Source organism: Modestobacter lapidis, assembly GCF_054780755.1.
Window position 1 is genome coordinate 1 of sequence record NZ_BAAGVS010000003.1, and the last position, 57,671, is coordinate 57,671.

Genomic DNA, 57,671 nt, shown 5'->3' on the forward strand with positions numbered 1-57,671 from the left:
CCGGACCCCGTTCGAAGCGCTCACCGACCACCGGGCTGCGGCAACCGCCACAGCGTGATCAACCCGAGGACCTGTCCACGATCCTTGACACAGCCCAGTTGTTGTAGGTGGAGTGCCGGGCGGTGCAGGCGACGCCGTTGGTGGTGTCGCGGACCTGGGTGAGTCGCTTGAGCCGGTCGTAGCCGTAGGTCTTGCTCGAGGCCGGGGTGGTGAGGCTGATCCACTGCCCGGCGCTGTTCTGTACCCCGTCGGAGGCCGCGACGGTGACTCCGTCGCTGGTGCGGGTGTAGGTGCGGTTGATTGGTGTTCGGTTGGCGTCGTAGTCGATGGCCAGGGCGACCCCGCCGGGCAGGGTCTGGTTGGTGACCTGGCCGTCGGGGCCGTAGACGGCGGAGATGGTGCCGGCGACGGAGTCGGTGACCGAGGTGACGTAGCCCCGCGGCTCGGCGGTGCGGTCGTAGGTGAACGTCGTGGAAGAGCCGAGACTGTCGGTGACGGTGGTGGGCTTGCCGTGGGCGTCGAAGACGCTGGAGGTCCAGCCGCCGGCGGCGTCGGTGTACTTGGTCATCCGGCCCAGGGCGTCGAACTCGGGACTCCAAGCGCATAGGCGCAGGCGTCCGCCGAAAAGATGGCAGAATCGCTCAGTAATCACAACGACACACGCAGTAGGACACAGCAGCGTGTCCCCTGCACAACACCGGCCTCAATCCCCCGACATGCATGGCCGCTTCCGCGGTCACCTCCTGGGCCGACGACCGCGCCAAGCTGGATTTCACGGGGATGACGATGCATCGGCAATCCCCGGGGTGGGGGGGCGCGCAGGCGTCGGTGCGGCTGTCCGCGACGCCCCCCGACATGAAGCGCCCCAGGACCCGGGCCTGCTCCGCGCGCTGTGATCCGTGTGGCATCGCGGACGGTGGGACGCTCCCCGCCGACCCTCTATGCCGGCACTAGGCTGGACCGAGTCGACGGACCCCGGCCCGGGGTCCGGGGAGCGGGAGGCTCAGCCCTGATCTTCAAGGCGGTCCGGAGCGGGCGACCGTATCCCGACCACAACTTCTCCACCCGCGACTGGGCACTGATCCCGCCGCGGCAGATCCGGCTCGACACGCTGGTCACCACCAAGCGCGAGCTGGCCCTCGACGCGTTGCTCGCCGACGACTCGACCTTCTACGGCGACCTGTTCCCGCACGCCGTCCAGTGGCAGGGCGAGCTCTACCTCGAGGACGGGCTGCACCGGGCGCTGCGCGCCGCCCTGCAGCAGCGCAACGTGATCCACGTGCGCGTGCTCGAGCTCGACGCGCTCATCCGGTCCGGCGGCGCCGACGCCGCCGAGCCGGCGCCCCAGCCGGCCGGTGAGCTCCCCGACACCCACGCCCCCTGGGGCACCGGCCCCTGGGGCGCGGCCAACCGCGGCTGACCCGCTCAGAGCCAGCCCTTCTCCTCGGCCACCCGGGCGGCCTCGACCCGGGTGCGGGCGCCGGTCTTGCCGATCGCCGAGGACAGGTAGTTGCGCACCGTCCCCTCGGACAGGAACAGCTGCGCGGCGATGTCCGCGACGGTCGCCCCGGTGGCCGCGGACCGGAGCACGTCGGCCTCCCGTCCGGACAGCGGCGTCGCGCCCAGGGCCAGCGCCGCCGCCGCCAGGTCCCGGTCGATCACCCGCTCCCCGCCCATCACCGCGCGGATCGACCGGGCCAGCTCGGCGACCGGGGAGTCCTTCACCAGGAAGCCGGCCGCTCCCACCTCCATCGCGCGGCGCAGGAAACCCGGGCGGCCGAACGTGGTGAGCACCACCGCCCGCACCCCGGGCAGCTCCGCCGCCAGCTCCCGGGCGGCCTCGATGCCGTCCTGGCCGGGCATCTCGATGTCCAGCAGCGCCACGTCCGGCGCCGCCGCCCGGGCCGCCGCCAGCACCTCGTCGCCGCGGCCGACCTCGGCGACGACCTCGATGTCCTCCTCCAGGTCCAGCAGCGCCCGCAGCGCGCCGCGGACCAGCGTCTGGTCCTCGGCGAGCAGCACCCGGATCACAGGCTCGGTCACGTGCCCCCCTCGCTGGCGCTCGTCGGCCACGTGCCCCTGGATGCTCTGCCCCTGCGTGACCTCGCAAGTTCGGTCACGTGCTCACCGACGCCGGGACCACGGGGACCGAGGCGCGCACCCGGTAGCCCCCGCCGTCGACCGGCCCCGCGTCCAGCTCGCCACCGAGGGCGGCGACCCGTTCGCGGAGCCCAGCCAGGCCCGCCCCCGGCGCGCGCCCCAGCACGGTCATCCGGTCGCCGGCGCCGGCCCCGTCGTCGGTCACGGTCAGCTCGGCCCGGACGCCGTCCTCGGCGAGCCCCACGGTCACCGAGCGGGCGCCGCTGTGCCGCAGCACGTTCGTGGTGGCCTCCCGCACCACCCAGCCGAGGGCGGCGTCGACGGCCCCGGGAAGCGCCGCCACCCGGTCGGGCTGGCGCAGGGTGATGCCCGCCCCGGCCAGCGCGGCCCGCGCCTCCGCCAGCGCCTGCGCGCAGCTCACCTGCCGGTAGCCACTCACCGCCTCCCGCACCTCCGCCAGCGCCCGGCGGGCGGCCTCCTCGACGTCGGTCATCTCCGCACTCGCGCGGCGGGGGTCGACCTCGGCGAGCCGGCGGGCCAGCTCGCTCTTCAGCGCGATCAGCGACAGCGAGTGGCCGAGCAGGTCGTGCAGGTCGCGGGCGAAGCGGAGCCGCTCCTCGGCGACCGCGTTGCGGGCCAGCTCCTCGCGGGCCTCCTGCAGCTCCCGGTTCACGGTCATCAGGTAGCCGGTGCCCTGGATGGCGAAGGCGGTGAGCAGGCAGATGGGCGGCAGGAACAACAGCCCGGAGGCCCCGTCGACGAGGATCACGGCACCGCAGAGCACCGCCGCGGCGACCACGGCGGGCCATACCCAGCGCCCGGGCAGCGTGGCGGCGGCCGCCGCCGAGACGTAGATCATCAGGCCGGACCAGCTGGCCCCGTAGCCGACCGCCAGCGCGACGGCGAGCAGCACCATCACCACGAACTCCGGCCGCAGCGCCCGCGGCCGGCCGAGCTGACCGATCACCCGCAGGTAGACCGCCGTGAAGGCCAGCAGCCCGGCCCCGGCGACCCAGCGCGCCAACACCGGGCGGTCGGTGGTGACGATGTCGGTGATCGGGAAGACCTGGAACAGCAGCCAGGGCGCGGCCCACATCGCCTGACCCCACCAGCTGCTCGATCGGTTCACCGGACGGACGCTAGCGCTCGGTGCCCGGCCACGGCTCAACCCGCGACCGCGTGCAGCGGGCGCCGCCGCGCGACGGCCACGGCGGCCACCGAGAACAGCGCGGTGAACCCGGCCACGGCCAGCACCGCCCCTCCCGACGGCGTGCCGCCGGCCGCGACGTCCCGGCCCAGCTCGGCGTACCAGTACGAGGGCATCACGCGGGCCAGCGCCGCCATCCCGGACGGGAACCACTCGACGGAGACCCACAGCCCGCCGAGCGCGGCGAGCACCGTGCCGAGGATGCCGATGGCCGCGCCGGCGGCCTGGCTGTCCAGCGCCAGCCCGATCGCCAGGCCCAGCGCGACGAAGGCGACCGAGCCGGCCCAGAGCACCGCGATCAGGGCCGCCCAGGTGGCCGGCCGCAGCTCGATGCCGTTGACGAATCGGCCGACGAGCGCCACGACGACCAGGCTGGGCAGCACCAGCAGGGCACCCACCAGCACGTCAACGGTGAAGGCGGTGCCGGTGGGCACCGGGGTGACGCGGAGCTGGCGCAGCCAGCCGGACGCGCGGTCGAAGGCCAGCCGGATGGTCGCACCCAGCGCGGCACCGAGGGCGCCGTAGGCCATCATCGACACCATGTAGGGGCGCGCGTTCGCCTGGTACTCGGCCGGGTCGGCCGCCAGGTTGCCGAAGATCTTGGTGAAGAAGACCGTGAACAGCGCGGGGAGCAGCACCGTGAAGAAGAGGTACTGGCGGTTGCGGCCCACCCGACGGAGCTGGAACAGCAGCAGACCGCTCATCGCGTTCCTCCGGCGGTGAGCCGCAGGAACGCCTGTTCAAGGGTGGCGCCGCGGACCTCGAGGTCGGGCAGCCGGTCGTGGCGGGCGAGCAGCGCCCGCAGCGTGGCCTCGGCGTCGGAGGTGGCCAGCTCGACCAGCTCCCCGGCCGCACTGACCGAGGTGACGCCGGGCAGGCCGGCCAGCTCGCCGCGCTCCCCCGGCGCGGTGAACCGGATGGTGCGCCCGGCGACCGCGGCCTTCACCGCGGTGGCGGAGCCGTCGGCCACGATCCGGCCGCCGGCGACCACGACCACCCGGTCGGCGACCGCGTCGGCCTCGTCGAGGTGGTGGGTGGCGAACACGACGGTGTGCCCGCGGCCGGCCAGCGCGCGCATCGTCGTCCAGAAGGCCTGGCGCGCCGCGACGTCCATGGCCGAGGTCGGCTCGTCGAGCACCAGCAGCGGTGGGGCGCCGGCCAGCGCCAGGGCCAGCAGGACCCGCTGACGCTGGCCGCCGGACAGCGCGTCCACCTTCCGGGTGAGCAGCCCGTCGATGCCCGCGGTGACGGAGAGGTCCCCGACCGGCCACGGGGTGTCGTACTGCCGCCGGACCAGCTCGAGGACCTCGCCCACCCGGGTCTCGCTGGGCAGGCCGCCGTGCTGCAGCATCGCGCCGACCCCACCGGCCCGGATAGCCTCGAGCGGCCCGCGGCCCAGCAGCCGGACGCGGCCTGCGGTGGGGCGGAACAGGCCGAGGGCGGCGTTGAGGACCGAGGACTTGCCGGCGCCGTTGGCGCCCAGCAGCGCGACCGTCTCCCCGGCGGCGATGCGCAGATCGAGCCGGTCGACGGCGAGCGTCTCGCCGTAGCGGACGGTCAGTTCCTCGATGTCGAGGACGGATGTCGGAGGCATGCTCCCAGCCTGGCCGGGGACCCGGTGGACGCGGCAGTGCAGAACGTCGTCGAGTCACTCTGACATCCGTCAGGTCGGGCTGAGTTCCCGACCTCAACGCAGGCGGGGAACGGTACCTGGCAGCGGGGTGGTCCGAAGGATCACGATGTGCTCAGCTGAGGTCCCGGATGACGGCGTCGGCGAGCAGCCGGCCGCGGTCGGTGAGGACGGCGCGGCCCCCGGCGTGCGGCGCCGGCTCCAGCAGCCCGCGGACGACGGACTCCGCCGCCCGCGCCCGCCCGGCGTCGGACAGGGCCTCCAGGGGTAGCCCGTCACGCAGGCGCAGCCCGAGCATGACCCGCTCGAGGGCCTGGTCGTCCGGGGTGAGCAGCTCCGCGTCGGCGGCCGGGTGCAGCCCGCCGGCCAGCCGGTCGGCGTACGCGGCCGGGTGCTTCACGTTCCACCAGCGCAACCCGCCGACGTGCGAGTGCGCGCCGGGCCCCACCCCCCACCAGTTCGCGTTGGCCCAGTACAGCTCGTTGTGCCGGCACCGGGCGGCCCGGTCGCGCGCCCAGTTGGACACCTCGTACCAGCCCAGCCCGGCACCACCGAGCACCCGGTCCGCCTGCTCGTAGCGGTCGGCCAGGACGTCGTCGTCGGGCATCGGCAGCTCGCCGCGGGCCACCCGCCGGGCCAGCCGGGTGCCCTGCTCGACGATCAGCGCGTACGCGCTGACGTGGTCGACCGGCGCGGCGAGGACGGCGTCCAGCGAGGCTGCCCAGTCGGCGCCGGTCTCCCCCGGTGCGCCGTAGATGAGGTCCAGGTTCACGTGCTCGAAGCCGGCGGCCCGCGCCTCGCGCGCCGCCTGCACCGCCCGGCCGGGGGTGTGCCGGCGGTCCAGCACGGCGAGCACGTGCTCGGCGGCGGACTGCATGCCCAGGCTGATCCGGGTGAAGCCGCCGGCGCGCAGGGTCGCCAGCGACTCCGGCGTCACCGACTCGGGGTTGGCCTCGGTGGTGACCTCCACATCGGGCGCGACCGGGAACAGCTCGCGGACGGCGTCCATCACCGCCACCAGATCCGCGGCCGGCAGCAGCGTCGGGGTGCCACCGCCGACGAACACCGTCTGCACCGCGGGGCGGTCGGGCCCGAGCACCTCGGCGGCCAGCCGGAGCTCGGCGATCGCGGTGCCGGCGTACTCGGTGCGGTTGGCACCGGGGCCGAGCTCGTCGGAGGTGTAGGTGTTGAAGTCGCAGTAGCCGCAGCGGGTGGCGCAGAACGGCACGTGCACGTAGAGCCCGAAGGGGGTCCTCGCCAGCCCGGCGCGGGCGCTCTCGGGGAGCATCTCCGGGCCGGCCGGGAGGGCCGGGGTCTGGCCGAGCAGCGGCAGGGTCGTCGTCATCTGGCCTCCAGTGTGCGCCAGTCGGGCAGGCTGCCCAGTCAGCGCAGCCGGCGGGTGTTGTCCGGCAGCCGCACGGTCACGCCACGGGCGTCCAGCCACTCGGCCAACGGGACGGCGACCCGGCGGCTGGTCCCCCACGTCTGCCGGGCCTGGCTGAGGGTGAACGGCTGCGGGATGGCGGCCAGCCGGGCCCGCGCCACCTCCGCCACCCCAGGAGCCAGGTAGATGCCGTCGGTGATCCGCACCAGCTGCTCGTCCCGCACGGCGGCGGCGAGCTCGCGCGGTCCCAGCCCGGCGGCGGCCAGGTCCCCGGCCTCGGGGGCGGCGAACGGCTCGTCGGTCAGCCGCGCGCGGATGGCCTCCACCGCCCGCTGGACCGCCGGCGGCAGGCCCACCCCACCGACGACCACCCGGCCGCCGCGCAGCGCCAGCGGCGGCCGCAACAATCCGCCGACCAGGTCGGCGTCCGGCAGGTCCAGCTCCTGCCGGACCCACTCGACCGGCGGCCCGGGCTCCAGCGGCAGCCGGGCGCGGTAGGACGCCACGAGGGGCAGCACCCGGCCGGCCAACTGGTCGACCAGCCCGGGCGCCAGCAGCCACGGCCCGTGCGCCGTCGCCTCGGCCGGCACCGGCCAGCCCATCGCGACGAAGTCGGCACGCCGCACCACCCGGCGGCGGGTCAGGTCGGCCAGCGCCCCCGCCTCGCCGGGCGGCTGCTCCGCCAGCTCGGCGGCCCGGGTGCGGGCCGCGCCGCGGCGGCGCAGCTCCGGCGGGTCGACGTCGCGGACGTCGGCGCCCAGTACCCGCCGGCTGCCGGGGTCGCGGAGCAGCAGCCGGTCGCCCACCCGCAGCGGCAACGCCTCGGCCAGCCGGAGCCGCAGCGCCGTCCCGTCCAGGGGCCGCACCCGGGCCGCCACCGTCGCCGACCCGATGTGGACGACCATCTCGGCGGGCAGTCGGTCCTCCTCGGCGGCCAGCAGGGTGACGTCGAGGTCCGCGGTGCGCCGGAACGCGTCCGGGGTGAGCAGCGCGTCGCCGCGGACGACCTCCTCGACAGCGACCCCGCGCAGGTTCAGCGCGACCCGGGCGGTGGCCGACGCGGTCTGCACCGGCTCGCCCAGCGAGTGCAGCCCGCGCACGGTCGCCGCCCGCCCGCCCAGGTCCAGCCGGTCCCCGACCGCGACCGACCCGGCCGCGAGAGTGCCGGTGACCACCGTCCCGGCGCCGCGGATGGTGAAGGCCCGGTCGACCCACAGCCGCACCGGCGCGGTCGTGGCGGGCGCCGGCAGGCCGGCCAGCACCGTCTCCAGCACCGCGGCCACCTCCGGCACGCCCGCGCCGGTGCGGGCGCTCGCGGCCACCGCCAGCAGTCGCCCCAGCGACGTGCCGGCCAGCCGTTCGGCGGCGTCGGCGAGCACCGGCCCGGGGTCGGCGGCGTCGGCCTTGGTCACCACGAGCAGCCCGTGCCGCACGCCCAGGGCGTCGAGGACGGCGACGTGCTCGCCGGTCTGCGCCGACCAGCCGTCGTCGGCCGCGACCACGACCAGCGCGGCCGGCACTGACCCGACGCCGGCCAGCATGTTCCCGATGAAGCGCTCGTGACCGGGGACGTCGACCATGGCCAGCCGGCGCCCCGAGGGCAGCGTCGTCCAGGCGAAGCCCAGGTCGATGGTCAGGCCGCGGCGGCGCTCCTCCTCCCACCGGTCGGGCTCCATACCGGTGAGCGCGCGGACCAGGGTGGACTTGCCGTGGTCGACGTGGCCGGCGGTGGCGATGACGTCCATCAGGCCCGCACCGCCAGCACCGCGTCGCCGAGCTCGGCGTCCTGCTCGGGCAGCACGCTGCGCAGGTCCAGCACCGTGCGGCCGCCCGCCAGGTGGCCGACCACCGGGCGCGCCGCCCGGCGCAGCGGCTCGGCGTAGCCGGCCGGCAGCGAGACCGCGGCGCTGGGCAGCTCGAGCTCGGGGGCTCCCCCACCGCCGATCCGTGCGGTCGACCCGACCGCGACCGCGTCCAGCCCCGCGGCGGCCAGCCGGGCGGCCAGCGCGCCGGCCCGCCGGCGGAGGTCGGCCGGAGCGGTGTCGAGCATCCGCTGCACCGGTGGCTGCGGCCCGCGCAGCGTCGCCTCCAGCGCCGCCAGGGTCGTCTTGTCGACCCGCAGCGCACGGTAGAGCGGGTGCCGGCGCAGCCGCTGGACCAGCTCGGTGCGACCGAGGACCAGCCCGGCCTGCGGGCCGCCGAGCAGCTTGTCGCCGCTGGCCAGCACCAGGTCGGCCCCCGCCGCGAGGGTGCTCTGCAGGTCGGGTTCGTCGGGCAGCAAGGGGTGCGGGCGCAGCAGCCCCGACCCGACGTCGGCGACCAGCGGCACGCCTGTCCCGGCGAGCGCGGGAGCGAGTTCGGCCACGTCCGCGGCGCGGGTGAACCCCCGGACGACGAAGTTCGAGGGGTGCACCTTGAGCACGACGGCGGTGTCGGGGCCCAGCGCGCCGGTGTAGTCGGCCAGCGACACCCGGTTGGTCGTTCCCACCTCGCGCAGCCGGGCACCGGTCGCGGCCAGCAGCTCGGGGATGCGGAAGCCGTCCCCGATCTCGACCAGCTCACCCCGGGAGACCACCAGCTCCCGCCCCTGCGCGAGCGCGGTGGCGACGAGTGCCAGCGCGGCCGCGCAGTTGTTCACGACCAGCGCCGCCTCGGCCGCGGGTACCGCGGCGAGCAGGGCCCCCAGCGCGCCCTCGCCCCGGGGCCCGCGCCGGCCGGTGGCCAGGTCCAGCTCGACGTCGGTCGTGCCGCTGGCCGCGGCCACCGCCTCGACCGCGGCCGCCGACAGCGGGGCCCGGCCCAGGTTGGTGTGCACCAGGACGCCGGTGGCGTTGAGCACCGGCCGGAGACCGCCGGCGGTGCCCGGAAGCGCGGCGAGTGCCGCCCCGGCCGCGTCGGCGGGCGGCAGCTCACCCGACCGGACCCGCTGCTGGACGGTCTGCACGGCGTCCTTCACCAGCTCGCGGCCCAGCCGCGCGGCGGCGGCGGCCAGCCGGGGCTCGGCGAGGAGCGTGTCGGTGCGCGGCACCTGCCGGCGCGGATCGGCGGTCATCGCCGCCGAGGGTAGGGGGCCGCGCCGACCATCCGGGGAGAGGCACCGGGCGCGGAGCCGGCCGTGGGGCCGGCCCCGCGCGACGGGTGGCGGAGGCGGACGGGAATCGAACCCGCCTGGCCGAGATGCTCGGCCACGTCGGCTTTAGAGGCCGCGGGGGCCACCAGACACCCTGACGCCTCCGCGGCCAGCGTAGGCCGGGCCTCCCCCGGGCGTGGGCATCGGCTCCGCGGCCGGGGCTACCGTCGGATCGTGACCGCTGCCCCCATCGCCTCCACCGTCCGGCTCACCCAGTACGCGCACGGCGGCGGCTGCGCCTGCAAGATCCCGCCGGGCGAGCTGGAGGCCGTCGTCGCCGGGCTGGTCCAGACCGGGCCGACCGACCCGGCGGCCGAGCTGGTCGTCGGGCTGGACGACGGGGACGACGCCGCGGTCGTGCGCATCGCCGGCGGGCAGGGGCTGGTGCTGACCACCGACTTCTTCACCCCCGTGGTCGACGACGCCTACACCTTCGGCCGGATCGCGGCGGCCAACGCGCTCTCCGACGTCTACGCGATGGGCGGGACGCCGGTGGTCGCGGTGAACCTGCTCGGCTGGCCCCGCGACGTCCTGCCGGCCGAGCTGGCCGCCGAGGTGCTGCGCGGCGGGCTGGAGGTCGCGCACGAGGCCGGCTGCCACGTCGGCGGCGGGCACTCGATCGACGACCCCGAGCCGAAGTACGGCATGGCGGTCACCGGGCTGGTCGACCTGGACCGGCTGATCCGCAACGACACGGCGGTGGCCGGGACGCCGGTGTCGCTGACCAAGCCGCTGGGGGTGGGCGTGCTGAACAGCCGGATGAAGGCGACCGGAGAGGTGTCGGAGGAGGCCGTCGCCGCGATGACCTCGCTGAACCGGGACGCCGCCGCGGCCGCGGTGGCCGCCGGCATCCGGGCCGGTACCGACGTCACCGGCTTCGGCCTGCTGGGGCACCTCTACAAGATGGCCCGGGCCAGCGGGGTCACCGCCGTGGTCGACGCCGCCGCCGTTCCGTACCTGGCCGGCGCCCGGCAGGCGCTGGCCGACGGCTGGGTGTCCGGTGGAACCCGCCGCAACCTCGACTGGGTGCGCCCGCACGCCGATCTGTCCGCCGTCGGCGAGGACGAGGCGCTGCTGCTGGCCGACGCGCAGACCTCCGGGGGGCTGCTGCTCGGCGGCGAGGTGCCCGGCGCCCCGGTGATCGGCGAGTTCGTGCCCCGGCAGGAGTTCGTGGTCGTCGTCCGCTGACGGCATCGGGAGCATCGCAGCGAGCGCCAGCGAGCGAGGAGCGGACCGGGGCCGGAAGCGGACCAGTGCCGTCGTCCGCTGACGGCATCGGGAGCATCGCAGCGAGCGCCAGCGAGCGAGGAGCGGACCGGGGCCGGAAGCGGACCAGTGCCGTCGTCCGCTGACGGCATCGGGAGCATCGCAGCGAGCGCCAGCGAGCGAGGAGCGGACCGGGGCCGGAAGCGGACCAGTGCCGTCGTCCGCTGACCGCATCGGGAGCCCACCGGCGGGCGCCTAACGGGCCGTCGCAGGGCTGCGGGGCCGGCGACCGGTTCCGGTTTCCGTTACCGAGGCGTGTCCCCGGCGGGCCTGCTGGCAGTTATCTTCTCGCCGTGAGGACGACGTCGTCGGTCATCCCGGCAGGCACCGGACACCGTGTTCACCCGCCGGTGCCGCCGCTGGCGCCCGTCCGCCACGTCCCGTTCACCCGGCCCGGACAGGGTCCCCCGCTGTGAGTGCCCAGCCGATCGCTGCTACCCGGGGAACGTCCTCGGCATCGGCTCCCCCGGCCGGCACCCCGGCCCGGCCCGCCGCCAAGGCCGGCGCGAACCCGCCCGGCCACCGGCGGCGCGACATCCTGCTCGCGGCCGCCTTCCTGCTGCCCAACCTGGTGCTGCTGGTCGCCTTCACGTACCGCCCGCTGGTGGACAACATCCGGTTGTCGTTCACCGACTGGAACATCTCCGCACCCATGGCGTCGTTCATCGGCGTCGACAACTACGTGGAGTGGTTCACCAGCGACGACAGCCAGCTGGTGCTCTGGAACACCGTCGTCTTCACCGGCGCGGCCGTGCTGGGGTCGATGGTGATCGGGCTGGCGCTGGCACTGCTGCTGGACCAGAAGCTCTTCGGTCGCAACGCCGTGCGCTCGCTGGTCTTCGCGCCGTTCGTGCTGGCGGGCGCCGCGGTCGGCGTGGCCTTCCAGTTCGTGTTCGACCCGACGTTCGGCCTGGTGCAGGACCTGCTCGGCCGGGTCGGCGTCGAGGCCCCGGCGTTCTACCAGGACCCGGAGTGGGCCCTGTTCATGGTCACCGTCACCTACATCTGGAAGAACCTCGGCTACACCTTCGTCATCTACCTGGCCGCCCTGCAGGGGCGGCGGGCCGAGCTGGACGAGGCGGCCGAGATCGACGCCGCCTCGACCTGGACGAAGTTCCGCCGGGTCACCTGGCCGCAGCTGCGCCCGGCGACGTTCTTCCTGCTCATCACCGTGCTGCTCAACAGCTTCCAGGTCTTCGACGTGATCGACACGATGACCCGCGGTGGTCCGCTCGGCAACGGAACGACGACGATGGTCTACCAGGTCTACCAGGAGACGTTCGTGAACCAGCGGGCCGGTTTCGGCGCCACCGTGGCCACCATCATGTTCCTGGCCCTGCTGGTCATCACCCTGGTACAGGTCCGCGTCATGGAGCGGGGGCGGGAGGCGTGACCGCGCTCGCCCCGCAGGACCGCCCGGAGAGCCGGACGAGCGACTCCCCGTCGCCGGCCCCGCCGAGCGCCGCACCGCACGAGCGGTCCAGCCCGCTGAGCCGGGTCGGCGGCTACCTCGGCCTGCTGCTGGTGATCCTCGTCGTCGCCCTGCCCCTCTACTGGATCCTGATCTCGTCGCTGAAGGAACGGCCGGACATCTACACCGTGCCGGTCACCTGGGTGCCGGATCCGTTCACGGCCGCGAACTACTCCCGGGTCGGCACCGGCGTCGCGTTCACCGACTACCTGCGCAACTCGATCATCATCACCACGGTGCTCACGGTCGTGGAGGTCACGCTCGGGGTGCTGTCGGCCTTCGCCCTGGCCTTCCTGCGATTCCCGGGGCGCAGCCTGGTCCTGCTGTTCGTGATCGCCAGCCTGATGGTCCCCAACCAGGTGACCGTGATCAGCAACTACGCGCTGGTCGCCCAGCTCGGCTGGCGGAACACCTTCGCCGGGATCATCGTCCCGCTGGCCGGCGTCGCGTTCGGCACCTTCCTCCTGCGCAACCACTTCCTGTCGCTGCCGAAGGAGATCATCGAGGCGGCCGAGATGGACGCGGCCGGGCCGCTGAAGATGCTGTGGCGGGTCGTGCTGCCGATGTCCTGGCCCACTCTGATCGCGTTCGTCCTCATCACCATCGTGACCGAGTGGAACCAGTACCTCTGGCCACTGCTGATGGCGGACGACTCGTCCACCGCCCCCCTCCCGGTCGGGCTCGCCCAGCTCCAGGACACCGCGGGGCTCACCAACTGGGGTCCGGTCATGGCCGGGACGGTCCTGACCATGCTGCCCATCCTGGTGATCTTCCTGCTGCTCCAGCGGCACATGATCAAGGGCCTGACCGCCGGGGCGGTCAAGGGTTGACCGGGCCCCTCGCACACACCCCGGACCTGCTCCGACCGCAGTACGTCCCACCGAGCCACGCCATGCAGTCGACGACGACGGGAGCACGACCATGAACCCTCTGGACCGCCGCAGGTTCCTCCAGCTGAGCGGGCTCACCCTCGGCGCGGTCGGGCTGTCCGCCTGCGCGGGTACCGGCTCGACCGAGCAGTCCGGCGACGGCGGCCCGGTCGAGACGCTGACCATGTGGTCCAACCACCCCGGCGAGTCCAAGCCGGTCGAGTCGCAGCTGCTCGACGCCTTCACCGAGGAGACCGGCATCGCGGTCAACCTGGTGACCGCCGGCGCGTCCTACGAGGAAGCCGCCCAGCGGTTCAACGCGGCACTCTCCGGCGGGGAACTGCCCGACGTCGTCATCGCCTCCGACGTCACCTGGTTCAACTTCGCGCTCAACGACGCGATCACCCCGATGGACGACCTGTGGCAGGCCGTCGGGGTGGACACCGCCGGGTACGTCGACTCGCTGCGGGAGGACTACGAGTTCGAGGGCGCCCACTACGCGCTGCCGTACGCCCGGTCGACGCCGCTCTACTACTACAACAAGCCGATGTGGGCGGCCGCCGGTCTCCCCGACCGCGGCCCGGAGACGTGGGCGGAGTTCGCCGAGTGGGCACCCCGGCTGGCCGCCGCCAATCCCGCGGTAGCCCCCATGGTGGTGCCCGACGGGAGCAACTACCTCGACTGGTACTTCCAGGGCATGATCTGGACCTTCGGCGGGGCGTACTCCGACGAGTGGGAGCCGACGTTCACCTCCCCGGAGTCCCTGGAGGCCGGGCGCTTCCTGCAGGACATGTACCGGCAGAACTTCATCGCCATCTCCAACGACGCGAACAACCAGTTCGGCGCAGCCCAGGCCGCCTCGCTGCTGCAGTCGACGGGGTCGCTCGGCGGGCTCAAGGAGACCGCCCAGTTCGAGTTCGGCACCGCGTTCCTGCCCGGTCCGCCGCCCGGCACCCCGACCGGTGGGGCCGGCCTCACGATCCCGGCGAACATCTCCGACGAGCGCAAGGAGGCCGCGATGCAGCTCATCGCGTTCCTCACCAACACCGACAACACGGTGACCTTCAGCCAGGCGACCGGGTACATGCCGGTGCGCCAGGACGCCATCGACGACCCGGAGATGGTCGCGTACCTGGAGGAGAACCCGAACGCGCGGACCGCCCTGGAGCAGCTCGCGGTGACCGCGCCGCAGGACTACGCCCGGGTGTTCCTGCCCGGCGGCGGCGCCCGGATCGGTGCCGGCCTGGACCGGATCACCATCGGCGGGGAGGACGTGGAGACCGTCTTCCGGCAGCTGGGCGAGGAGAGCCAGCAGGTCTACGAGCGGGACATCGAGCCGAAGCTGTGACGGCGCGGGCGGCGACGAGCGGGAGCCGGCCATGGCGTCGGTGACGTTCCAGGAGGTCACCCGGTCCTTCGCGCCGGGCGAGCGCCCGGCGGTGGACCGGCTGGACCTGGAGGTCCAGGACGGCGAGTTCCTGGTCGTCGTGGGCCCGTCGGGGTGCGGGAAGTCGACGAGCCTGCGGATGCTCGCCGGCCTGGAACCGGTCACCTCGGGGCGGGTGCTGATCGACGGTGTCGACGTCACCGGCCGCCGGGCCCGTGATCGGGACGTCGCGATGGTCTTCCAGAGCTACGCGCTGTACCCGAACATGACCGCCGGGGAGAACATGGCGTTCGCCCTGAAGAACCTCGGCGTCAGCAAGGCCGACATCAGCACGCGGGTGGCCGAGGCCGCCCGCGTGCTCCAGCTGGAGGACCTGCTGGACCGCAAGCCGGCCAAGATGTCCGGCGGGCAGCGGCAGCGGGTCGCGATGGGCCGGGCCATCGTCCGGGACCCGAAGGTCTTCTGCATGGACGAGCCGCTGTCGAACCTGGACGCGAAGCTGCGGGTCTCCACCCGCGCCGAGATCGCGAACCTGCAGAAGCGGCTGGGCACGACGACCGTCTACGTGACCCACGACCAGACCGAGGCGATGACCATGGGCGACCGGGTCGCCGTCCTGCGTGCGGGCCAGCTGCAGCAGATCGGGAGTCCCACCGAGCTCTACGAGCGGCCGGTCAACACGTTCGTCGCCGGCTTCATCGGCTCCCCGTCGATCAACCTGATCGACTCGGTGCCCGTCCGCGACGGTCGCGCGGTGCTCACGGACTCGTTGCAGATCCCGGTGCCCGGGGCCGCCGGCCGCGCCGCCGACCGGGTGACCGTCGGCATCCGGCCGGAGGGCGCCGACGTGGTGGGCGCCGGCGCCGGCAACCCCGGGGACGCCGGCCGGCTGCCCGTCCGGGTGGCCCGCGTCGAGCGCCTGGGCTCGGAGACCTTCGCGTTCGTCGACCCGGTCGGGCTGGTGGCGGGCTCCACCGGCCGGGCCGATCATCTGGTGTTCCGCCTGGACAAGCGGCTGGACGTCCGGGAGGGATCGGAGCTGGTCCTGACCGTCCACTCGGCCGAGGTGCTGGTCTTCGACGCCGCGGGTTCCGCCCTCAGTTAGGCACCGGGGACGACCGCCGACGCCAGTCGGCTCCGGCGGCCGGGCGCGGGGCCGGAGGCTCCCGCCCGGACTCCGGGCAACGGCTCTACGCGTGCGGGGACGGTACCTGGTCGCGGTGTCGTCCGAAGGACGACCATGCAATAGCGTCGGGCCATGCTCGCAGCTTTCGTGTCGACGCCCGCTCCCGACGACCCGCTCTCCGTCCTGGAGGTCGGCGACCGCCCGGCCCCCGAGGCGCCCGACGACTGGACGACGATCGACGTCAAGGCCGTCTCGCTCAACCACCACGACCTGTTCAGCCTCCAGGGCATCGGCCTGCCGCAGGAGCGGATGCCGATGATCCTGGGCACCGACGCGGCCGGGCTCGACCAGGACGGCAACGGGGTCGTGGTGCACGGCGTCGTCGCCAGCCCGGGCTGGAGCGGTGACGAGACGATGGACCCCAAGCGGTCGCTGTTCTCCGAGCTGCACCAGGGGACGATGGCCGAGCAGGTCGTCGTCCCCGAGCGGAACGTCGTCCCCAAGCCGGCCGAGCTGTCCTTCGCCGAGGCGGCCTGTCTGCCCACCGCATGGCTGACCGCCTACCGGATGCTCTTCGTGCGGTCCGGCCTCCGCCCCGGCTCCACCGTGCTCGTGCAGGGCGCCAGCGGCGGCGTCGCGACGGCGCTGATCAAGCTGGGCAGCGCGGCCGGCTACCGGATGTGGGTGACCGGCCGCAGCGAGGAGAAGCGGGCGGCCGCCCTCGCGCTCGGCGCGGACCAGGCCTTCGAGACCGGTGCCCGGCTGCCCGCCCGGGTGGACGGCGTGATGGAGACCGTCGGCGAGGCGACCTGGTCGCACAGCATCAAGTCGCTGCGGCCCGGCGGCGTGGTCGTCACCTGCGGCGCCACGACGGGCTTCAACCCGGGAGCCGAGCTGAACCGCGTCTTCTTCACCCAGCTGTCGGTGGTCGGCTCGACCATGGGTACCCGCGACGAGCTCGAGTCGCTCATCCAGATGTGCCGGATCACCGGCGTCCGGCCGCAGATCGACGTCGAGCTGCCGCTGACGCAGGCGGCGGAGGGCTTCGCCCGCATGCACGAGGGCCGCACCGCCGGGAAGATCGTCTTCACCGTCTGACGGCGGCCGCCGTCCCGCGCCGCACCGGCGCGGGGCGGCGTCCCCCGGCACCGTTCAGCGCGCCGCGGCGAGCCGCCGTTCGATCTCCGGGGCGACCCGGTCCCTCACTTCTTGGTGGGCTCCGCGTTGGAGAGCGCGGCCACGAAGGCCTCCTGGGGGACCTCGACGCGGCCGACCATCTTCATCCGCTTCTTGCCCTCCTTCTGCTTCTCCAGCAGCTTGCGCTTGCGGGTGATGTCACCGCCGTAGCACTTGGCCAGCACGTCCTTGCGGATGGCGCGGACCGTCTCCCGGGCGATGACCCGGGAGCCGACAGCCGCCTGGATCGGCACCTCGAACTGCTGGCGCGGGATCAGCTCGCGCAGCTTGCCGGCCATCATCACGCCGTAGCTGTAGGCCTTGTCCTTGTGCACGATCGCGCTGAACGCGTCGACGGCCTCGCCCTGCAGCAGGATGTCCACCTTGACCAGCTGCGACTCCTGCTCGCCGGCCTCGGCGTAGTCGAGGGAGGCGTAGCCGCGGGTGCGGGACTTCAGGGCGTCGAAGAAGTCGAAGATGATCTCACCGAGCGGCAGGGTGTAGCGGAGCTCGACCCGGGACTCCGACAGGTAGTCCATGCCGGTCAACGAGCCCCGGCGGCCCTGGCAGAGCTCCATGATCGCGCCGGTGTAGTCGCTGGGGGCGATCAGCGTGGCGTTCACGATCGGTTCGAACACCTTGTCGATCTTGCCCTCGGGCCAGTCGCTGGGGTTGGTGACGGTGTGCTCGGTGCCGTCCTCCATCACCACCCGGTAGACGACGTTGGGCGCGGTGGAGATGAGGCTGAGCCCGCCCTCGCGCTCCAGCCGCTCGCGCACGATCTCCAGGTGCAGCAGCCCCAGGAAGCCGACCCGGAAGCCGAAGCCGAGGGCCGCGGAGGTCTCCGGCTCGTACACCAGGGCCGCGTCGTTGAGCAGCAGCTTGTCCAGCGACTCCCGGAGCAGCTGGTACTCGCTGCCGTCGATCGGGTAGAGGCCGGAGTAGACCATCGGCCTCGGGTCGCGGTAGCCGCCGAGGGACTCCGCGGCCGGCCGGTGCTGGAGCGTGACGGTATCGCCGACCCGCGACTGGCGGACGTCCTTGACCCCGGTGATGAAGTAGCCCACCTCGCCGACGCCCAGGCTCTCGACCGGCTTGGGCTCCGGGGAGATGACGCCGATCTCCAGCAGCTCGTGGGTCACGTTGTTCGACATCATCTTGATCCGCTCGCGGCCGGAGATCCGACCGTCGACGACGCGCACGTAGGTGATCACGCCCCGGTAGATGTCGTAGACGGAGTCGAAGATCAACGCGCGGGCGGGGCCGTCCGCGTCGCCGGTGGGAGCCGGGATCGTCGCCACGATGGCGTCGAGCAGCTCGGGCACGCCCTCGCCGGTCTTGCCGCTGACCCGCAGCACGTCACCGGGCTCGCAGCCGATGATGTGCGCGAGCTCGGCGGCGAACTTCTCCGGCTGGGCGGCCGGCAGGTCGATCTTGTTGAGCACCGGGATGATCGTCAGGTCGTTCTCGATCGCCAGGTACAGGTTGGCCAGCGTCTGGGCCTCGATGCCCTGGGCGGCGTCGACGAGCAGCACCGCGCCCTCGCAGGCCGCCAGCGACCGGGACACCTCGTAGGTGAAGTCGACGTGCCCAGGGGTGTCGATCATGTCCAGGACGTGCTCGGTGCCGGTGAGCTCGCCGGTGCGCGGGGTCCAGGGCAGCCGCACGTTCTGCGACTTGATGGTGATGCCGCGCTCGCGCTCGATGTCCATCCGGTCGAGGTACTGGGCACGCATCTGGCGGCCCTCGACGATGCCGGTCACCTCCAGCATCCGATCGGCCAGCGTCGACTTGCCGTGGTCGATGTGGGCGATGATGCAGAAGTTCCGGATGCGGGCCGGGTCGGTGTTGGCGGGAGCAGTCACAGTGCTCCCATCGTCCCACGGACTCCGCCCCGGCAGAGCGCTCGGCTCGCATCCGCGCCGGTATCCCGGCGACCCGGCCGTCCCGGTGCCTGCGCCCGGTCGCCGATTGGGGGCCGCTGAGTGCGGCTGGTATCTTGTGAGGCCGGTCCGCTGATGCTCTGGCGTCGGGGACGCACGATCATCTGCAGCACTGTCAGAAGAACACCTTCCAGCGAGACATCCGAGGCTCACGCGTGGCGAACATCAAGTCCCAGCTCAAGCGGATCAAGACCAACGAGAAGGCGCGTCAGCGCAACGTCGCGGTCAAGTCCGCCCTCAAGACGCAGGTCCGGCGCTTCCGCTCGGCCGCCGACGCCGGGGACAAGGACGCCGCGACGGTCGCCCTCGTGACCGCCGGCAAGGCGCTCGACAAGGCCGCCAGCAAGGGCATCATCCACAAGAACCAGGCCGCCAACCGCAAGTCGGCGCTGGCCAAGAAGGTCGCGAGCCTCTGAGCTCCGGGCGTCGCCGACGGTCCAGCGACCGGCGCCGCCCCCACCGACGAGCCCCCCTCCCGCACGGGACGGGGGCTCGTCGCGTTCGCCGGCCCAGGAGACACCCGCCGGCGCACTGCCCGGCTCAGCGGCCGGGACGCACCCGGGCATCGCGGCCGCGGGCGGACTCGGCACGGATCGCCACGATCCGCCGCACCGCCCGTTCCAGCGCGTAGTCCGCGCTGGCCGCGACCCCCTTCACGTCGGCGTTGAGCTCGGCGGCGACCCCCATGGCCTGCTGCAGGGCGTCGATCGTCCACCCCCGCGCCTGGGCCTGGGCCTTCCGCACCTTCCACGGCGGCAGCTTCAGCGTCCGGGCGAGGTCGCCGACGTCGTTGGTGTTCAGCGAGGCCACCCGGGCCGCCGTCCGTACCCCGTCGGCCAGCGCGTCGGCGATGAGCACGTGGGCCACCCCGCGCTGCAGCGCCCAGCGCAGCATCTCCACCGACCCCGCGGTGTCACCCATCAGGACCCGCTCGGCCACGGTGAACCCGGTGACCTCGGCCTGCCCCCGGTGGAAGCGGGCCACCGCCTCCGCGTCGATGGAGCCACCGAAGTCCGAGACCAGCTGGCCGGCCGCCGAGGACAGCTGGCGCAGGTCGTTGCCGACCGCCTCGAGCAGGGCGGTGGCCGCATCCGGGCTGATCCGCCCACCCAGCCGGCGCACCTCGTTGCGGACGAAGGCCATCCGCTCCCCCGCCGAGCTGATCTTCGGGCACTCGTCGACGGCGGCCCCCGCGGCCCTGAACGCCTTGAGCAGCGCCTCGTTCCGCTTGCCACCGGAGTGGACCACCACCAGCGTGAGGTCGGGGTCGGGCTGCGTGGCGTAGCCGACGAGCGCCTCGGCCAGCGCGGCCGCCGCCTCGTGCACCCCGAGCACGACGACGAGCCGGTGCCCGCCGAACAGCGAGGGGGTCAGGGCGTCGGCCAGCGTGCCCAGCGCCAGGCCGGCGGCGACCAGCTCGTGCTCCTCCGAGTCAGCGTGCCGCGCGCGGATGGCGGCCCGGACGGCGGAGACCGCGCGGGCGCGCAGCAGCTCCTCCTCCCCCACCACGACCCGCAGGTGGGACGTCGGTTCCGGGGGTGCCGCTGCCACGTGCCCATGGTGTCACGCGGAACCGACCGTCCCGGCTCCCTCCGCGGGCCGGCGGGGCCTCGCGCCACCACCCCGGGGAGGAGTTCCGCGCTCGCGGTGGCGCGGAGGACGGCGTCGACGCCACGGACGGCCACACCCCAGTTGCCGGCGCTCCCGACGACGGCGAGGTCGCCCTGGCGGTCGGTGCGGTGCACCCGCATGCCGTCCGCGGCCAGCCAGTCCAGGAGCCGGTCGGTGGGATGGCCGTAGGTGTTGTCGGCGCCCACCGAGACCAGGGCGACGCGGGCGCCGGTGGCGGCCAGGAACTCCCGGTCGGCGTCGGCGCTCCCGTGGTGGGGCACCTTGAGCACGTCGGCGCGCAGGTCGGCCCCCGACGCGATGATCCGGCGCTCGGCCTCCGCCCCGAGGTCACCGGTGAGCAGCACCCGCACGCCGCGCTGGCTGGCCCGCACGACCAGCGACAGGTCGTTGGACTCGGCGGACACCGTGGCCGCGGCCGGCTGCGGCGCGATCACCTCGAGGTGCAGCCCGCCGACCGTGCGGTGCTCCCCGGGCCGGAGCACCACGTGCCGGCTGCCGACGGCGTGCACCGTCCGGGTGAACGCGGCGGCCCGCTCGTCGGCCGGTGACAGCGTGCCGGTGGCGATGTCACCGATCTCGCGGCCGGCGAGCGCACCGGTCAGGCCGCCGGCGTGGTCGGCGTCGAGGTGGGACAGCAACACCAGCGGCAGCCGCTCGATCCCCAGCCGGGTCAGGCACCCGTCGACCAGACCGGGATCCGGGCCGGCGTCCACCAGCACCGCCTCCCCCGGCGCGGTCGGCAGGACCAGGGCGTCGCCCTGGCCCACGTCGCAGGCGACGAGCAGCGTGGCGCCGGGCGGCCAGCCCCGGGTGGCCTGGCGCAGCGGCCAGCCGAGCAGCACGGCGCCGAGCAGGGCGGCCAGGGCCAGCGGGCGCAGCCGGGGCCAGCGCACCAGTGCCGTGACGACGGCGGCCAGCACGACGGTGAGCAGGGCCGCCCCCGGCAGGCCCGCCGGCCAGCCGGTGGCTCCGTCGGGCACCGCCGCCGCCCGCTCGGCGACCAGCACCAGCCAGCGCACCGGCCAGCCCGCCAGCCAGGCGAGTGCGGTGGCCAGCGGGGGTGCCACCGGGGAGACCACCGCGGCCAGCAGCCCCAGCACGGTGGCCGGGGCGACGGCCGGGGCCGCGAGCAGGTTGGCCGGGAGTGACACCAGGCTGACCACCCCGGAGAGAGCGGCCACCAACGGGGCGGTGGCCAGTCCGGCCGCGGCACTCACCGCCAGGGCGTCGGCGGCCGGCCGGGGCACGCCCCGCTGCCGCAACGCCCGTGACCAGGGCCGGGCGACCAGCACGATCGCCGCCGTCGCCGCCACCGAGAGGACGAAGCCGCCCTCGCGCGCCAGGTCCGGCTCGACGAGCAGCAGCACGCAGACCGCGGCGGCCAACGCCGGCACCGCCGCCCGGCTGCGCCCCCACGCCAGCGCCACCAGGACCACCACGGCCATCGCGCCGGCCCGCAGCACGCTGGCCCCCGGCCGGGCCAGCACGACGAAGCCGGCCAGCGCGAGCAACCCCACCGCGGCCTGCACCCGCCGGTCCACGCCGTACCGGCGCAGCGGCCAGAGGACCAGGGCGATCGCGATGGCCACGTTGGCACCGGAGACGGCAGTCAGGTGGGCGAGCCCGGCCCGGCGGAACTCCGCGGTGAGCACCGGGTCCATGGCGCGGGTGTCGCCGACCACCAGACCGGGCAGCAGCCCGGCCGGCCGCGGCTCGAGCGCACGGTCGGCGGCCCCCACCAGGCCGGCGCGCAGCGTTCCGGCCGCCTCCTGCACCGGCCCGGGCCCGGCGACCGGGATCGGCGGGGAGCGGGCCGACAGGACGGCCAGCAGGGTGTCGCCGTCCTCGGCCGGGCGGACCGCGGCCCGCAGCCACACCGACTGACCCGGGAGCAGACCCACCCACTCCTCCGCGGGGCCGAAGACCAGCACCGAGCCGGCCGGCACCTCCGCGCCGGACACCTCCCGGACGTCGGCGGCCACCAGGACCCGGGGCCCGCCGGCTCCGGCCAGCGGGCGGGGGTCGTCGGCGAGCTCCACGACGACGGGCACGACCGCGCCCAGCTCGGCCAGCTCGGGCAGTGGGGAGGTGGCCCGGTCGGCGGCCCGCACGGCCGCGGCCGCCGACACCGCGATCGCGGCGGCCAGGCACCCGACGGCGATCGCCCGGCGGCCCGACCAGCGCGGCGACCGCCCCGCGCCTCCCCGGAGCAGGAACGCCGCCGCACCGGCGCAGCCGACCGCACACCCGCCCAGTACCCCGACGGGCAGCGACGGGGCGGCCAGGGTCAGCGCCCACACCGTAGCGGCGGCCGGCACCAGCCTGAGGTCCACCCAGGACCACCGGTCCGCCGCCCGCCGCCGCACCGGCACCTGCACCCGGGCGACGCCAGGAGCCGGCCGGGGCCGTCCGGTCCTGCTCGGCCGGGCTGTGGCGCCACCCCACCGGTGGGGACGACGGGCAGCGCGCCACCGGTGGCCGGCCGGCATCAGACGGTGACCCGCCCGGCCAGCTCGGCGTAGATGGTCGGACCGATGCCGGGGACGTCGTCCAGCTGCGCGACGTTGGTGAAGACGCCGTGCACCGACCGGTGGTCGACGATCCGCTGGGCCAGCACCGGGCCGATGCCGGGGAGTGCGTCGAGATCGCTGACGGTCGCGGTGTTCAGGTGCAGCGGGCCGGTGGCCTCGGCACCGCCGGCCGTTCCCGCGCCGCCGGGCGCGGCGGGCACACCGACGGCGATCTGCTGCCCGTCGCTGAGCACGGCGGCACCGTTCACCCACGCCGGGTCCGCGTCCGGCAGGAGCCCGCCGGCGGCGGCCAGGGCGTCGGCGACCCGGGAGCCGGCGGGAAGGGTCACGAGGCCCGGGCGGGCGACCTGCCCCACCACCGAGACCACGAGCTCGCCGACGGTCGGTGGAGCCGGGCTGGGCGTGGGCACGGCGGACGTGCCGGCCGGCGGCGACGACGTCGCCGGGGCCATCGCGTCGACGGCGACCGGCTCGACCTCCGGCCGGTCCGCCCAGGTCCAGCCGACGACGAGCAGCGCGGCGAGCACCCCGGCCAGCAACAGCGCCCGGGCGCCCGGCCGACCCGGGTCGAGCCGGGCCGCCCCGCCGGGGGCCCGGTGCCGGCCCAGCCCGGCGGGCAACCCGTCGTCGGGGTCGACCGGCAGCCGGCGGGCGGCCGGGCCCGGCCTCCGGTGCTCGCCCTCCCGCTCGGCGCCCGGCACGTCGGCGAGGTCGTCCGCCGCCCCGTCACCGGCGTCACGACGACCGGAGCGGTTGTCCCCGTCGCCCCCGTCCTTCGAGTCGTCCGCGTCGTCCGCGTCGCTCAGCAGGTCGTCGGGCGGGACCCAGCCGGGCGCCTGGTCGAGCTCGGCGAGCACCACCCGCAGCCGGGCCCGGATCAGGTCGGCGTCGTCGCTGCGTCGGGCGGAGGAGCGCACGCCACCGGACGTTAGGAGCGCGCCCCGGCATCCCGGCCCCACGGGCGTCGGCTGTGGACGGGGACGCCCGTTGTGGACGGGGGGACACCACACCACGGATGCCGGGCGGGGCGGCGGCGGTGCGCCCGCCCGGCTCAGTCCTCCGGCCGCCCGGCGGCCTCCCCCCACCGCGGCGAGGGGTCGATGACCACCCCGACCGCGCCCGGCCCGACATGGGCGCCGATCGCCGCCCCGATCTCGCTGACGTGCAGGTCCCGGATGCCGGGCAGCCGTGCGATGAGCTGGTCGGTCAGCCGCTGCGCCCGTTCGGGAGCGGCGAGGTGGTGCACGGCGACATCGACCCGGCCCCCGTCGGCGACGTCGACGGCGCGCTGCACGATCCGGTTGAGTGCCCGGCTGGAGGTGCGCACCTTCTCCAGGGCGACGACCTGCCCGCCGGTCACGTGCAGCACGGGCTTGACGGCGAGGGCGGTGCCCAGCAGGGCGGCCGCCGATCCGATCCGCCCGCCCCGCCGCAGGTGGTCGAGGGTGTCGACGACGAAGAACACCCGGGTGCCGGCCGCGGTGTCGCGGGCGGCCGCCGCGACCTCCTCCGCGCCGGCCCCGCCCGCCGCCGCCCGGGCGGCGGCGAGCACCGCGAACCCGCTGCCCATCGCCGCCGAGCGGGAGTCCAGCACGGTCACCAGGTGCTCCCCGACCTGGGCGGCTGCCAGCCGGGCGGCGTCCCAGGTACCGGAGAGCTCACCGGAGAGGTGGACGGACACGATCCGGCCGGCCCCGGCCGCCAGCCGGCGCCGGTAGGCGGCCACGAAGTCACCCGGCGTCGGCCGCGAGGTCGAGACCTGCCCGCCCCGGACGCCGAGGGCCCGGGCCACCTCGCCGGGGGTGACGTCGGTGCCCTCCCGGCCCGACCGGCCGGCCAGCACCACGTAGAGCGGCACGACCTCGACGTCGAACTCCTCGACGAGCGCAGCCGGCAGGTAGGCCGTGGAGTCGGTGACCACGGCGACGGACATGGCGGCAGGCTAACCGCGCGCCGTCTCAGGTCGTGGCGTCAGCATCCTGCGGAACCGCCGGCGGAGCCTCTTCCGGGCTGGCGCCCGCGGGTGCCACGGCGTCGCCGGAGTCGGCGCCCGACCGCCCGTACGTACCGTCGGGGCGCGGCACGCCGCCCTCCCCGGCCGGCAGCGCCACCGTGCCGTTGTGCCGCATCAGCCGCCAGCGGGACGCCTGGAACGACAGCTCGCTCCAGTTGCAGTTCCCCAGCGGCCCGAACACGCGGCGCTGGTCGACACCGAGACCCAGCAGCGCCTCCACCAGCCGGCCGGCCGTGCCGCCATGGGTCACCAGCACCGCCGCCCCGGCCGGCGGGAGATCGGCGACCGCGGCCATCACCCGGTGCGCCACCGCCTCGGCCGGCTCGCCACCGCGACCCCGCACCGGGCGCCCGGCGAGCCAGTCGGCGTACTGCTCGGGGTGGCGCGCGGCGACCTCGTCCCGGGTCAGGCCCTCCCAGGAGCCCAGGCCGTGCTCGCGCAGTCGTTCGTCGACCTGCACCGGGACACCCAGCAGCGGGGCGAGGGCCTCGGCGGTGTCCCGGGCGCGCACCAGGTCACTGGACACCAGCACGGCGTCCTCACCGGCGAGCGCGGCTGCCAGGTACGGAGCGGTGCGGGCCGCCTGGGCGCGTCCGACGGCGTCCAGCGGCGGGTCGAGCTGCCCCTGGAAGCGGCCGCCGGCGTTCCACTCGGTGCGACCGTGCCGCCAGACCACCAACCGGGCGACCGGCGGCGGGGCAGCGGCGTCACTCACCGGCCGGTCTGCCCCGGCTCGTCGCCGTCGGCGTCCACCGGCTCGCCGGCCGGCGCGGTGCCGGCCGGAGCCGCCTTGTCGGTGAACGGGATGACCGGGCAGTCCTTCCACAGCCGCTCGAGCGCGTAGTACGCCCGCTCCTCGGCGTGCTGGACGTGGACGACGATGTCGACGAAGTCCAGCAGCACCCAGCGCCCTTCGGTGACGCCCTCCCGGCGCACCGGCTTCACGCCGTGGGCACGCAACTGCTCCTCGACGCTGTCGACGATCGCCTGGACCTGACGTTCGTTGGGTGCCGCCGCCAGGACGAAGGCGTCGGTGATGGCCAACCGGTCGCTCACGTCGACGATGGACACGTCGGTGGCGAGCTTGTCGGCGGCGGCCTGCGCTGCGATCAGCGCGGTCTCGCGGGCCTCGGCCGAGGCGGTCATCGGGGGGTCTCCTGCAGATCGGGGGACGGGGCGTCCTCGGTGGGGTGGTCGGTGCGGGTCGGGCGCGGCCGGCCGGCCGGAAGCGTTCCGTCGAACTCGGATCCCGGCTCGGGGTCCCGGTACAGGCCCCGCTTCTCGATGTACTGCACCACGCCGTCGGGCACGAGGTACCAGACCGGTGAGCCACGCCGTACCCGGTCGCGGCAGTCGGTCGAGCTGATGGCCAGGGCCGGCACCTCGACCAGGCTGACCGCGCCCTCGGGCAGATGGGAGTCGGCGAGGTGGTACCCGGGGCGGGTGACACCGACGAAGTGCGCCAGGCCGAACAACCGCTCGTTGTCCCGCCAGCCCACGATTTGGGCCAGCGCGTCCGCGCCGGTGATGAAGAACAGTTCTGCCTCGGGGTGCTGGCGGTGCAGGTCGGTCAGGGTGTCGACGGTGTAGGTCGGCCCGCCGCGGTCGACGTCCACCCGGCTCACCGAGAAGCGCGGGTTGGACGCGGTGGCGATGACCGTCATCAGGTAGCGGTCCTCCGCCGGGCTGACCTCCCGCTCGGACTTCTGCCAGGGCTGACCGGTTGGCACGAACACCACCTCGTCGAGGCCGAACCGGCCTGCCACCTCGCTGGCTGCCACCAGGTGACCGTGGTGGACGGGGTCGAACGTCCCGCCCATCACCCCGAGTCGTCGTCCCGCTGCCACCGATCGAGCCTAGCCCGGCCGCGCCGGAGCCGGGGTCCCGACCACCGGCTCCGGCCGGCGGGGCCGCTCGGCGGGTGCCGGGCGGACCGCTGCACGACCGACCGGCTCCCCCGTGCAGCCGGTCGCCGCCCAGCCGGACGACGCTGTCGGACCGGTGGGCGCCGGGGTGGCGACGGAGCCTCCCCACCCCGACCAACGCGGCTCAGTAGCTGCGGTTACGGCACCCGGCGCGCCCGGGTCCGTTCTCAGAGGGTGGTGACGAAGTCGGCCAGCTGCGCAGCGGTGCGCACCTCGACCATGGGCACCACCTCGCGGTACCGGTCGGCCGCGGAGTCACCGCTGCCCCACAGCCGGCGCGGCTCGGGGTTGAGCCAGTGGGCGGAGCGGGCCCGGCGCACCAGGTCGGCCAGCGCGGGCAGGCCAGGCCGGCGGTAGTTCGTGCGCCCGTCGCCCAGCACGAGCAGCGACGTCCTCGGGCCCACCGCGGCCGGCCACCGCTCGGCGAACACCTCGAAGGCGTTGCCGTAGTCGCTGTGCCCGTCGAAGGCGACCACGTCGGCCTCCCGGCCGATCCGGGCGATCGCGTCCACGACGTCGGCACCCGGCCGGAAGAACCGGGTCACCTCGTCGGTGGAGTCGACGAACGCGAACGCCCGCACGCCCGAGAAGTGCTCGCGCAGCGCCTGGGTGAGCATCAGCGTGAAGTGGCTGAACCCGGCCACCGAACCGCTGACGTCGCAGAGCACCACCAGCTCCGGCTTGTGCACCGCCCGCGGCCGGTGGTGGGTGACCAGCGGCATCCCACCGGTGGCCAGCGACGCCCGCACGGTGCGCCGGACGTCCAGCCGCCCCTCCCGGCCCAGCCGGCGGCGGGCGGACAGCCGCGCGGCCAGCCGCCGGGCCAGCGGCCCCACGGTCCGGCGCAGCTCGGCGAGGTCGGCCTGCTGCGCGCGCAGGAAGTCGACCTGGTCGGCCAGCGGGCGCACCGCCGACCGCACCACCCGGTCCCGGCCCTTCTCCGCCGCCGTCCGCCGCCGCACCTCGGCCTCGACGGCCGCCCGGAAGGCGTCGACGCGTTCCCTGCCGGTGTGCCGGGCGACCTGCTCGGCCAGCCCGCCGCGCTCGTCGCCGGCCAGCAGGCCCTGCACCAGCGCGGCCGTCAGGGTGTCCGGGGACAGCGCCCGCAGCACCCGGTAGCTGAAGAACGACTGCCCCGCCGACGTCGGCTGCCCCTGCCCGAACGCGTCGACGGCGGTCCGGGCGAAGCGGCGCAACGACTCGTCGTCCCCGGCCAGCAGCCGGCGCAGCAGCTCGGCCCGCAGCGTCTCGGCCAGCTCCCCGGGGTCGCCGCCGGCCAGCGGCAGGAGCTCGCCGTCCGCGGGGCCGTCGTCCTGGCCGCCCTCGCCCTCTGCACCGCCGGCCCGGTGCGCCGCCGGCCGATCGGTCAGCGGCCACCACAGGTCGAACAGGACGTCGAACGCCGGCCGCTGGGCGGCCCGCTGGAGCAGCACCGCGCCCAGCCCGTGCCGCAGCTGCTCACGGTCGAGCAGCTCCACGACGGTGAGCACCTCGGCGGCGTCCACCGCCTGGCTGATGCCCACCGGGATCCCGGCCTCCCGCACCGCACGGACGAAGCCGTCCAGGTGACCGGCGAGCCCCCCGGGCCCGGCGGGCGGGGCGCCGGACATCAGTTCAGCCGCAGCTCGGCGGCGGCCCGGACCTGGTCGCTGGCGTGCTTGAGCACCACGCCCAGGGTGGCGCCGACCGCGGCGGAGTCCAGGGTGTCCAGACCGAGGGCCAGCAGGGTCTGCGCCCAGTCCAGCGTCTCGGAGATCGACGGGGCCTTCTTCAGCTCCAGGGCCCGCAGCGCACGGACGGTGCGCACCAGCTGATCGGCCAGCGCCGGGGCGAGGTCGGGCACCCGGGAGAGCACGATCTCGCGCTCACGTGCCGCGCTCGGATAGTCCAGCGCGAGGTACAGGCAGCGCCGCTTCAGCGCCTCGGACAGCTCACGGGTCGCGTTCGAGGTGAGCACCACCAGCGGCCGGCGGACGGCGGTGATCGTGCCCAGCTCGGGGATGGTGACCTGGAAGTCGCTGAGCACCTCCAGGAGCAGGCCCTCCACCTCGACGTCGGCCTTGTCGGTCTCGTCGATCAACAGCACCGTGGGGTCGACGCGCCGGATGGCGGTCAGCAGCGGGCGCGCGAGCAGGAACTCCTCGCCGAAGACGTCGTCGTGCACGGTGTCCCAGTCGGCCCCGCCGGCCGATCCGGCGCCGGCCGCGGAGATCCGCAGCAACTGCTTCTTGTAGTTCCACTCGTACAGCGCGCGCGCCTCGTCGAGCCCCTCGTAGCACTGCAGCCGGATGAGCTCGGCGTCCGTGGCCGTGGCCAGCGCCTTGGCCAGCTCGGTCTTGCCCACCCCGGCCGGGCCCTCCACGAGCAGCGGCTTGCCCAGCCGGTCGGCCAGGAAGACCGTCGTCGCGATCTGCGCGTCGGGCAGGTAGCCGGCGGCGGTGAGCCGCGCGGTCACGTCCGCCACGTCGGCGAACTGGGCGACGTGCGTGGGCGGGCGGGGCATGCGGCTCCTGACGGGGCGGTGGGGCGGGTGGTTGCCCAGCGGTGCGGGTCGGGGCGGCGCCTCAGCGCACGTGGCCGCTGCCGGTCACCACGAACGTCGTCGACGTCAGCTCCGGCAGGCCCAGTGGCCCCCGGGCGTGCAGCTTCTGGGTGGAGATGCCGATCTCGGCACCGAACCCGAACTCGCCGCCGTCGGTGAACCGCGTCGAGGCGTTGACCAGGACGGCGGCGGCGTCGACCCCGGCGGTGAAGTCGGCGATCGCCCGGGCGGACTCGGCCACGATCGCCTCGCTGTGCCCGCTCCCCCACCGGTCGATGTGGTCGAGGGCCTGGGGCAGGTCGTCGACGACGCGGACGGCCATGTCCATCGACAGGTACTCGGTGGCCCAGTCCTCGTCGGTGGCCGGCCGCACGGCGTCGGAGATGGCGCAGGCCCGCTCGTCGCCGTGCAGCGTGACCCCGGCCCCGGTCAGCGCGGTGATGAGCCGGGACAGCACCGGGGCGTCCCGGTGGACCAGCAGCGTCTCGGCGGAGTTGCACACGCTGACCCGGGACGTCTTGGCGTTCAGGACGATCGCCTCGGCCATCGCGGCGTCGGCCGAGGCGTCGACGTACACGTGGCAGTTGCCGACGCCGGTCTCGATCACCGGCACCGTCGCCTCGCGCACCACGCGCTGGATGAGCGAGGCCCCGCCACGCGGGATGACCACGTCGACCAGGCCACGGGCGTTGAGCAGTTCCCCCACGGACGCGCGCTCGGCCGGCAGCAGGGCGATCGAGCCGGCCGGCAGGCCGGCCTTCTCGGCGGCCTCGGTGAGCACGGCGACCAGCGCGGTGTTGGTGCGGTGCGCCGACCCGGAGCCGCGCAGCAGGGCGGCGTTGCCGCTCTTCACGCACAGGCCAGCGGCGTCGACGGTGACGTTGGGCCGCGCCTCGTAGACGATGCCGACCACGCCGAGGGGCACCCGCACCTGGCGCAGCTGCAGGCCGTTGGCCAGGGTGGAGCCGCGGACGACGTCGCCCACCGGGTCGGGGAGGGCGATCAGCTGCCGCAGCGCGTCGGCCACCCCGGCGACCCGGGCGGCGTCCAGCCGCAGCCGGTCGAGCACCGGGTCCGGGGTGCCGTCGGCCGCGGCGGCCTCGACGTCGGCGGCGTTGGCGGCGAGCACCTCGTCAGTGCGCTCGAGCAGCGCGTCGGCCATGGCGGCCAGGGCGGCGTCCTTGGTCGCGGTGGGCAGGGTGCGCAGCACGCGGGCGGCCTCACGGGCACGCGCCGCGGCGGCCCCGATCAGGGGAAAATCGGCAGCGGACACGCCCCGAGGTTACGCGCGGCCCCCGTGCAGGGTCCCGCCGCGAGCCTGCGAGTGGTGGGGGGCACGGAGGGCCTTCCTCAACTGCGCAGCGCGCGGAGCACCCGCTTGCGGGCGTCACCGGTCAGCCGGTCGACGAACAGCTTCCCGTCGAGGTGATCGACCTCGTGCTGCAGGCAGCGGGCCAGCAGGCCGGACCCCGCCAGCCGAAGGGCCGCCCCACGCACGTCGAAGCCCTCGGCGACGCAGTGCATCGCCCGGACCGTGGGGGCGTAGAGGCCCGGGATGGACAGGCAGCCCTCGTCGTCGCCCTGGGTCTCCTCGGACAGCTCGGTGATCACCGGGTTGACCATGTGCCCGATGACGCCGTCGACGTTGTAGGAGAACGCCCGCACCCCCACCCCGATCTGCGGCGCTGCCACACCGGCGCGGCCGGGGTGGTCGACGGTCTCCTCCAGGTCGCGGACGAGGGCGGCCAGATCACGGTCGAAGGCGCGGACCGGGTCGGCGGGCGTGCGCAGCACGGGATCCCCGAGCTCACGGATGGGGCGAATGGTCACGCGTTCTCCTCGCTGCGCTCGTCGTCCACGTGCCCCAGTCTCTCAGCCGCGGGGGCGGCGCCCGATCAGGACCATCTCGTCGCGGTGCACGACCTCCCGGCGGTGCTCGGGGTCGAGGTCGCCGGTCTTCCGGCCGAGCAGGTCGGGCATCTCCCGGGCGTCGTAGGCGACCAGCCCGCGGGCGACGACGACGCCGTCCGGGCCGACCAGCTCCACCGGGTCGTCGGCGAGGAACTCCCCGGTCACCCCGGTGATCCCCGCTGCCAGCAGCGAGGCGTGCCGCTCGCGGACGGCGCGCACCGCGCCGTCGTCCAGCAGCAGCCGGCCACGCGGCCGGCTGGCGTACCGCAGCCAGAACTGCCGGCCCGAGGGCCGGCGGCCGGCGGCGGCGAACAGCGTGCCCACCCGCTCACCGGCCAGCGCGGCGGCAGCCTGTGGCGTGGACGTGACGACGACGGGCACCCCCGCGGAGGATGCGATGAACGCGGCCTCCACCTTGGTGGCCATCCCTCCGGTGCCCACGCCGTTGCGGCTGGCCGAGCCGAGGGTGACCGCAGCCAGGTCGCTGCGGCTGCGCACGGTGTCGATCAGCTGGGCGGGGCCGCTCCGCGGGTCACCGTCGTAGACGCCGTCGACGTCGGACAACAGGACGAGCGCGTCGGCGACGGCCACGTGGGCGACCAGCGCGGCCAGCCGGTCGTTGTCGCCGAACCGGATCTCCTCGGTCGCGACCGTGTCGTTCTCGTTCACGATCGGCAGCACGCCCAGCGCGAGCAGCCGCTCGACGGTCTGCCGGGCGTTGCGGTAGTGGCTGCGCCGGGTGAGGTCGTCGGCGGTGAGCAGCACCTGCCCGACGGTCACGTCGTGCGCGGCGAACGCATCGGCGTAGGTCTGCACCAGCCGCAACTGGCCGACGCTGGCGGCGGCCTGGGCCGTGGCCAGGTCGCGGGGTCGGCCGCCCAGGCCCAGCGGCGCCAGCCCGGCGGCGATCGCGCCGGAGGAGACGAGCACGACCTCCCGGCCGGCGGCGCGCAGCGCACCGAGGACGTCGACGAGCGCCCGCAACCGCTCGGTGTCCAGCCCCCCGGGCACGGTGGTCAAGGATGAGGAACCGACCTTGACCACGACCCGGCGGGCGCCGCCGATCTCCGGTCGGGTGCTCACCGGTCGTCGGCGTCCGGGTCGGGCTCGTCGTCCAGCGGGGTGAGCTCGTAGGGCGTGCGGCGGGCCTTCTTGGCTGCCAGCCGCTCGTTGGCGCGCATCCGGCTGTCGCTCTCCAGCCGGGTGTCGGTGCCCCGGCCGCCGAGGCCGGCGATCTCCTCGACGCTGAGCGTGCCGGCCGGCAGGGTCGGTTCCCAGTCGAAGGTGACGTCGCCGACGGTGATCGCGTCGCCGGGGGCGGCGCCGGCCTTCGCGAGCGCCTCCTCGACACCCAGCCGATTGAGCCGGTCGGCGAGGAAGCCGACCGCCTCGTCGTTGCTGAAGTCGGTCTGCCGGACCCAGCGCTCGGGGCGGATACCGAGAACCACCCAGCCATCGGTGCGCGGGTCGGGCTCGACGGTGAACCCACCGTCACCGACCGCCTTCGGGACGATGGTGATCGGCGCGGCCGGGACGGCGGGCAGCGAGGCGCGGTGCTCCTCGACCGCCCGGGCGAGGGCGAAACCGAGCTCCGTGAGGCCCTCGCCGGTGGCCGCGCTGATGGCGAACACCTGCAGGCCGCGGGCCTCCAGGGGCTCGCGGACCAGGTCCACGAGCTCCCGGGCGTCCGGGACGTCGATCTTGTTGAGCACGGCGATCCGCAGCCGGCCGACCAGGTCGAGCTCGTCGCCGCCGGTCGCGCCCTCCGAGTACGTGCGCAGCTCGTGCTCCAGGGCGACGATGTCGGTCTCCGGGTCGCGGCCGGGCTCCATGGTCGCCATGTCGATGACGTGCACGAGCACGGCGCACCGCTCCACGTGCCGGAGGAACTCCAGGCCGAGGCCCTTGCCGACCGAGGCACCGGGGATGAGGCCGGGGACGTCGGCCATCGTGTACGTGGTGTCGCCGGAGCGGATGACGCCCAGCTGCGGCACCAGGGTCGTGAAGGGGTAGTCGGCGATCTTGGGCCGGGCCGCCGACATGGCCGCGACCAGCGAGGACTTGCCCGCCGACGGGTAACCCACCAGGCCCACGTCGGCGATGCTCTTGAGCTCGAGGACGGCGTCGACGGTGTCGCCGGGCTCACCGAGCAGGGCGAAGCCGGGGGCCTTGCGGCGGGCGTTGGCCAGTGCCGCGTTACCCAGTCCGCCCTTCCCGCCGCGCGCCAGGACCACCCGGGCCCCGATGCCGACGAGGTCCGCGACCTGCTCGCCGTCGACGGTGACCACGGTGCCGGAGGGGACGCGCAGGACGAGGTCCTCGCCACGGCCGCCGTTGCGGTAGTTCCCGGCGGCCTGCCTGCCGTTGCCGGCGCGCTGGTGGGGGCGGTGGTGGAAGTCCAGCAGGGTGTGCACGCTGCCGTCGACCTCGAGGACGACGTCGCCGCCGTCGCCCCCGTCGCCGCCGTCGGGGCCACCGAGGGGCTTGAACTTCTCGCGGTGCACGGAGCTGACCCCGTTGGCACCCTTGCCGGCTGCCACGTGCACGGTCACGCGGTCGATGAAAGCGGCCATGATCGCCGCCTCTCTGCGTTACGGCCGTACGGGTTCAGGGGACTTGCTGCACCGCCCAGCGCCGACCGGGGCCGGCGCTGGGTGGTGACGAGCAGGTGGTTCGGCCCCGTCCAGAGGCTCACCCCGAGCTTGCGAGGGGTGCGGAGGACGGGGTCCTCCTTCAGACGGCGACCGGGGTCTTCGCCTCGACGGCGGAGATGGCGACCTCGCGACGGCCACGGCGGAAGCCGAAGGTCACCGAGCCGGGGACCAGGGCGAACAGCGTGTCGTCCTTGCCGCGGCCGACGCCGAGACCCGGGTGGAAGTGGGTGCCGCGCTGGCGGACGATGATCTCGCCGGCCTTGACGACCTGGCCACCGAACCGCTTGACGCCGAGGCGCTGGGCGTTCGAGTCGCGGCCGTTACGGGAGGACGATGCGCCCTTCTTGTGTGCCATGTCGTCGTCAGCCCTTCGTGATGTCCGTGTCGATGGCCCTGACCACGACGTCGGTCAGGGGCTGACGGTGCCCCTGCCGCTTGTGGTAACCGGTCTTGTTCTTGAACTTGTGGATGTGGATCTTCGGGCCCTTGGCGTGGGCGACGATCTCACCGGTGACGGTGACCCCGGCGAGCCCCTGGGCGTCGGCGGTGACGTTCTCCCCGTCGACCAGGAGCACCGCCGGAAGGGTGAGGGTGTCACCGGCCTCCCCGACCAGGCGGTTCACGGTGAAGGTGTCACCGACACCTACCTTGTGCTGCTTGCCACCGGCCTTGACGACTGCGTACACCACTGACTCCTCGATCGGTTCCCTCAAAATGCAGCACTGTGTCCTGCGCGCACAGCCGGTACGGGGCCGGGTGCTGGACGGGTCGCGGACGCCGACCGGGCACGCCGAACGCGCAGCCCGTGGCGATGCAACCCGGCCAGCGTACCCGAGCCGCGCGGCCCGGGTCGAACCGGCCCGAGGCCCCCGTGCAGAGCCTCGGGCCGGTCCCCGCCCACCGGCCTGCGAGCGGGTAGGGGCACGGGGATCCTTCGTCAGGACGGCGGACCGGCCGGCCGGGAGGCCGCCCGCCGGCGCCGCGGGCGCGGCGCAGCGACCGGCTCCGCCTCGACGACCGGCTCCGTCTCGACGACCGGCTCCGTCTCGACGACCGGCTCCGCCTCGACGACCGGCTCCACCTCGACGACCGGCTCCGTCTCGACGACCGGCTCCGTCTCGACGACCGGCTGCGCCTCGACGACCGGCTCCGTCTCGACGACCGGCTCGTCGGTCACCGCAGGCTTGATCTCGACCTCCGGCTCGTCGTCGACGACCGGCTCGGCGGCCTCCGGGACCGCGCCCTCGACCGGGCCGGTGGAGTTCCCGGCCGGCTCGGGCCGGGCGTCGCCCGGGGTGGCCAGCTCCTCGCCCACGGACTCGTGGACCACCTCGGCGAGCGGCCCGCCGGTGGCCGGCTCGGTATCGGCCGGCTCGTCACCGACCGGCTCGGTATCGGCCGACTCGGCACCGGGCTCGCGGGCTCCGGCGAGCACGGCGGCGTCCTCGGCCGCGCGCGCCTCACCCGACTGGCCACGACCACGCCGGCCACGGCTGCGCCGCCCGCCGCGTCCCTCGACCGGGGCCTCCGCCGCGGCCGCCCCGGCCGCCTCGCCGGAGTCCTCCACCTGGGCCACGACCGCGTCCGGCTGCTCGGCGGCGTCGGGGCCCGTCCGCTCACCGGCGTCCCGGCCGGATCGGTCGCGGTTGCGGCCGCCGCCGTTCCCGGCGCCACCGCCGGCGCCGCTCGCGTTCCCGGGGCCACCGTTGCCACCGGACCGGCGCTTCTCGTCGACCGGGTCGAGCTGCACGACGACGCCCCGGCCGCGGCAGTGCTCGCACGGCTCGGAGAACACCTCGAGCAGGCCCTGGCCGACGCGCTTGCGGGTCATCTGCACCAGGCCCAGCGAGGTCACCTCGGCGACCTGGTGCTTCGTCCGGTCGCGGCCCAGGCACTCGGTGAGCCGCCGCAGCACGAGGTCGCGGTTGCTCTCCAGCACCATGTCGATGAAGTCGATGACGATCATGCCGCCGATGTCACGCAGCCGGAGCTGGCGGACGATCTCCTCGGCCGCCTCGATGTTGTTCCGGGTGACCGTCTGCTCCAGGTTGCCGCCGGAGCCGACGAACTTCCCGGTGTTGACGTCGACGACGGTCATCGCCTCGGTGCGGTCGATGACCAGCGAACCACCCGAGGGCAGCCAGACCTTGCGGTCCAGCGCCTTCATCAGCTGTTCGTCGATCCGCAGATCGCGGAAGACGTCACCGGTGCCGGTGTAGCGCTGCAGCCGCTCGGACAGCTCCGGGGAGACGTGCGCGACGTAGGCCTCGACGGTGTCCCAGGCGTCGTCGCCCTGCACGACGAGCCGCTTGAAATCCTCGTTGAAGACGTCGCGGATGACCCGGATGGCCAGATCGGGCTCGCCGTAGAGCAACGTCGGCGCGTTGCTGGTCGAGGCGGCCTTGGTCTGGATGACCTCCCACTGCGCCTGCAGGCGGGCCACGTCGCGGGTGAGCTCCTCCTCCGAGGCGCCTTCCGCGGCGGTCCGGATGATCACGCCGGCGTCCTCGGGAACGATCTTCTTCAGGATGTCCTTGAGCCGGGTGCGCTCCTTGTCCGGGAGCTTGCGGCTGATGCCCGTCATCGAGCCGCCGGGCACGTAGACCAGGAAGCGGCCGGGCAGGTTGACCTGCTGGGTCAGCCGGGCGCCCTTGTGGCCGATCGGGTCCTTGGTCACCTGGCACAGGACCTTGTCGCCGGACTTCAGCGCCTGCTCGATGGAGCGTGACTTGCCGGTCAGGCCGGCGGCGTCCCAGTTGACCTCACCGGCGTACAGGACGGCGTTGCGCCCCTTGCCGATGTCGATGAACGCCGCCTCCATGCTGGGCAGCACGTTCTGCACCCGGCCGAGGTAGACGTTGCCGGCGAAGGACGTCGCCTGCGCCTGGGTGACGTAGTGCTCGACCAGGACGTCGTCCTCCAGGACGGCGATCTGGGTGCGCTCGCCCTGCTGCCGGATGACCATGGCGCGGTCGACGGCCTCCCGGCGCGCCAGGAACTCGGACTCGCTGAGGATCGGCGCGCGGTGGCGCCCACCGTCGCGACCCTCCCGGCGGCGCTGCCGCTTGGCCTCCAGCCGGGTGGACCCGGCCACCCCGCGGACGTCGTCGTCGCTGGAGGTGCGGCCGTTGCGACCGGCCCGCTCGGGGCGGTCGTCGGGCTCGTCCGTGGCGTCCTCGGCGCTGCTGCCGCTGCTCTCGCCGCGGCGCCGGCGCCGGCGGCGGCGGCGGGTGGTGGAGCCGCCGGCGGTGTCGCCGTCGTCGGTGTCGTCCTCGTCGTCGCCGTCGTCCTGCGTCGTGGAGTCCTCGCGGACGGTGTCACCGGCGGGGGTGTCGGTGTCGTCGTCGGGGGAGTCGTCGGACGTGGCGTCGGTGCCGTCCTCGTCGCCGTCGGCACCGTCGTCGCCGGTCCGGCCGCGGCCGCGGCCACGGCGTCCGCGGCGCCGGCGGCGGCTGCTGCTGGAGCCGGAGCCCTCGGCGTCGCCGTCCTCGCCGTCCTCGGTGTCCTCGGTGTCGCGCTCCTCGGCGACCTCGTCGGGCTCGGGGTCCGCCTGCGCGGCGCCCCTGCCACGCCGGCGGCTCCGCGCGGGGGTGTCGCCGTCCTCGGTGGCGGTGGGCTCGGTGGCGGTGGCCTTGCCGGCGGTGGGCTCGGTGGCGGTGGGCTCGGTGGCGGTGGGCTCGGTGGCGGCGGCCTTGCCGGCGGTGGCCTCGGTCCCGGCGGGCTCGGCGACGGCCCGGCGGGGGCTGCGGCCGCGGCGCGGTGCGGGTGCCTCGGTGTCGCCGGCGCCCTCGTCGGCGGCCGGCGCATCGGCGCCGGGGTCGGCGGGCGGCGTGGCCGGGGCGTCGGCCGGCGACTCGGCCTGTGCCCGGCGGCCGCGGCGGCGGGGTGCCGGGACATCGGACTCCGCCGGGGCGACGAAGGAGACGAACGCCGGGATGACCGGGGCGACCTGCGCCGGCGCCGGGGCGACGGAGTCCGGGTCGGCGGAGAGCGCCGGTCGGGTGGCGCGGCGACGCGGGCGGGCAGTGACGGTGGTGGGCTCGGGGCTGCTGAACTGCGCGCCGAAGCGCGGACCCGCCGGCTCGTCGACCGGCTCCGGGTCAGCGGCGGCAGGCTCCGGCTTCGCGGCGGGCTCGGGCTTCGCGGCGGGCTCGGGCTCGGGCTCGGCAGCGGCGACCTCGGGCTCCGCGGCCGGGTCGTCGTCGGCCGGGTCGTCGTCGGGCTCCGCGGGCAGCGGCTGATCCGCGGCCTGGGGGATGGCGGGCGACTCGTCGGGCTGCTCGGCCGGAGCCGCCGCCCCATCGGTCGCGGGGGTGTTCTCGTCGATGTGGTCGGCCACGAAGGGCTCGCCTCCTGTGCGCTCCCGGGCGCTGATCGGAGGCTCTCCGACTGGCGGCCGCGCAGGAGCACGGGTTGGGCGGGACGGGCTCACCGCATCGAGTGCGGTGGGTGTGCCCGGCCCGCGAAGTCTGGTGTCGGGCCCCGGCCGGTGCGGCTGGAACCCGGTGGTGCTGCGTGCTGATCCCGGTGGTGCTGATCGCGGTCGTGCGGTGGTGAGAGGCAACGTGGCCCACGGCTGGCAGACGTGGCGCGCAGGACGGCGTCCGGCTCCCGGCTCCGCAGGTCAGACCGGCGCGCGCTCCTCCTGGCAGTAGGAGCGCACCGCGCGATCGGGCTCGAGCGGATCAGCGACGTCACCACTGTCGTCGAGCCGGCCCTGCGCCTCACGCACGGCCCGTACGGGCAACGGCGGGTGCAGGTCGGCGACGACAGCCAGGGCGGCCATCACGTCGTCCGGTCGTACGGTCGGCGTGAGCTGACGTACGACCATGTGCAGTATGGCACAACCCGCCTCGTGGGCCACCGTCGCGCTGACCACCGCGGCCCGCGCGTCGACGTCCCGCGTGCCGTCCTTGGTGCGCTTGGTCACCGTCACGACGTCGCGCTCCAGCATCGCCGCGACGGCGGCCGCGAGCTCCTCGACGGGCACCCCCGGCAGGTCGATCCGCCAGCGGGTGGCGTCCAGCCGGTCGGCCAGCGCCCCGGTCCCCTCCCCCGCCTCCACGCACTCCAGGACGTCGATCCCCGGGGGCAACGAGGCGTCCAGCGCGGCCCGGACCTGCTCGGGGTCGCACCGCCGGGACAGCCCGATCTCGACGTACTCCGCCTCCGACGCCGCACCCGTCGGGGCGGCACCCATGTAGGAGATCTTCGGGTGCGGGCTGAAACCGGCGGAGAACGCCATCGGCACCTGCGCCCTCCGCAGGGCGCGCTCGAGCGCCCGGGCGAGGTCGCGATGGGAGGCGAAGCGCAGCGGACCGCGCTTGGTGTAGCGCAGCCGCAGCTTCTGCACCGTGGGCGGCGGGGGCGGCCCCGAGGGCTGGCGGGCCATCAGCGGGTGCTGGCCGGGACCGGGGTCAGCGGGATCAGGCTGCGGCCGGTGGGGCCGATCTGGATCTCCGTGCCCATGGTCGGGCAGACGCCGCAGTCGTAGCACGGGGTCCACCGGCAGTCGGCGACCTCTTCCTCGGAGAGGGACTCCTGCCAGTCGTCCCAGAGCCACTCCTTGTCCAGCCCGGAGTCCAGGTGGTCCCAGGGCAGCACCTCGTCCTGGGTGCGCTCCCGGGTGGTGTACCAGTCCAGGTCCACCCCGAACGGGGCGAGCTCCTCGGCGGCCGCCGTCGTCCAGCGGTCGTAGGAGAAGTGCTCGCTCCAGCCGTCGAAGCGACCGCCCTCGCGCCACACCCGCTCGATGACCCGGCCGACCCGGCGATCGCCGCGGGACAGCAGCCCCTCGATGACCCCGGGCTTGCCGTCGTGGTAGCGCAGCCCGATGGACCGGCCGATCCGGCGGTCGCTGTTGATGGCCTCCCGGAGCAGCTTCAGCCGGGAGTCGATGGTCTCGGCGCTCGCCTGGGCCGCCCACTGGAACGGCGTGTGCGGCTTGGGCACGAAGCCACCGATGGAAACCGTGCAGCGGATGTCCTTGCTGCCGCTGGCCTCCCGGCCGGCGCGGATCACCTCGACCGCGAGCTCGGCGATCTCCAGCACGTCCTCGTCGGTCTCGGTGGGCAGCCCGCACATGAAGTAGAGCTTCACCTGGCGCCAGCCGTTGGCGTAGGCGGTGGTGACCGTGCGGACCAGGTCCTCCTTGGACACGGTCTTGTTGATCACCCGCCGGATCCGCTCGCTGCCGCCCTCGGGGGCGAAGGTCAGCCCGGACCGGCGGCCGTTGCGGGACAGCTCGTTGGCCAGGGTCACGTTGAACGCGTCGACCCGGGTACTCGGGAGGGAGAGGCCGGTGTTGGTGCCCTCGTAGCGGTCGGCCAGCTCCTTGGCCAGCTGACCGATCTCGGAGTGGTCGGCGCTGGACAGCGACAGCAGGCCGACCTCCTCGTAGCCGGTCGCCTTGAGCCCGGCATCCACCATCGAGCCGATGCCGGTGATGGTGCGCTCGCGCACCGGGCGGGTGATCATCCCCGCCTGGCAGAACCGGCAGCCGCGGGTGCAGCCGCGGAAGATCTCCACGCTCATCCGCTCGTGCACGCTCTCCGCCAGCGGGACCAGTGGCTGCTTGGGGTAGGGCCACTCGTCGAGGTCCAGCACGGTGCGCTTGCCGACCCTGGCCGGCACGTCGCCCCGGGTGGGTGACACGTCCGCGATCGTGCCGTCGCCGGCGTAGGACACCGCGAAGAAGCGCGGCACGTAGACGCCGTCGATCCGGGCCAGCCGGGCGAGCAGCTCGACCCGGCCGCCGGGGCGGCCGTGCGCCTTCCACGCCTTGACCACGTCGGTGATGTCACCGACGACCTGCTCGCCGTCGCCGAGGACGGCGCAGTCGACGAAGTCGCTGACCGGCTCGGGGTTGAAGGCGGCGTGCCCGCCGGCGACGACGACCGGGTGGCTCTCGTCCCGGTCGACCGCGCGCAGCGGCACCCCGGCGAGGTCGAGGGCCTCGAGCAGGTTGGTGTATCCGAGCTCGGTGGCGAAGCTGACGCCGAGCACGTCGAAGGCGGCGACCGGACGGTGGTTGTCGACGGTGAACTGGCCGACCCCGGCCTCGCGCATGAGGGCGGCGAGGTCGGGCCAGACCGCGTAGGTGCGCTCGGCCAGGGCGTCGGGGCGCTCGTTGAGCACCTCGTAGAGGATCATCAACCCCTGGTTGGGCAGCCCGACCTCGTACGCGTCGGGGTACATCAGCGCCCAGTGCACGGGGACGTCGTCCCACGGCTTGGTCTGGGCGTTGAGTTCACCGCCGACGTACTGGATCGGCTTCTGCACCTGGGCGAGCAACGGCTCGAGGCGAGGGTAGAGCGAGTCCACAGTCATGACCCGCCCAGGGTAGCCGCTGCCCGGAGGGCCAAAGTCGCGACTTCGGCCCAGACAGACGGCCCCCTCGCAGGGTCCCGCCGCGAGCGTGCGAGCGGTGGGGGGCGAGGGGGTCCTTCCTCAGGCGAGGCCGGGGAAGAAGAGCGCGATCTCGCGGGCGGCGGACTCGGGCGAGTCGGAGCCGTGCACGATGTTCGACTGCACCTCGAGGGCGAAGTCGCCGCGGATGGTGCCGGGGGCGGCCTTGACCGGATCGGTCGCGCCGGCCAGCGCACGGAACGCCTCGATGGCGCGCGGGCCCTCGACGACCAGGGCCAGCAGCGGCGCGCTGGTGATGAACTCGACGAGCGAGCCGAAGAAGGGGCGCTCCCGGTGCTCGCCGTAGTGCTCCTCGGCGACGTCGGCGGTCAGCGTCCGGAGCTCGGCGGCGACCAGGCGCAGGCCCTTGGCCTCGAGCCGGGCGACGACCTGACCGGCCAGGCCACGGGCCACGCCATCGGGCTTGACGAGGACGAGGGTGCGTTCAGTGGTGGGTGCAGACACGGCGGGAGCGTACGACACGCCACCGGGGCGTCAATCTGGGTTGACACGCTCGGCTGCGTCAACCATAGTTGACGACATGCCCACCTCCACCACCGACGTCACCACCGCAGCCGCGGCGGACGACCCGGCGACCGGGCTGCGCGCCATCCGGGCCCTGCGCGAACTGGCCGACCGGCTGGAGGCCCGCCAGGTGGCCAACGCCCGCTCCCGCGGCTGGTCCTGGCAGCAGATCGCCGAGGCCCTCGGTGTCACCCGGCAGGCCGCCCACAAGAAGCACGCCCGCAGCAGGAAGGACGACTGAGGTGTTCGAACGCTTCACCGACGAGGCGCGGCAGGTCGTCGTGCGCGCCCAGGAGGAGGCCCGCCACCTGCGGGCCGACCAGATCGAGCCGGTCCACCTGCTGCTGGCGATCGCCGGCGGCGACGGGCGCGGGGGCGACACGCTGCGCGCGGCCGGTATCGACCACGGCCGGCTGCGCTCGACCGTGGCCAGCAGCACCGACGAACTGGACGCCGAGGCCCTGGCCGCGTTCGGTGTCGATCTCGAGCAGGTGCGGGCGGCCGCCGAGGCGACCTTCGGTCCGGGAGCCCTGGACCCGCCGGGCACCTCCGGTCACCTGCGGTTCGCCGACGGCAGCAAGAGGTCGCTGGAGCAGGCACTGCGGCACGTCCTCGCCCGCCGCGGCCTGGCGCGCCGGAGCCGGGCCATCGACAGCGGCTGCGTGCTCGTCGGCGTGCTCGCCGTCGAGGATCCCGTGGTCGTCCGGGTGCTACGGGAGCTGGGCGCCGACCCGGCCGCGCTGCGCGACGAGGCCGGGCACGCCGCCTGAGCCGGTCAGCCGGCGGCGATCGGTGGCGCTTCCGGGCCGGGGTCCTCCCGGGCCGGCGGCGCCGGCGGCGGGCCCAACGGAGAGCCCAGCAGCTCCTTGCGGATCTGCAGCAGGTACAGCCAGATGAGCACGAACACCCCGCCGACCAGCCACATCGCCGAGCCGAGCAGCCCGGTGAGCAGCATCGGCACCTGCAGCACGCTGCCGATCAGCGGCCCCCGCGGCCGGCGCTGCAGGCCGCTGGCCAGGATCAGCAGCACGGCCAGGACGACGAGGAAGGTCAGCCGGCCGGCGGTCAGGCCCGGCCCGGTCTGCGCGATGCCCCGTGGCACGAACAGGACCGCGATCCCCTCCAGCAGCAGGATCGCCGCGGCGGCGCCGCCCAGCGCCTTCCCCGCGCGAACCGGGTCCGGCGCGGTCATGACCTGCTGCCGGACATCAGGCTGCGGACCTCCCCCGCGGTGATCACGCTGCCGGTGACCAGCACGCCCGACCCGCCCAGGGCGTCGTCCGGGCCGGCCTCGGCCAGCTCGATCGCCGCCTCCACGGCATCGAACAACTGCGGGTGCACGCTGACCCGCCTCTGCCCGAAGACCTCGACGGCCAGCGCCCCGAGCTCGTCGGCGGGCATCGCGCGCGGCGAGCTGTTCTGCGTGACGACCAGCTCGGCGCACAGACCCTCGAGCTCGGCGAGCATCCCGGCGACGTCCTTGCCCTGCACGATGCCGACCACGCCGACCAGCCGGGTGAAGTCGAAGGACTCCCGGATGGCCGCCACGGTCGCCGTCATGCCGGCCGGGTTGTGCGCGGCGTCCACGAGCACCGCCGGCGAGCTGCGTACCCGCTCGAGCCGGCCCGGGGAGCGGACGGCGGCGAACGCCGTGCGCACCACCTCGGGGTCGATCGGCCCGCTGCCCGCCCCGGCCCCGAGGAACGCCTCCACCGCGGCCAGCGCGACGGCGGCGTTCTGCGCCTGGTGCGCGCCGAACAGCGGCAGGAAGATCTCGGGGTACTCCCCGCCCAGCCCCTGCAGCCGCACCTGCTGCCCACCCACGGCCACCCGCCGCTCGAGCACGCCGAACTCGGTGCCCTCCCGGGCCACCGTGGCGTCGACCTCGATCGCCCGGCGGACCAGGGCCTCCAGCGCGCCGGCCGGCTGGTGGGCGAGCACCGCGACGACCCCGCCGTCCGGGCGCCCGTCGGGCTGCACGTCGTCCCCGGGGGCCGGCTTGATGATCCCGGCCTTCTCGGTGGCGATGCTCGCCACGTCCGGGCCCAGGTACTCGGCGTGGTCGAGCGCGACCGGGGTGACGACGGCGATCCGCGCGTCGGCCACGGTGGTGGCGTCCCAGGTGCCGCCCATGCCCACCTCGATGACGGCGACGTCGACCGGGGCCTCGGCGAAGGCCGCGTAGCCCATGGCCACCACGACCTCGAAGAAGGACATCGGCACGTCACTGCCGGCGTCCACCATCTGCACGTAGGGCGCGATGTCGTCGTGGACCTCGACGAAGCGCTCGGCGCTGATCGGCTCGCCGTCGAGGACGATCCGCTCGCGCATCGTGGTCAGGTGCGGGCTGGTGAACCGGCCGACCCGCAGCCCGAAGCCGCGCAGCAGTTCGTCGACCATCCGGGCCGTCGTCGTCTTGCCGTTGGTGCCGGTGACCTGGATGACCGGCATCGCCCGGTGCGGGGAGCCGAGCAGGTCGACCAGGGCTGCGATGCGGGTCAGCGACGGTTCCAGGCGGCTCTCGGGCCACCGCGCGAGGAGCGCCTGCTCGACCCGCGCCAGCTCGGGGCCGCCGGCGGTCTGCCCGTGGGAGAGGGAGGTGCTCACCGCTCCTAGGATGCCAGTCATGGTTGCCGACATCTCTGCCCCGGACAGCGCTGGCCCGGGAACGGCTGGCGGCGTACCCGAGAAGCCCTCCCTGGACGGCCTCGAGGACAAGTGGGTCGCCCGCTGGGCCACCGACGACACGTACGCCTTCGACCGGGCCGCGGCGCTGGCGGCCCCCCGCGACCACACGTACGCCATCGACACCCCGCCGCCGACCGCGAGCGGGTCGCTGCATGTGGGCCACGTCTTCAGCTACACCCACACCGACATCGTCGCCCGCTACCAGCGGATGCGCGGCAGGCACGTCTTCTACCCGATGGGCTGGGACGACAACGGCCTGCCCACCGAGCGCCGGGTGCAGAACTACTACGGCGTGCGCTGCGACCCCTCGCTCCCCTACGACCAGGGCTTCGAGCCACCGGAGAAGGCGGGCAAGGATCAGCAACCGATCTCGCGGCGCAACTTCGTCGAGCTGTGCGAGCGGCTGACCGCGGTCGACGAGGCCGAGTTCGAGAAGCTGTGGCGCCGGGTCGGCCTGTCGGTCGACTGGGCAGGGGTCTACCGCACGATCTCGGAGACCTCGCGGGCCACCGCGCAGCGGATGTTCCTGCACAACCTGGCCCGCGGTGAGGCCTACGCGCAGGAGGCACCCACCCTCTGGGACGTCACCTTCCGCACCGCCGTCGCCCAGGCCGAGCTGGAGGACCGCGAGCGGCCGGGCGCCTACCACCGGGTTGCCTTCGCCGGCCCCGCGGGCCCGGTGCACATCGAGACCACCCGGCCCGAGCTGCTGCCGGCCTGCGTGGCGCTGGTCGCGCACCCCGACGACGCGCGCTACCAGCCGCTGTTCGGCACGACCGTGACGACGCCGCTGTTCGGCGTCGAGGTGCCGGTGGTGGCGCACCGCCTCGCCGAGCCGGACAAGGGCTCGGGCATCGCGATGATCTGCACCTTCGGTGACCTCAACGACGTCACCTGGTGGCGGGAGTTGCAGCTGCCCACGCGCGCGGTCATCGGCTGGGACGGCCGGTTCGTCGCCGACCCGCCGCCCGGCGTGCCCGCCGGGCCCTACGCCGAGCTGGCCGGCAAGACGTCGTTCAGCGCGCAGCAGCGGATCGTGGAGCTGCTCCGCGAGTCCGGCGACCTGGAGGGCGACCCCAGGCCGATCACCCACCCGGTGAAGTTCTTCGAAAAGGGCGAGCGCCCGCTGGAGATCGTCACCACCCGCCAGTGGTACATCCGCAACGGCGGCCGGGACGCCGACCTCCGGGAAGCGCTGCTGGCCCGCGGCCGGGAGATCCAGTGGGTGCCCGATCACATGCGGCACCGCTACGAGAACTGGGTGGAGGGCCTCAACGGCGACTGGCTGATCAGCCGCCAGCGGTTCTTCGGCGTCCCGTTCCCGGTCTGGTACCGCTTGGACGGCGAGGGCGAGCCCGACTACGGCTCGCCGATCCTGGCGCCGGAGTCGGCGCTTCCGGTCGACCCCTCCTCCGACGTCCCCGAGGGGTACACCGCCGACCAGCGCGGCGTGCCGGGCGGGTTTCTGGCCGACCCCGACGTGATGGACACCTGGGCGACGTCGTCGCTGTCGCCCCAGGTCGCGTCGGGCTGGGACACCGACCCGGAGCTGTTCGCGCACGTCTTCCCGATGGACCTGCGCCCGCAGGCGCACGACATCATCCGGACCTGGCTGTTCTCCACCGTGGTGCGGGCCCACTACGAGCACGGGCAGGTGCCGTGGTCGCACGCGGCGATCTCGGGCTTCGTGGTCGACCCCGACCGCAAGAAGATGTCGAAGTCCAAGGGCAACGCGACCACGCCGATCGACGTGCTGGAGCGCTACGGGACCGACGCCGTGCGCTGGCGGGCCGCCGGCGCCCGCCCCGGTGCCGACAGCCCGTTCGACGAGGCGCAGATGAAGGTCGGCCGCCGGCTGGCCATGAAGGTCCTCAACGTCGGCAAGTTCGTGCTGGGGCTCGGCGCCTCGACCGCGCTCACCGCGGCGGACGTGACCGAGCCGCTGGACCGGGCCCTGCTGACCCGGCTGGCCGGGGTGGTCGACGAGGCGACGGCGGCGCTGGAGGCCTACAACTACACCCGCGCCCTCGAGGTCGCCGAGACGTTCTTCTGGTCGTTCTGCGACGACTACGTGGAGCTGGTGAAGACCCGCGCCTACGGCTCGGACGCCGCCGCGGTCTCCGCGCAGGCGGCGCTGGCGCTGGCGCTGTCGGTGCAGCTGCGGCTGTTCGCCCCGGTGCTGCCCTTCGTCACCGAGGAGGTCTGGTCGTGGTGGCAGACCGGCTCGGTGCACCGGGCGCCGTGGCCGGCCGCCGGTGAGCTGCCGGTCGGCGGTGACCCGGTGATCCTGACCGTGGCCGCCGAGGCGCTGAGCGCCATCCGCAAGGCGAAGTCGGAGGCCAAGCAGTCGATGCGGGCCGACGTCGCCTCGGCGGTGGTCACCGCCCCGGAGGCGCACGTCGTCCTGGTCGAGGCCGCGCGCACCGACCTCACCCACGCCGGCCGGATCGCCGAGCTCAGCGTGGTGGCCGGCGACGGGCCGCTGCGGGTGGACGTCGTCCTGGCGGATCCCACCGGCTGATCCCTCCGCCGCTCGGGCGTTGTCCCCCAGCCGGCCACTTCCCTCGGCCATGTGGCCGACTGAGGGACAACAGTTCGCCGGTTGTCCACAGGTGGCCGGCTGATCGCCGCACCGCTGGCGGCGCACCGCCCAGGCTGGCCCGGTGCACGAGCTCCTTCCTCTGCTGGGTCCGAACCGCACTGCCGCGACCGCTGACCTCGCTGCCCGGGCCAGCCCGCGCAGCGTGGGCCGCTGGATCGCGTCGGGGGGACTGGTCCGGCTGCACCCGGGCTGGGTCACCGTCCCGGAGCTGGCCGACGACTGGATGGTGCGCGCCCACGCAGCGGCCGGCTACGCGGGCGGGCCGCTGAGTCACATGAGCGCCCTGGCCGCGCACCGGGCGGTCGACGTGGAGGTCACCCGGCTGGACGTCACGGTCCCCGGTGACCGGCGGGTCCGATCGTCGCGCTGGCTCCGGGTACACCGCACCCGGGCGGCGGTCGCGACGGTCCGGGCGCGCGGCCTGCCGGCCACTCCCCTCCCCCTCGCGCTGGTCGACACCTGGGGTGACGCACACCGGACCGGGGCGCTGCGTGGCTACGACGGCGTCGCGCGCGGGGCGCTGCTCCGCGCCGTCCGGGAGCGACGGACGACCACGGCCGCAGTCTCCGCGGAGCTCGGGCACCGGCCCGAGCTCCCGGGCCGGGCGGCACTGGCCGGGCTGCTGGAGCTGGTCGCGGGCGGCTGCCAGAGCGAGCTGGAGGTCTTCGGCGTGCTGCACGTCCTGACGGTGCCCGGGTTGCCCCGGTGCACCCAGCAGCACCGCGTGGTGCTCCCGGACGGGCCGATCCTGCTGGATGCCGCCTGGCTGGAGGTGAAGCTGGCCGTCGAACTGGACGGCGCTGCGTTCCACGGCAGCCAGGAGGCACGCGAGCGCGACCTGCGCCGGGACGCCGCGCTGGCCGCGCTCGGCTGGGTGGTGCTGCGGTTCAGCTACCGGCGCCTCACCCGGCAACCCGAGGCCTGCCAGGCCCAGATCGCGGCGGTGTACCGCCGACGAGTCGGCGTTGTCCGCTGACCGGCCACTCCCGGTGCCGAGCCGGCCGGTGGCGGGACAACGCCCACCCGGGCCGGGAACAACGCAGAACGGCCCGCCTCCCCAGCGGGGAGACGGGCCGTTCTCAGGCCCCGTCCAGAGGCTCGCCCCGAGCTTGCGAGGGGTGAGGGGGACGGGGTCCTCTTTCAGGCGGACTTCTCCCGGTTCACCCGGGAGGGCTTGCGGGGCACGATCGTCGGGTTCACCCGCTCGAGGACGACGTCCTTGGTGATGACGACGGTCGCGACGTCCTCGCGGCTCGGGACGTCGTACATCACCGACTGGAGGACCTCCTCCATGATCGCCCGCAGCCCACGGGCACCGGTGCCGCGCAGGATGGCCTGGTCGGCGATCGCCTCGAGCGCGTCGTCGGTGAACTCGAGCTCCACCCCGTCAAGCTCGAACAGCTTCCGGTACTGGCGCACCAGGGCGTTCTTCGGCTCGGTGAGGATGTTGATCAGCGCCTCGCGGTCCAGCTTCTGCACGCTGGTGATCACCGGGAGCCGGCCGATGAACTCGGGGATCATGCCGAACTTCAGCAGGTCCTCGGGCATCACCTCGGCGAAGGCGTTGGCCTCCTCGATCTCGGCCTTGCCGCGCACCTCGGCGCCGAAGCCGATGCCCTGCTTCCCGACCCGCTGCTCGATCACCTGGTCCAGCCCGGCGAAGGCCCCGCCCACGATGAACAGCACGTTGGTGGTGTCGATCTGGATGAACTCCTGGTGCGGGTGCTTCCGGCCGCCCTGCGGGGGCACCGACGCCGTCGTCCCCTCGAGGATCTTCAGCAGCGCCTGCTGCACACCCTCGCCGGAGACGTCCCGGGTGATCGACGGGTTCTCGCTCTTGCGGGCGATCTTGTCGACCTCGTCGATGTAGATGATGCCGGTCTCGGCGCGCTTGACGTCGTAGTCGGCGGCCTGGATCAGCTTGAGCAGGATGTTCTCGACGTCCTCGCCGACGTACCCGGCCTCGGTCAGCGCCGTAGCGTCGGCGATCGCGAAGGGGACGTTGAGCATCCGCGCGAGGGTCTGCGCCAGGTGCGTCTTGCCGCAGCCGGTCGGGCCCATCAGCAGGATGTTGGACTTGGCCAGCTCGACGGAGTCGTCGCGGCCGCCGCGCTCCCCACCGGCCTGGATGCGCTTGTAGTGGTTGTAGACCGCGACCGAGAGCGTGCGCTTGGCCTTCTCCTGGCCGATCACGTACTGCTCGAGGAAGTCGTGGATCTCCTTGGGCTTCGGGAGCTCGTCGAACTTCAGGTCCGAGGACTCGGAGAGCTCTTCCTCGATGATCTCGTTGCAGAGGTCGATGCACTCATCGCAGATGTAGACCCCGGGGCCAGCGATGAGCTTCTTGACCTGCTTCTGGCTCTTCCCGCAGAACGAGCACTTGAGCAGGTCGCCGCTCTCACCGATACGTGCCACCTGGCTGACCTCCACCTCGGATGGGCGCCGCGCTCGCGGCCCCGGTTGTGTTCTCGGCCCCTGTATCGACACCCTCTCGGGGCATCCTCGTCCCTGCCGGCACTGACCGGGGGAATCGGGCTCTCCGCCGACCGTACCGGCCACCTACGACCTTCCCGGGCACAAACGCACCCGGCCGTACCGCTCCCGGCCCCCCTGTTCCCAGGTGCCCCAGGGAGCTGGGAGTTCCCCGCACGGTACGGGCCGGGAACGCGACACGCGCGACCCCGGCCCGCACCGAGGAATCACACCGGGGGCAGGGCGTTGAGCTTCCGGCTGGGGATCACCTGGTCGACGATCCCGTACTCCTTGGCCTCCTCGGCGGTGAGGATCTTGTCCCGGTCGATGTCCTTGCGGACCTGCTCCTGGGCCTGGCCGGTGTGCCGGGCCAGGATCTGCTCCATCTGGACGCGCACCCGCTCGATCTCGCGGGCGTGGATCTCCAGGTCGGTGACCTGGCCGCCGGCCTCGCCGGAGGGCTGGTGGATCAGCACCCGGGAGTAGGGCAGCGCCAGCCGCTTGCCCTTGGTCCCGGCCGCGAGCAGGACGGCGGCCGCGGAGGCGGCCTGGCCCATGCAGACGGTCTGGATGTCGGGACGGACGAACATCATCGTGTCGTAGATGGCCGTCAGCGCGGTGAACGAGCCACCGGGGCTGTTGATGTACATGGTGATGTCGCGGTCGGGGTCGTTGGACTCCAGCGTGATCAGCTGGGCCATGACGTCGTTGGCCGAGGCATCGTCGACCTGGACCCCGAGGAAGATGATGCGTTCCTCGAAGAGCTTGTTGTAGGGGTTGGACTCCTTCATGCCGTAGCTCGTGCGCTCCACGAAGGAGGGCAGGATGTACCGGCTGGAGGGCAGCTGGAAGTCGCTCATCGTCACTTCTCCGGTCCGTCGGTGACCGGGTTGTCGGTCGCGGTCATGGCGTCGGCGCGGGTCACCACGTGGTCGACGAAGCCGTACTCCAGCGCCTCCTGGGCGGTGAACCAGCGGTCGCGGTCGGAGTCCTTCTCGATCTGCTCCACCGTCTGCCCGGTGAACTGCGCCTGCAGCTCGTTGAGCTGGTGCTTGGTGCTGCGGAACAGCTCGGCCTGGATGGCGATGTCCGACGCCGTGCCGCCGACGCCCGCGGAGGGCTGGTGCATCAGGATCCGGGTGTGCGGCAGGGAGTAGCGCTTGCCCTTGGTGCCGGCGGTGAGCAGGAACTGGCCCATGGAGGCGGCCAGGCCCATGGCGTAGGTGGCGACGTCGCAGTCGATGAACTGCATCGTGTCGAAGATGGCCATGCCCGCGGTGACCGAGCCACCGGGCGAGTTGATGTAGAGGTGGATGTCGCGCTTGGGGTCCTCGGCCGACAGCAGCAGCATCTGGGCGGCCAGCTGATTGGCGATGACGTCGTCGACCTGGCTGCCGAGGAAGATGATCCGCTCGCGCAGCAGGCGCTCGTAGACCGAGTCGTTGAGGTTCATCATCGACCCGCCGGCGCGCATCAGCGGCGCGCTCGGCGTGGTCAGGTGTGTGTTGCTCACGGGTGCGGTGACCTCCGTAGGACTGCCGGGCAGTCGGTCTCGTGGAACGGGTGGGTCGGTCCGAGGACGGTCGGCGGGAGTGCTGCCGGGGGCCGTCCTGGTGTCACGTCGACCCTAACGCGCACCCCCTGGCCGTTCCTCCCCGTGCGGGTCGGTGTTCGCCGTGGGCGCAGCGCCGGGTCGCCCGGGAACGACGACGCCGCCCGCACCCGGGGGGTGCGGGCGGCGTCGTGGGGCCGGGTCGGATCAGGCCTTGCCGGCCGCCTCCGCGGCGTCGGCCTCGGTGGCCACGGCCTCGTCCACCGTCGCCTCGCCCTCGGTGACGACGGCGTCATCGTCGGCGCCCTGCGCGTCGGCGGCCTCGGGCGCCTCGGCGTCGGCGTCGGCGTCCGGGGCGGCGGGCTCGCCGGCGGCCCGGACGGTCTGCGGGCGCAGCGCCTCCAGGTCGACGACGTCGCCCGAGGCATCGGTGATCGTCGTCTGCTCCAGCAGCTGGGCCAGCGCCTTGGTCCGGCGGACGTCGGCGACGAAGTCGGCGATGTTGCCCTGCTCCTGCAGCTGCTGCGCGTACTGCTCCGGGCTCATCCGGCTGCGCTGGGCCTGGGCCATGATCTGTGCGGAGAGGTCCTCGTTGTCGACGGTGACCTCACGGGAGTCGGCGATGGAGTCCAGCACGAATTGCGTGCGGATCGCCTTCTCCACGTTGTCGCGCAGCTCGGCCTCGTAGGCCTCCTTGTTCTCGACGTCGGCGGCCGCGAAGTAGGCGTCCCAGTCCATGCCGGCCTGCGCCAGCTCGCGCTCCATCGAGCGGGTGCGCCACTCGATCTCCCGCTCGACGAGGTTCTCGGGCACCGGGACCTCGGTGACCTCGAGCAGGTGCTCGACCAGCTTGTCGCGGGCCTGCGCGCCCTGCTGCAGCGTCTTCACCCGGGACAGCCGGGTGCGGACGTCGGCGCGGAGCTCCTCCAGAGTGTCGAACTCGCTCGCCGTGGAGGCGAACTCGTCGTCGAGCTCCGGGAGCTCCTTGGTCTTCACCGAGCGGACGGTGACCGTCACGTCGGCCATCTCGCCGGCGTGCTCGCCGTTCAGCAGGGCGGTGGCGAAGGTGGTGCTCTCGTCGGCGGACAGGCCGCGCACGGCCTCGTCCAGGCCGTCCATCAGCTGGCCGGAGCCGACCTCGTAGGACATGCCGGTGGTGGTGCCGTCCTCCAGCACCTCCCCGCCCAGGGTCGCCTCGAGGTCCAGGGACACGTAGTCGCCGTCGGCCGCGGCCCGCTCGACGCCGGTGAGCATCGCGAAGCGCTCCCGCATGGTGTCGATCTGCTCGGCGATCTCCTCGTCGGTGACCTCGACGTCCTCGACGGTGACCGCGAGGGCGTCCAGGGCGGGCAGCTCCAGGTCGGGGGCGACGTCGACCTCGGCGGTGAACGCCAGGGCCTCGCCGTCGTCGAGGCGGGTGACCTCGACGTCGGGCTGGCTCAGCACCCGCACCTGGTTCTCGCGGACGGCCTCGGAGTAGACCTCCGGGACGGCGTGCTGGACGACCTGCTCGAGGACGACGGGGCGGCCGATCCGCTGGTCGAGGATCCGGTTGGGCACCTTGCCGGGGCGGAAGCCAGGCACGCGGACCTGCTTGCCCAGCTCCTTGTAGACCTCACCGAAGGCGTGGTCCAGGTCGCCCCACGGCACCTCGATCGCGAGCCGGACCCGGGTCGGGCCCAGGTTCTCGATGGTGCTCTTCACAGCGCAGCGCTCCTCTTGGGGAAAGACGGTGGGACGTGACGCCGGTGGCGCCAGGTCGCCCCCGAGTCTAGAGACGTCTCCGACGGCGCCGGAGCCGGACGTTCGTGCACGGTCGGGGTGGCGGGATTCGAACCCACGGCCCCCCGCTCCCAAAGCGGGTGCGCTACCAAGCTGCGCTACACCCCGTGGCCCAGGGGCGAGTCTAGGGGTTGCCCGGCCGGCAGGGCTCGGCCCGGCCACCAGCTAGGCTGTGCGGGCACCTCGCGGGTGTAGCTCAATGGTAGAGCCCCAGCCTTCCAAGCTGGCCATGCCGGTTCGATCCCGGTCACCCGCTCCCACGTCCTGACCAGCCCGGATGCCCGCTTGTGCAGCTCAGCCGGGCAGCGCCGCTCCTTCCGTGCCTTAACGGTGCTGACCTCTGTTGAGCGCTGACCACTGGATTTAGCCGGTGCTCGAGGCACGGATAAGGCACGCCCTCAACGCTCGGGACTCCCAGGGTCTGGTTGAGGAGTCAACCGAACCCTGGGTAGTCCCTACCACCTGATGAGCAGCGAGCGTGGCCTGACACAGCTTCTCCGCACCCACTTGAAGCTGGAGGGGCTACCGACCAAGGACGCCAGCCCCGTGAAGCGCTGGGACGGCAAGACTGGGCGCATTGACCTTCATCTGGCCGAGAGGTACCAAGAGCATGACCGCGTTCGCCATCTGGTGGTCGAACTGAAAGCACCCGACATCACGATCGGTCGGCATGAGTTGGACCAGGTCGAAGACTAAGGCAACGCCATCTTCTCCGGGCCGCAGTTCAGCAGCAGCACCGCGCACTGGGACCTCATCCCCGTTGGCACGGCGCTCGACGACGTAGCCGAGAACCGGATCTTCAAGGAGGACTTCGAACTCGGACAGTTTTGGGAGCCGTCGCCCAAGGCCGGCCGGACCCGCGTCACCGCCTACGTCCGTCGCTGGCGGTACTTGATCGACGAGAACCGCTGGCGATTGGACTTCGTCACGCGGACTCTCGAACACGACCCTTCTATTCCGGAAGGGCTCGGGTATGTACGGGAGCAGTACGAGGACTTCCTTCCGCGCAGGTGAGGGACATGATCTGGTGAAGGTCGCAGCTTCGGGCTGAAAGGCCGCGCAGAAGTGAGCACGCGCCCTCTCGGCCACCAACTCGGCACAACGCGCCGGTGAGCTGCCCCAGGCGGAGAGGGGGAGGCATCCGGGAATCCCTCCTCCGCGGCCGGCGTCATTGGAGTGGCGCACACCATGGTCCGGCGACGACGTGGAGGAGTTCGCTCATCGGTTCGCGCGTGAGGCGCGCGGAAGGCACGACGTCCACTCGTGAGGCTTTCACCAGCGGCTTTACGGCTGGAGTCACCCAGCCTTTCAAGCTGACTGGGCGGGTTCGATTCCGTCACCCGCTCCATGCGATGTCACGGGACACCGTTCACAGGTGTCCCGCCACACCGGCTGCGTTCGGGCCGTTCGCGGTGCCGCCACGACTCTCAACCCTCCGGCGGATGAGAGCTTCCATCACACCCGGCGCGGGACACTTGCCGAGACAAGACGAAGGTCGAGGCCGAACTGGCGCGCACGAAGGCCGCGCTGGGCGTCGTGGGAAAAGCACACGCGCTCGTGGAACTGCTCTCCGAGAGCGCGGACACCGAGCAGCGGTCGAAGAAGTTTTCGCCCCGGCGGCGGCCGAGCTGGCCACCAACACCTCCACCGCCGCCGCGTGCGCGCTGCTGGGCTGGCCGCGGGCCACCCATTACCGGGCCCAGCAGCCGCCCGTCCAGCGTGTGGGCCGGTGATGGTTGTACGGGTGCAGCCAGGCCGGCAGGGCCTTTCGGGGGGCTGGCGCGGCAGATGACCGCGGGGCGTAGGTGCACGGAGCGTGGGGGCAGGATCTGGTAGGCATCCTGGACGTAGCCCCTGCGCGAGGAGAACACAGTGTCTGGCAGAGCGACCGTCGGTCTCGCCCTGGAGTGGTTCGTCAACGTGGACCACGCCCCGATCGTCGTGGCCCTCGAGCGCGGCCTGTTCGACGAGCGTGGGCTCGACGTTCACGTCGTCGAGCCCGTGGACCACGAGGCGGGCATGGCGCTCGTCGCGGCCGGGAAGCTGGACCTCGCGATCACCGAGCCGATCCACATGCCCGGTGAGCGACTGGAGGGCTATCCGATCGTTGCGATCGGCAAGTACTTCGAGACCGGCTTCGGACTAATGCTGAAGGAGGGGGTCGGACTCGGTGACCTGGCGGGGACCACGATCGCCGCGCCGCTCGGTACCTACGCGCCGGCGATGGTGCAGGCGATGGCCGAGTACCGGGGCATCGCGCTGGAGCGCGACGCAATTCACTACGCGGACGTGAGCTACTACCTCGTTGACGCGCTGCGCCGCAACGAGGCGGTCGGCGCGTTTGCGGCCTTCGAGAACGTCGAGGTGCTCGAGGCGCGCGCGGCCGGGATCGAGGTGGAACTCCTGCGCTTCCTCGACCACGATGTGCCATCGCCTGGGCACCTCGTCTTCTGCGCGCACGAAGACGCCGTTGATGATCCGGAGCGGCGCGACGTACTCGAGCGCTTCCTCGGCGGCGTGGTCGCCGGGGTCCACGCGGTCCGCGAGGACCCCGATGGGGCGCTGGAGACGTTCCTCCACGTCGCGCCGCATCTGCGCGGCGAACTGACACAGCAGCAATGGGCGGACACGGTGGGCCGCTTCACCGACGATCTGTCGCTGGACCCAGAGCTGTGGACGCGGCTCGCCCGGTTCGTCCACGAGCGTGGGCTGGTCGAACGCGAAGTGTCCGTCAAGGAGCTGCTCCGGCCGCTCAGGGTGACCGAGCAGGGCGGGTGATCGTGGCGCGTGGGGGGCCCTTGAGGGAATGGTGGCCGCCGCGATTTCGTTCGATCTCCCTGCTCCCGACAGCCTCCGACCTCTTGGCGGAGCTGGCTGGGGTAAATGCGTGCCGCAGGCCCATCCCCTTGCGAAACGTCGCAGACTGCCGCTCGGACGCATTCAGCACTCGCCGTGCAACGTCCCCTTACCGGAAGACTGCTCAAAGGTTGCGTAACGCGAGCCGTCTACCGCGGCGGTACCCGCGGGCATGAGCCGCTTGATGCCGAGCCCGAGAGCGTCGCTCTCGGGCAGGTTGTGGGTCACGACGCTCTGCAGCGTCGCGCCGTCAATCAGAGCCGTCACCGCTGCCGCGGTGACAGGATCCGCATGCGACGCGAGTACCGCAGCGAATCCGTCGAGCCACTGCTTCGCGAGGGCCCCGAGGTCAGGATCGCGGCGGGCGCCGAGGTAGAGCTCGGTCTCAAACCGTTGGGTGGGTCTGGTCCTGTAGGTACTCGTGAATGAGCCCGGCAAGCGCGGACGGCACGTCGCCTGCGTCGCGCAGGACACCCGACACCCCGGAGCACGGCGATTGCGGTCGAGACGGCGGCCGGCTCCTACTCGGTGTCGACATCGAACATCTCCTCCACTGTGCGGCCGAAGTGCCGCGCCAGGCACAGCGAACCGCAGCGACTCCCCCTGCACGCTCGCGGTGGAACCCCGCAGGAGCACTCGGGAGAGCGGCGAGCTGGCCGACGCCTGGCCGGCCGCCGCCGTCGCTGCTCCGGGCGGTAGTGCAGACTCACCGGTGATCAGCGGCGCCTCCCGTCGATCGGGCGGGTGCCGATCAGCCGTTCAGGAGGTTCTGTGGCCACCGCTTCCATGCCCGCCCTACCGTCGCGCCCGCTCGTCCTTGCCGACCTCGTCCCCGCCGTCCGTGCCCGCAACGTCGTCCTCGTGGCGCTCGGCGTGCTATTCACGGCGCTGCTCGCGCAGGTGGCGGTACCGGTGCCGGGCTCGCCCGTGCCGATCACCGGTCAGACACTGGCCGTGGTGCTCACTGCCTCCGCGCTCGGGCCGGTCCGGGGTGTCGCCGTGCAGGCGTTCTACATCCTGGCCGCGCTCGTCGGCTTGCCGTTCTACTCGGAGGCCAGCGGCGGCTTCGAGGTCGTTGTCGGGGCCACCGGCGGATACGTCGTGGGCTTCATTCCGGCCGCGTTCCTGATCGGCCTGGCCGCCAAGCACGGTGCCGACCGCAACCCCCTGAAGTCCGTGCCGCTGTTCGTCGGTGGCCAGGCGGTCATTTTCGCCGTGGGTGTGCCTTGGCTGGCCGTGAGCGCCGGACTGACGGCGAACCAGGCGCTGGACGCCGGCTTCTACCCGTTCATCCTGGGCGGCATCGTCAAGGCCGCCGTTGCGGCCGCGGTGCTGGGGACGGCCTGGAAGCTCACCCGCCGCGCCTGATCAGCTCAGCTCCTCGACCCCCTGGCGCTCCTGCGTCAGGGGGTCGTCGCGTTCCCGGGTCCCCGGGCGGCGCGGCCCTCCCTCGGTCCATGCGCGGCCGGAGAAGGGGGCGGTTTCGGCGTGATCTTGGTTGTCGCGCGTGCCCGATGGAGCCTTTCAGGGGTCGCGGTCAAGCATCCCTTACAGGGCTGCCTCGAACTGCCCCTGAAGACAAGGAGGACGTCGCGACAGGCGCTTCCCCCGGCAGTCTGGGCCGATGCCAAAACTGCCGCAGCCCATCATCGAAGTCGCGTGGCGCCAGGCCGGCGAGGAAAACAAGATCCACTACCGGGCGCGGCGACCTGATGGGTCCCGCGCCGGCTGCTCGCGCGGCAGGGTGATGGGCTCTATGACCTGCTTGAGCAGCATCTTGCGGCGATCGGTTGCACAGACCCCAAGAGCACTGGAGATGCCGTCGAGGAGCCCTGACCCGTCCGCTCACGGCTGTCCTGCCCGGGATCGGTGATCCTGATGTCACCGTT

50 protein-coding genes and 3 tRNA genes are annotated in these 57,671 nt (G+C 73.7%); 16 read left to right on the forward strand and 37 right to left on the reverse strand.

Features of this window, described 5'->3' with window-relative positions; translation table 11 throughout:
* Window positions 1-58 precede the first annotated feature (58 nt).
* Complete coding sequence (locus tag ACYVG5_RS05010; protein WP_222045474.1) at window positions 59-568, reverse strand: RHS repeat protein; 510 nt, start codon at window positions 566-568, stop codon at window positions 59-61.
* Between the two features lie 348 nt (window positions 569-916).
* Here ACYVG5_RS05010 and ACYVG5_RS05015 point away from each other — a divergent pair, with 348 nt between their 5' ends.
* Window positions 917-1,420, forward strand: coding sequence for a type II toxin-antitoxin system VapB family antitoxin (locus ACYVG5_RS05015; RefSeq protein WP_460683000.1), 504 nt, complete (start codon window positions 917-919; stop codon window positions 1,418-1,420).
* A 5-nt stretch (window positions 1,421-1,425) separates the two neighbouring features.
* Here the strand turns inward: ACYVG5_RS05015 and ACYVG5_RS05020 are convergent, their stop codons facing one another.
* From ACYVG5_RS05020 to ACYVG5_RS05055, 8 genes are all read right to left on the reverse strand, one after another.
* Window positions 1,426-2,043 carry a response regulator gene (locus ACYVG5_RS05020; RefSeq protein ID WP_460683001.1) on the reverse strand — a complete coding sequence of 206 codons (618 nt, stop codon included), beginning with the start codon at window positions 2,041-2,043 and terminating at the stop codon, window positions 1,426-1,428.
* A 73-nt stretch (window positions 2,044-2,116) separates the two neighbouring features.
* Window positions 2,117-3,229 carry a sensor histidine kinase gene (locus ACYVG5_RS05025; protein ID WP_460683002.1) on the reverse strand — a complete coding sequence of 371 codons (1,113 nt, stop codon included), beginning with the start codon at window positions 3,227-3,229 and terminating at the stop codon, window positions 2,117-2,119.
* A 35-nt stretch (window positions 3,230-3,264) separates the two neighbouring features.
* Entirely contained in the window at window positions 3,265-4,011 is a 747-nt protein-coding gene (locus tag ACYVG5_RS05030) for an ABC transporter permease (RefSeq protein WP_222045476.1), read from the reverse strand.
* A complete protein-coding gene (locus tag ACYVG5_RS05035; RefSeq protein WP_222045478.1) occupies window positions 4,008-4,901 on the reverse strand; it encodes an ATP-binding cassette domain-containing protein in 894 nt (297 codons plus the stop codon). The genes ACYVG5_RS05030 and ACYVG5_RS05035 overlap by 4 nt, the downstream gene beginning before the upstream one ends.
* A gap of 151 nt (window positions 4,902-5,052) precedes the next feature.
* A complete protein-coding gene (gene hemW, locus ACYVG5_RS05040) occupies window positions 5,053-6,282 on the reverse strand; it encodes a radical SAM family heme chaperone HemW (protein ID WP_222045480.1) in 1,230 nt (409 codons plus the stop codon).
* A 38-nt stretch (window positions 6,283-6,320) separates the two neighbouring features.
* Window positions 6,321-8,066, reverse strand: coding sequence for a selenocysteine-specific translation elongation factor (gene selB / locus ACYVG5_RS05045; RefSeq protein WP_222045482.1), 1,746 nt, complete (start codon window positions 8,064-8,066; stop codon window positions 6,321-6,323).
* Window positions 8,066-9,373, reverse strand: a complete 1,308-nt coding sequence (selA, locus tag ACYVG5_RS05050) for an L-seryl-tRNA(Sec) selenium transferase (RefSeq protein ID WP_222045484.1) — start codon at window positions 9,371-9,373, stop codon at window positions 8,066-8,068. Before selA ends, selB begins: the two co-directional genes overlap by 1 nt.
* 87 nt (window positions 9,374-9,460) lie before the next feature.
* Window positions 9,461-9,556, reverse strand: a tRNA-OTHER gene (locus ACYVG5_RS05055).
* Between the two features lie 69 nt (window positions 9,557-9,625).
* On the opposite strand from ACYVG5_RS05055, the gene selD reads away from it, so the two are divergent.
* The 6 genes from selD (at window position 9,626) to ACYVG5_RS05085 (ending at window position 16,668) form a co-directional block, all read left to right on the forward strand.
* Window positions 9,626-10,639: a selenide, water dikinase SelD gene (selD, locus tag ACYVG5_RS05060; RefSeq protein WP_460683003.1), complete on the forward strand. Its 1,014-nt coding sequence runs from the start codon at window positions 9,626-9,628 to the stop codon at window positions 10,637-10,639.
* 490 nt (window positions 10,640-11,129) lie between these two features.
* Window positions 11,130-12,110: a carbohydrate ABC transporter permease gene (locus ACYVG5_RS05065; protein ID WP_222045486.1), complete on the forward strand. Its 981-nt coding sequence runs from the start codon at window positions 11,130-11,132 to the stop codon at window positions 12,108-12,110.
* Window positions 12,107-13,018 (forward strand): carbohydrate ABC transporter permease, encoded by a 912-nt coding sequence (locus tag ACYVG5_RS05070; protein ID WP_222045488.1) that lies wholly within the window; start codon window positions 12,107-12,109, stop codon window positions 13,016-13,018. Before ACYVG5_RS05065 ends, ACYVG5_RS05070 begins: the two co-directional genes overlap by 4 nt.
* 91 nt (window positions 13,019-13,109) lie before the next feature.
* Complete coding sequence (locus tag ACYVG5_RS05075; protein ID WP_222045490.1) at window positions 13,110-14,405, forward strand: ABC transporter substrate-binding protein; 1,296 nt, start codon at window positions 13,110-13,112, stop codon at window positions 14,403-14,405.
* 31 nt (window positions 14,406-14,436) lie between these two features.
* Window positions 14,437-15,549, forward strand: a complete 1,113-nt coding sequence (locus tag ACYVG5_RS05080; RefSeq protein ID WP_222045492.1) for an ABC transporter ATP-binding protein — start codon at window positions 14,437-14,439, stop codon at window positions 15,547-15,549.
* A 153-nt stretch (window positions 15,550-15,702) separates the two neighbouring features.
* Window positions 15,703-16,668: a zinc-binding dehydrogenase gene (locus ACYVG5_RS05085; RefSeq protein ID WP_222045494.1), complete on the forward strand. Its 966-nt coding sequence runs from the start codon at window positions 15,703-15,705 to the stop codon at window positions 16,666-16,668.
* 104 nt (window positions 16,669-16,772) lie between these two features.
* Here ACYVG5_RS05085 and lepA read toward each other — a convergent pair whose 3' ends face one another.
* Entirely contained in the window at window positions 16,773-18,611 is a 1,839-nt protein-coding gene (gene lepA, locus ACYVG5_RS05090; protein WP_222045496.1) for a translation elongation factor 4, read from the reverse strand.
* A gap of 233 nt (window positions 18,612-18,844) precedes the next feature.
* On the opposite strand from lepA, the gene rpsT reads away from it, so the two are divergent.
* Window positions 18,845-19,105: a 30S ribosomal protein S20 gene (gene rpsT, locus ACYVG5_RS05095; protein WP_222045498.1), complete on the forward strand. Its 261-nt coding sequence runs from the start codon at window positions 18,845-18,847 to the stop codon at window positions 19,103-19,105.
* Window positions 19,106-19,229: 124 nt separating this feature from the next.
* On the opposite strand, the gene holA is transcribed toward rpsT, so the two are convergent.
* The 19 genes from holA to ndk form a co-directional block, all read right to left on the reverse strand.
* A complete protein-coding gene (holA, locus tag ACYVG5_RS05100) occupies window positions 19,230-20,177 on the reverse strand; it encodes a DNA polymerase III subunit delta (protein ID WP_246629650.1) in 948 nt (315 codons plus the stop codon).
* On the reverse strand, window positions 20,060-22,654 hold the full coding sequence (locus tag ACYVG5_RS05105) for a ComEC/Rec2 family competence protein (RefSeq protein ID WP_460683004.1): 2,595 nt from the start codon (window positions 22,652-22,654) through the stop codon (window positions 20,060-20,062). Before ACYVG5_RS05105 ends, holA begins: the two co-directional genes overlap by 118 nt.
* 155 nt (window positions 22,655-22,809) lie before the next feature.
* A complete protein-coding gene (locus tag ACYVG5_RS05110) occupies window positions 22,810-23,769 on the reverse strand; it encodes a ComEA family DNA-binding protein (protein ID WP_222045502.1) in 960 nt (319 codons plus the stop codon).
* Between the two features lie 134 nt (window positions 23,770-23,903).
* A complete protein-coding gene (locus tag ACYVG5_RS05115; protein ID WP_222045504.1) occupies window positions 23,904-24,785 on the reverse strand; it encodes a DegV family protein in 882 nt (293 codons plus the stop codon).
* Between the two features lie 25 nt (window positions 24,786-24,810).
* Entirely contained in the window at window positions 24,811-25,581 is a 771-nt protein-coding gene (locus ACYVG5_RS05120) for a histidine phosphatase family protein (protein WP_222045506.1), read from the reverse strand.
* The gene (gene rsfS / locus ACYVG5_RS05125) at window positions 25,578-26,012 is read right to left on the reverse strand and encodes a ribosome silencing factor (RefSeq protein WP_222045508.1); all 435 of its coding nucleotides are present in this window, start codon (window positions 26,010-26,012) and stop codon (window positions 25,578-25,580) included. The genes ACYVG5_RS05120 and rsfS overlap by 4 nt, the downstream gene beginning before the upstream one ends.
* Window positions 26,009-26,713: a nicotinate-nucleotide adenylyltransferase gene (gene nadD, locus ACYVG5_RS05130; protein ID WP_222045510.1), complete on the reverse strand. Its 705-nt coding sequence runs from the start codon at window positions 26,711-26,713 to the stop codon at window positions 26,009-26,011. Before nadD ends, rsfS begins: the two co-directional genes overlap by 4 nt.
* Window positions 26,714-26,958: 245 nt before the next feature.
* Complete coding sequence (locus ACYVG5_RS05135) at window positions 26,959-28,401, reverse strand: vWA domain-containing protein (RefSeq protein WP_222045512.1); 1,443 nt, start codon at window positions 28,399-28,401, stop codon at window positions 26,959-26,961.
* The gene (locus ACYVG5_RS05140; protein ID WP_222045514.1) at window positions 28,401-29,294 is read right to left on the reverse strand and encodes an AAA family ATPase; all 894 of its coding nucleotides are present in this window, start codon (window positions 29,292-29,294) and stop codon (window positions 28,401-28,403) included. The genes ACYVG5_RS05135 and ACYVG5_RS05140 overlap by 1 nt, the downstream gene beginning before the upstream one ends.
* A 61-nt stretch (window positions 29,295-29,355) precedes the next feature.
* A complete protein-coding gene (locus ACYVG5_RS05145) occupies window positions 29,356-30,606 on the reverse strand; it encodes a glutamate-5-semialdehyde dehydrogenase (RefSeq protein ID WP_222045516.1) in 1,251 nt (416 codons plus the stop codon).
* Between the two features lie 77 nt (window positions 30,607-30,683).
* A complete protein-coding gene (gene def, locus ACYVG5_RS05150; RefSeq protein ID WP_222045518.1) occupies window positions 30,684-31,163 on the reverse strand; it encodes a peptide deformylase in 480 nt (159 codons plus the stop codon).
* Window positions 31,164-31,205: 42 nt separating this feature from the next.
* A complete protein-coding gene (proB, locus tag ACYVG5_RS05155) occupies window positions 31,206-32,327 on the reverse strand; it encodes a glutamate 5-kinase (protein WP_222045520.1) in 1,122 nt (373 codons plus the stop codon).
* Window positions 32,324-33,817: a GTPase ObgE gene (gene obgE / locus ACYVG5_RS05160; protein WP_222045522.1), complete on the reverse strand. Its 1,494-nt coding sequence runs from the start codon at window positions 33,815-33,817 to the stop codon at window positions 32,324-32,326. Before obgE ends, proB begins: the two co-directional genes overlap by 4 nt.
* A gap of 160 nt (window positions 33,818-33,977) precedes the next feature.
* Window positions 33,978-34,253, reverse strand: coding sequence for a 50S ribosomal protein L27 (gene rpmA, locus ACYVG5_RS05165; RefSeq protein WP_222045524.1), 276 nt, complete (start codon window positions 34,251-34,253; stop codon window positions 33,978-33,980).
* Between the two features lie 7 nt (window positions 34,254-34,260).
* Entirely contained in the window at window positions 34,261-34,584 is a 324-nt protein-coding gene (gene rplU / locus ACYVG5_RS05170) for a 50S ribosomal protein L21 (protein ID WP_222045526.1), read from the reverse strand.
* A 251-nt stretch (window positions 34,585-34,835) separates the two neighbouring features.
* The gene (locus ACYVG5_RS05175; protein WP_460683005.1) at window positions 34,836-38,237 is read right to left on the reverse strand and encodes an Rne/Rng family ribonuclease; all 3,402 of its coding nucleotides are present in this window, start codon (window positions 38,235-38,237) and stop codon (window positions 34,836-34,838) included.
* A gap of 285 nt (window positions 38,238-38,522) precedes the next feature.
* On the reverse strand, window positions 38,523-39,290 hold the full coding sequence (locus ACYVG5_RS05180; protein WP_222045530.1) for a TIGR03936 family radical SAM-associated protein: 768 nt from the start codon (window positions 39,288-39,290) through the stop codon (window positions 38,523-38,525).
* Window positions 39,290-41,227, reverse strand: coding sequence for a TIGR03960 family B12-binding radical SAM protein (locus tag ACYVG5_RS05185; protein ID WP_222045532.1), 1,938 nt, complete (start codon window positions 41,225-41,227; stop codon window positions 39,290-39,292). The genes ACYVG5_RS05180 and ACYVG5_RS05185 overlap by 1 nt, the downstream gene beginning before the upstream one ends.
* A 120-nt stretch (window positions 41,228-41,347) precedes the next feature.
* The gene (gene ndk / locus ACYVG5_RS05190; protein ID WP_222045534.1) at window positions 41,348-41,770 is read right to left on the reverse strand and encodes a nucleoside-diphosphate kinase; all 423 of its coding nucleotides are present in this window, start codon (window positions 41,768-41,770) and stop codon (window positions 41,348-41,350) included.
* Between the two features lie 76 nt (window positions 41,771-41,846).
* On the opposite strand from ndk, the gene ACYVG5_RS05195 reads away from it, so the two are divergent.
* Both ACYVG5_RS05195 and ACYVG5_RS05200 read left to right on the forward strand, forming a co-directional pair.
* Window positions 41,847-42,071 carry an RNA polymerase subunit sigma-70 gene (locus ACYVG5_RS05195; protein ID WP_222045536.1) on the forward strand — a complete coding sequence of 75 codons (225 nt, stop codon included), beginning with the start codon at window positions 41,847-41,849 and terminating at the stop codon, window positions 42,069-42,071.
* 1 nt (window position 42,072) lies between these two features.
* Window positions 42,073-42,600 carry a Clp protease N-terminal domain-containing protein gene (locus tag ACYVG5_RS05200; RefSeq protein WP_222045538.1) on the forward strand — a complete coding sequence of 176 codons (528 nt, stop codon included), beginning with the start codon at window positions 42,073-42,075 and terminating at the stop codon, window positions 42,598-42,600.
* A 5-nt stretch (window positions 42,601-42,605) separates the two neighbouring features.
* Here the strand turns inward: ACYVG5_RS05200 and ACYVG5_RS05205 are convergent, their stop codons facing one another.
* Together ACYVG5_RS05205 and ACYVG5_RS05210 are read right to left on the reverse strand one after the other, a co-directional pair.
* Entirely contained in the window at window positions 42,606-43,022 is a 417-nt protein-coding gene (locus tag ACYVG5_RS05205) for a DUF4233 domain-containing protein (protein ID WP_222045540.1), read from the reverse strand.
* Window positions 43,019-44,437 carry a bifunctional folylpolyglutamate synthase/dihydrofolate synthase gene (locus ACYVG5_RS05210; RefSeq protein ID WP_460683006.1) on the reverse strand — a complete coding sequence of 473 codons (1,419 nt, stop codon included), beginning with the start codon at window positions 44,435-44,437 and terminating at the stop codon, window positions 43,019-43,021. The genes ACYVG5_RS05205 and ACYVG5_RS05210 overlap by 4 nt, the downstream gene beginning before the upstream one ends.
* 19 nt (window positions 44,438-44,456) lie before the next feature.
* On the opposite strand from ACYVG5_RS05210, the gene valS reads away from it, so the two are divergent.
* Both valS and ACYVG5_RS05220 read left to right on the forward strand, forming a co-directional pair.
* Window positions 44,457-47,039: a valine--tRNA ligase gene (valS, locus tag ACYVG5_RS05215; protein WP_222045544.1), complete on the forward strand. Its 2,583-nt coding sequence runs from the start codon at window positions 44,457-44,459 to the stop codon at window positions 47,037-47,039.
* A 223-nt stretch (window positions 47,040-47,262) separates the two neighbouring features.
* Window positions 47,263-48,096 carry an endonuclease domain-containing protein gene (locus ACYVG5_RS05220; protein ID WP_460683007.1) on the forward strand — a complete coding sequence of 278 codons (834 nt, stop codon included), beginning with the start codon at window positions 47,263-47,265 and terminating at the stop codon, window positions 48,094-48,096.
* A 164-nt stretch (window positions 48,097-48,260) separates the two neighbouring features.
* Here ACYVG5_RS05220 and clpX read toward each other — a convergent pair whose 3' ends face one another.
* The 5 genes from clpX to ACYVG5_RS05245 all read right to left on the reverse strand — a co-directional run bounded on the left by clpX (window position 48,261) and on the right by ACYVG5_RS05245 (window position 53,034).
* On the reverse strand, window positions 48,261-49,535 hold the full coding sequence (clpX, locus tag ACYVG5_RS05225; RefSeq protein ID WP_222045547.1) for an ATP-dependent Clp protease ATP-binding subunit ClpX: 1,275 nt from the start codon (window positions 49,533-49,535) through the stop codon (window positions 48,261-48,263).
* A 284-nt stretch (window positions 49,536-49,819) separates the two neighbouring features.
* Window positions 49,820-50,452 (reverse strand): ATP-dependent Clp protease proteolytic subunit, encoded by a 633-nt coding sequence (locus ACYVG5_RS05230; RefSeq protein ID WP_222045549.1) that lies wholly within the window; start codon window positions 50,450-50,452, stop codon window positions 49,820-49,822.
* 2 nt (window positions 50,453-50,454) lie between these two features.
* The gene (locus tag ACYVG5_RS05235; protein WP_460683008.1) at window positions 50,455-51,105 is read right to left on the reverse strand and encodes an ATP-dependent Clp protease proteolytic subunit; all 651 of its coding nucleotides are present in this window, start codon (window positions 51,103-51,105) and stop codon (window positions 50,455-50,457) included.
* A 246-nt stretch (window positions 51,106-51,351) separates the two neighbouring features.
* Window positions 51,352-52,848 (reverse strand): trigger factor, encoded by a 1,497-nt coding sequence (gene tig / locus ACYVG5_RS05240; RefSeq protein ID WP_222045551.1) that lies wholly within the window; start codon window positions 52,846-52,848, stop codon window positions 51,352-51,354.
* Between the two features lie 112 nt (window positions 52,849-52,960).
* Window positions 52,961-53,034 (reverse strand) — tRNA-Pro (locus ACYVG5_RS05245).
* A 77-nt stretch (window positions 53,035-53,111) separates the two neighbouring features.
* Here ACYVG5_RS05245 and ACYVG5_RS05250 point away from each other — a divergent pair.
* The 3 genes from ACYVG5_RS05250 (at window position 53,112) to ACYVG5_RS05260 (ending at window position 55,704) form a co-directional block, all read left to right on the forward strand.
* Window positions 53,112-53,182 (forward strand) — tRNA-Gly (locus ACYVG5_RS05250).
* Window positions 53,183-53,391: 209 nt separating this feature from the next.
* On the forward strand, window positions 53,392-53,622 hold the full coding sequence (locus ACYVG5_RS05255; RefSeq protein ID WP_222045553.1) for a hypothetical protein: 231 nt from the start codon (window positions 53,392-53,394) through the stop codon (window positions 53,620-53,622).
* A gap of 1,176 nt (window positions 53,623-54,798) precedes the next feature.
* A complete protein-coding gene (locus ACYVG5_RS05260) occupies window positions 54,799-55,704 on the forward strand; it encodes an ABC transporter substrate-binding protein (protein WP_222045555.1) in 906 nt (301 codons plus the stop codon).
* Between the two features lie 162 nt (window positions 55,705-55,866).
* On the opposite strand, the gene ACYVG5_RS05265 is transcribed toward ACYVG5_RS05260, so the two are convergent.
* Complete coding sequence (locus ACYVG5_RS05265; RefSeq protein ID WP_460683009.1) at window positions 55,867-56,220, reverse strand: hypothetical protein; 354 nt, start codon at window positions 56,218-56,220, stop codon at window positions 55,867-55,869.
* Window positions 56,221-56,553: 333 nt separating this feature from the next.
* Here ACYVG5_RS05265 and ACYVG5_RS05270 point away from each other — a divergent pair, with 333 nt between their 5' ends.
* Window positions 56,554-57,150, forward strand: a complete 597-nt coding sequence (locus ACYVG5_RS05270; protein WP_460683010.1) for a biotin transporter BioY — start codon at window positions 56,554-56,556, stop codon at window positions 57,148-57,150.
* Window positions 57,151-57,671: the final 521 nt, after the last annotated feature.

Excerpts from the sequence above, each read along its gene's own strand:
- ACYVG5_RS05010 (WP_222045474.1), bottom strand. The coding sequence starts at position 568 with ATGACCAAGTACACCGACGCCGCCGGCGGCTGGACCTCCAGCGTCTTC.
- ACYVG5_RS05030 (WP_222045476.1), bottom strand. The coding sequence starts at position 4,011 with ATGAGCGGTCTGCTGCTGTTCCAGCTCCGTCGGGTGGGCCGCAACCGC.
- ACYVG5_RS05035 (WP_222045478.1), bottom strand. The coding sequence starts at position 4,901 with ATGCCTCCGACATCCGTCCTCGACATCGAGGAACTGACCGTCCGCTAC.
- hemW (WP_222045480.1), bottom strand. The coding sequence starts at position 6,282 with ATGACGACGACCCTGCCGCTGCTCGGCCAGACCCCGGCCCTCCCGGCC.
- selB (WP_222045482.1), bottom strand. The coding sequence starts at position 8,066 with ATGGACGTCATCGCCACCGCCGGCCACGTCGACCACGGCAAGTCCACC.
- selA (WP_222045484.1), bottom strand. The coding sequence starts at position 9,373 with ATGACCGCCGATCCGCGCCGGCAGGTGCCGCGCACCGACACGCTCCTC.
- ACYVG5_RS05075 (WP_222045490.1), top strand. The coding sequence starts at position 13,110 with ATGAACCCTCTGGACCGCCGCAGGTTCCTCCAGCTGAGCGGGCTCACC.
- ACYVG5_RS05080 (WP_222045492.1), top strand. The coding sequence starts at position 14,437 with ATGGCGTCGGTGACGTTCCAGGAGGTCACCCGGTCCTTCGCGCCGGGC.
- ACYVG5_RS05085 (WP_222045494.1), top strand. The coding sequence starts at position 15,703 with ATGCTCGCAGCTTTCGTGTCGACGCCCGCTCCCGACGACCCGCTCTCC.
- ACYVG5_RS05115 (WP_222045504.1), bottom strand. The coding sequence starts at position 24,785 with ATGTCCGTCGCCGTGGTCACCGACTCCACGGCCTACCTGCCGGCTGCG.
- rsfS (WP_222045508.1), bottom strand. The coding sequence starts at position 26,012 with ATGACCGCCTCGGCCGAGGCCCGCGAGACCGCGCTGATCGCAGCGCAG.
- ACYVG5_RS05135 (WP_222045512.1), bottom strand. The coding sequence starts at position 28,401 with ATGTCCGGCGCCCCGCCCGCCGGGCCCGGGGGGCTCGCCGGTCACCTG.
- ACYVG5_RS05140 (WP_222045514.1), bottom strand. The coding sequence starts at position 29,294 with ATGCCCCGCCCGCCCACGCACGTCGCCCAGTTCGCCGACGTGGCGGAC.
- obgE (WP_222045522.1), bottom strand. The coding sequence starts at position 33,817 with ATGGCCGCTTTCATCGACCGCGTGACCGTGCACGTGGCAGCCGGCAAG.
- rpmA (WP_222045524.1), bottom strand. The coding sequence starts at position 34,253 with ATGGCACACAAGAAGGGCGCATCGTCCTCCCGTAACGGCCGCGACTCG.
- ACYVG5_RS05180 (WP_222045530.1), bottom strand. The coding sequence starts at position 39,290 with ATGGCCCGCCAGCCCTCGGGGCCGCCCCCGCCGCCCACGGTGCAGAAG.
- ACYVG5_RS05185 (WP_222045532.1), bottom strand. The coding sequence starts at position 41,227 with ATGACTGTGGACTCGCTCTACCCTCGCCTCGAGCCGTTGCTCGCCCAG.
- ACYVG5_RS05195 (WP_222045536.1), top strand. The coding sequence starts at position 41,847 with ATGCCCACCTCCACCACCGACGTCACCACCGCAGCCGCGGCGGACGAC.
- ACYVG5_RS05205 (WP_222045540.1), bottom strand. The coding sequence starts at position 43,022 with ATGACCGCGCCGGACCCGGTTCGCGCGGGGAAGGCGCTGGGCGGCGCC.
- valS (WP_222045544.1), top strand. The coding sequence starts at position 44,457 with ATGGTTGCCGACATCTCTGCCCCGGACAGCGCTGGCCCGGGAACGGCT.
- ACYVG5_RS05230 (WP_222045549.1), bottom strand. The coding sequence starts at position 50,452 with ATGAGCGACTTCCAGCTGCCCTCCAGCCGGTACATCCTGCCCTCCTTC.
- ACYVG5_RS05255 (WP_222045553.1), top strand. The coding sequence starts at position 53,392 with ATGAGCAGCGAGCGTGGCCTGACACAGCTTCTCCGCACCCACTTGAAG.